Here is a 57671-nt window from a genome sequence, read left to right on the forward strand (position 1 = left end):
CTCTACGTCGTGTGGGCCAACACCTCCTTCGCGCTCCGCCGTGCGATCGTCCCCGTCGCCGCCGCCCAGCCTGTCGGCTGACCCGCCCGCGACCCGTTCACCCATGCCAGGAGAATCCATGACCACGACCGACGCGAGCGCGAGCCGGTCTCTCACCGACGGCGCCATCGCCGCCGCGCTGCACACCGTGAGCGCCAACGCCGCGACGTTCGGACTGCGCTACCCGGCCGACACCACCACCGACGGCGTCTACGCCCTCCGGCCGGCGACCGACGAGCACCCGGCGGGGTCGAACCTCGGCTGGACGACGAGCTTCTGGCCGGGCCAGCTGTGGCTCGCCACCGAGCTGACCGACCGCGAGGTGTTCCGCGACGCCGCGCTGGACCACGTCGCGAGCTTCGCCGCCCGCGTGCGCGACGAGGTCGAGCTCGACACCCACGACCTCGGGTTCCTGTACACCCTGAGCTGCGTCACGGCCTGGCGGCTGGAGGGGGACGTCGTGGCGCGTGAGGCGGCACTGGCCGCCGCTGACGCGCTGATGGTGCGGTTCCTCGAGCCCGCCGGGATCATCCAGGCGTGGGGCGACCTGAGCGACCCCCGCCAGCGCGGCCGGACCATCATCGACAGCCTGATGAACCTGCCGCTGCTCCGGTGGGCGAGCGTCGTGTCGGGTGACCGCTCCTACGGCGACGCCGCGGACCGGCACGCCGTCGCGCTGCGCGACCACATCCTGCGTCCGGACGGCACGACGTTCCACACGTTCTACTGGGACGCCGAGACCGGTGCCCCGCTGCGGGGGGCGACCGAGCAGGGCGAGTCCGACAGCTCGTGCTGGGCGCGTGGTCAGGCCTGGGGCATCTTCGGCTTCGCCCTCACCCACCGGGAGACGGGCGACGAGTCGTTCCTCGAGGCAGCGCGGCGGTGCGCCGACCACTTCCTCGAGCAGCTGCCGCCGGACGGGGTGCCGTACTGGGACCTGGCGCTGGTGGACGTGCCCCGGGACAGCTCCGCGGCGGCGATCACCGTGTGCGGGCTGGACGAGCTGGTCCGGCTCCTGCCGGAGAACGACCCGGCGCGCGCCCGGTACGCGGACGCCGCTACGGGCATGCTGGACGCGCTCGTCGCGACGTGCACCCCGGTCGCCGGGGCGGACGCGAGCCCGCTCCTGCTGCACGGCGTCTACGACATGCCCCGCGGCATCGGGGTCGACGAGGGCACCCTCTGGGGCGACTACTACTTCCTCGAGGCGCTGACCCGCCGCGCCCTGCCGCAGTGGCGCTCCTACTGGTGGGTGGCGGGGGAGGAGCGGTGACGTGGAGATGCTGACCCTCACCCCCGGACCCGGCGGCTGCACGATCGGCGCCCTCGGCACCCTGACCCACCGGTTCGTCGCCGGTCCCCGCACCTAGCCCACCCACGAGGAAGGCGAGTCCATGGACTACCGCTACCACTGCGACATCCCCGCCGAGCACGGCTGGAACAGCCTGCCCGGGAAGGACACCCCCGGAGGCTGCGAGGTGATCGACCTCAACCTGCTGCGGCTGGCGACGGGTCAGTCCCACGCGGGGTCGTCGGGCGACCGCGAGTACCTGGCGGTGATCCTCGGGGGCACGGCCACGTTCACGATCGGCGAGCTGACGTTCGAGCGCGTGGGCGGCCGGGCCGACGTGTTCTCGGGCAGGCCGCACGCGGTCTACATCCCGGCCGGGCACGACTTCACGGTCGTCGCCGACACCGACGTGGAGGTCGCCCTGCCGAGCGCGGTCAGCGACCGGCCCGACATCGCGCCGTACGTCATCGAGCCGGACCAGGTGGCCACCGGCCGATGGGGTGCGGCGAACTTCGGGCGCAGCTTTCACCAGATCCTGACCACGGCGGCCCAGCCCGACCTCCCCGCCAGCCGGCTGATCGTGGGGGAGACCTTCACGCCGTCGGGCAACTGGAGCACGTTCCCGCCGCACCGGCACCAGAACGACAACCTGCCCACCGAGGCGCAGCACGAGGAGGGCTACTACTTCCGCACGAACCCGTCGGACGGCTTCGGCATCGCCCGCGTGCACACCGACGACGGCTACTCCGAGAACTACACGGTGCACGACCATGCGGTGCAGATGATGTGGGAGGGGTACCACACGGTGGTCAGCGCCCCCGGTGTGCAGACCTACTACCTGTGGTTCCTCGGCGGCGTCGGCCGCACCCAGGGCGCCGTCGACGACCCGCGCGTCGCATGGGTCGGCACGACGGTGCCCACCCTGCGCGACCTGGGTCTGTGAGGCGCCGGTGATCCTCGACCAGTTCTCGCTCACCGGGCGCGTCGCCCTGGTCACCGGCGGCAGCCGGGGCCTGGGGCAAGGGCTGGCGCTCGCGCTGGCCGAGGCGGGGGCGGACGTCGCGCTGCTCGACCGTGGGAGTGCGCAGGAGACGGTGCGCCAGATCGAGGACCTCGGGCGGCGCGCCGTGACGGTCGAGTGCGACCTGCTCGGGGCCGACGCCGACGACCTCCAGGGCGTCGTGCAGAGCGTCGTCGGCTCGCTCGGCCGCCTCGACATCCTGGTCAACAACGCGGGCATCATCCGCCGGGAGCCCGCTCTCGAGTTCAGCGAGAGCAGTTGGGACGACGTGCTGGACGTGAACCTGCGCGCGGTGTTCTTCCTGAGCCAGGCGGCGGCACGGGTGATGCGGGACACCGGCGGCGGGAAGATCATCAACGTGGCCTCGATGCTGTCCTTCCAGGGCGGCATCCTCGTACCGTCGTACACGGCGGCCAAGAGCGCCGTTGCGGGCCTCACGCGGGCCCTGGCGAACGAGTGGTCCGCGCTGGGCATCAACGTCAACGCGATCGCGCCCGGCTACATGGCGACCGACAACACCGCACCCCTGCGTGCCGACGAGGAGCGCGCGGCGGCCATCCTCGGGCGCATCCCGGCCGGCCGGTGGGGTACGCCCGACGACCTGCAGGGCATCATCGTGTTCCTCGCCTCGCAGGCCTCGGCCTACGTGCACGGTGCCATCGTGCCGGTCGACGGCGGCTGGTTGACCCGCTGACGTGGACGACGTGGCACCGGACGCCGGTCTCGAGCTCGACTTCGCCCCCTGGGAGTGGGACCGGCGCGCCACGCCGCACCACCGGGTGGCGATGGCGGGCCGGCTGGACGCCCTGCGTGCGCGCGGGTACGTGCTCGGTGCCGGGTGCCTCGTGTCGTCGTCCGCGGCGGTCGACGCCGACCGGCTCGAGCTCGGCGACCGGACGTACGTGGCCGCGCACGTGCACGTCACGGGCGACGTCGTGCTGGGTGCCGACTGCTCGGTGAACGTCGGTGCCGCCGTCCGCGGCCGGGTGCGCACCGGCGACGGGGTGCGCATCGGCGCGTCGTCGTCGCTGCTCGGCTTCAACCACGGGTTCGACGACCCGGACGTCCCGGTGTTCCGTCAGCCGCTCACCAGTGCCGGCATCGAGGTGGGCGACGACGTGTGGATCGGTGCGCACGCCGTCGTGCTCGACGGGGTGCGGATCGGGGCGCACGCGGTGGTCGGTGCCGGCGCAGTCGTCACGAGGGACGTGCCGGACTGGGCGATCGTGGTCGGGAACCCGGCCCGGCAGGTCGGCGACCGCAGGGAGACGGGTCGGCGGGCCGACGCGTCGTCGCGCCTTCGCGCCCGCACCCGGGCAGCGCGTGAGCAGGTCCCGGGGATCGTCCGCCGCTCCTGGTCCGGGGACGCGTACGGCGACGCCCCGAGCGCGTCCCCGACCGTGCGGGCGCACTGCGACGCGATCGAGCTCGCGGACCTCGTCGGGGGACCACCGCCACCGGAGCTGTCGCTCGACGAGCACGTGCGCCGGCTGAGCTCGTGGCAGGACGCCGCTACGGGGCTCGTCCCGTCGCTGTCGCGCGGTGACGCCGGACCGACGGCGGGTCCGTTCCCGGACCACGCGCAGGCCTATCACGTGCTCTGCGTCGGCTACGCCCTTGACCTGCTCGGCTCCCGCCTGCCGCACCCGGTGGCCGCCGTGACCTCGCTCGCCCCGGACGCCCTGGTCACCGTGCTGGACGGCCTGCCGTGGGCCACCAACGCCTGGGGCGCGGGAGCCGTCGTCGACTCGATCGGCACCGCACTGGCCTGGTCGCCCATGAACGGCCCGCTCGCCGAGACCGTCGTGCGGTGGCTCGACGCCGCCCGCGATCCCGGGACCGGACTGTGGGGCTCGTGCGCCTCGGGCCTACGGGAGCCCGTCAACGGCACCTACCGGCTGGTGCGAGGGACCTACGCGTCGTGGGGCCCGCGCACGGGCGGGAACGACGCGATGGTGGACACGGTGCTGCGGCGGGGCGCGGACACGCTCGAGTCGGCCTGCGACGTCCTCGACGTCGCCTACCTCCTGTGGTGGGCCGGACCGGAGGCGCGCGCGCGGCGGGCGCGGGACATCGCCGACCTCGGCCGCCACCTGCTCGACGTCGCGCTCGGCAACTGGGTCGAGGCCGACGGCGCCCCGTTCGTCCTCGGCGGGCCGCCGACGCTCCAGGGCACCGAGATGTGGCTGGCGACGACGTGGTACCTCGCCCAGATCTGCGGTCTCGGGAGCGAGTACGGGCTGCGGCCACGGGGGATCCACCGGCCGCATCCCCTGCGCGGACCGGCCGCCCACCCGCCGACGCCCCCGGCGGCCTGAGCCGAGGTGCAGGTGCTCGCGGTCGAACGGCGCAACCCGCACGCGCCGGACCTCCGAGACGGTTCGCCACTGCCTGCACGTGATCCTCGAGGAGGAGTGGGAGCACCACCGCTTCGCGGCCCGCGACCTCGGCATCATCCCCGCGACCTCGGCGTGAGCCGATGACGACCGTGGACGCCACGCCGTCGGCCAACCGTTGATGCGGCGGGCGGTCACCGCTCACCCGCCGTTCGCGCCCGTCCTGGAGCGTCGCTCGCGGCGGACTTCGCCCTCGGCGCCGGTCGACGTACGGGCTCGACGGTGAGAGTGTCGACTGACGGAGATCCGGAGGGGTGCGGTGCCGGCAGCGTGGGCGAGCAGAGGGCGTCATCGTGCGCGCCCGGTTCCGGGCAGGTGGCGGGCTCGGCCCGTCACGGTCCTCTCCTCGACCACCTTCCTCGCGGCCACCCTGGCCGCGGTGTCGTTCGCGCCCTCGCCCTCGCCCTCGGTCGGCGTCGGGCCGCTTACCGGGCACGTGGCGGCGAGCGCCCCGGCACACCAGACGACGCAGGTCCCGCACGAGCCGATGAGCACGGCCTACCGGTCCGCGCTGCACCGGCTGAACGAGCGGGTGGAGGCGGCGCAGACCGCGACCGTCACCCTGGTCGCGAACCCGGTCGTCCCCGTGGCGCCGGCGCCTGCCGAGGTGCCCAGCCTGCCCGTCGACGTCGTCGACACGGCGTTGCCGGTGCCGCCTGCGGCCTCGCTGCTGACTGCCGACAAGCTGGCGTCACGGGTGCAGGGTGCGCGCCAGGAGATCGCCGGGGGTGACCTGTCGTCCGCCGCGCGGGTGGTCAAGGACGTCGAGACGGATGTTCTCCTGGTGGCCCTCGACCTCGCGGACCAGTCTGCGCAGAACGCGGCACTGGCCCGCCTGCTCGTGCCGGCCGACCCGAACGTCGCCGTCCTGGACGCTGCGGTCGAGGCCGCGCACGCCGCCGCGGACGTCCGTGACGTCGTCGCGACGGCCGCGGCGGCGACGCAGGCGCGCGACGCGGCCGCCGGCATCACGCGTGCCCCGGAGGTCGCCACCACGACCGCGGACGACGCGACCAAGGCGGTGATCCTGCGGGCGCAGGAGCAGGCCCGCTCGACCGATGGCTACACCAACGGGAACATCCCCCTCGACGTGCTCTGCCCGGTCGCGTTCGCACCCGCCCAGCGCTTGCGGTGCGACGCCGCGGAGGCGCTCGGTGCGATGAACGCTGCGTACCGCCAGGCGTTCGGCCACGACATGGTGCTCTCCGGCTCCTACCGGAGCCTCGCCGACCAGGTGAGCACCAGGGCGGCCAAGGGTGGGCTCGCCGCGGTGCCCGGCACCTCGAACCACGGCTGGGGTCTGGCGATCGATCTCGGCGACGGGATGGACAGCTACGGGTCGGCGCAGTACGCGTGGATGAAGGCCAACGCCGTCCAGTTCGGCTGGCACCACCCCACCTACATGGACCAGGGCGGTCGTGGCCCCCACGAGCCGTGGCACTGGGAGTTCGGCACGACCGACGACCGCGGCACCGGGACGTCGACACCCATCCTGGTCGGCGACGGGCAGCGGGCCCCCGCCGCCTCGGTCGAGACCCCCGACCCGCAGCCGACGCCCACGGCTACGCCTACGCCCAGCGTGACCTCGACGCCCGAACCGACACCGACGCCCAGCGAGACGGCCGCGCCGACGCCGACGGCGACCCCCACGGAGACGCCGGCTCCGAGCGGCACGCCCACCCCACCGCCGACCCCGACCTCCACCCCGGAGTCGAGCCCGAGCGGATCTGCCGGGCCGACCGCGGTGCCCACGCCCTGACGCGGAGCGCGGCGCAGGACGGGGCCGCCGAGCGCCGGACGAGGCGTCGAGCCGTACTGCCGGGAGAGGGCGGTCAGTCCGTGGGTCCGGCGTCGAGCGTGCCGGGGTCACCCTCGAACGGTCGGAGCGTGTCCGGCGCCGGGAACGCCAGGACGTGCGTGTCCGTCCTGGCCTCCACGGCACCGAAGTCGTCGACCTTCACCACGACGCGCTCCGGGGTCACCTCGACGATGCGCACGCGCGCACGAGTGCCGTCCGGCAGGTCGAGCTGCCACAGGTCCGCCAGGAAGTGCAGCCCGCGCTCGTCGAGCGCCTCCTCGGCCGCCAGCCAGTCGACGACTCCGGAGACCTGTCGGCCCAGTGCGTCGAGGGCGACGAACCCGTCACCGCGCGGCTGGATCCACCCCACGCGCTCTCGGTCGCCCGCTCGGCGGTGCTCGATCCAGTCCTCATGGGGCACGAGGCGATCGTAGCCACGACGCTGTCCGTCGCGTCGAACGGGTGACACCCCCGACGAGCGGGCACCTGCTCCTATAGAGTCCGCGCTCACCATGGCTGATCAGACGACGATGTCTCCGCCCCGGTCGCGCATGCGCCGCCGTGACCTCCGTGCGACGGCAGCCTCGGCCGTCGTCGTCCTCGTCCTGGTCGCGGTGCTCGCCGTGGTCGACCCGACGGGTCTGCTCGCGCCCGTCGGTGGGCACGGGATGCCCGTGGTCCGGTTCGGCGCGGCGTACCAGTGGGCGCCGCTGCTCGTCGGGCTGCCGGTCCTGCTGGGCGGCTCGATGCTCCCGGTGCTCGTGGTCGCGCGAGCGGGGTCGTCCGCACGCTGGCTGTTCGTCGTCACGTGGGTCGCGGTCGTCGGCGCCGTCGCGCTCGCGGCGGCCGCCACCGCGGTCGCCACTGCCCTGCCCCTGGTCGGCGCGCACCTGAGCCTCGTCGCGACCGTGAGGTTCGCCGTGGCCTCGAGCGGGTTCGCCGGGCTCAAGGGCCTCGTGGCGGGGCCGCTCGTCGCGCTGGCTGCTGCGCTCGCCCACGGTCGCGCGGAGCCGAGGCGGGACGGGACCACGTCGAGCCGCCGTGCGGTCGCCGCCATGCTGGCCGTCGTCGCGCTGACGGCGATCGGCAGCGCCACGTGGCGCGGCGGTGCCGTCGGCTACGCGTTCGCCGGGCCGCTGCTCGCCCCGACGAGTGCCGCGAGCGCGCTGGGCACGCTGACCGGGATGGTGCTGTTCCTCGCGATGTTCGGCGTGGTCGTCCGGGCGGCACTCCTGCGCCTCCCTGACGAGGCGGCGCTCGCGGTCTGGTTCGCCGCGCTCGTGGCGGGCGTCGGCCTGGGGCTGCTCACCGCGCTGGTCGCGGCCCTGACCGGGCACCTGGACGACGCGGGGCCGGACAGCTGGTGGATCGCCACGACGCTCATCGCCGTCGCGACCGGGATCGGTTACGGGGTCGGCGTCGGCCTCCTCGCCGCACCGGTCACCGCGCTCTGCCTGCGCTGGCCCGGGCGCCTGCCCGCGGGCAGGGCGTGGCCCGTCGTCGCGACCGCCGTGGTGCTGCTCGTCGTCCCGCTCGTGGTCCCGACGGCGGTGCGCGGCCCGGCGCCTGTGGTGCCTGTCGCAGCGAGCGGCGGGATGGAGCGGCTGCACCTCCTGCCTGCCCAGGACCCGGGCGGTCTGCCCGTGATCGGCGACGTCACCGGCCGGCGGGTGCTCCTGCGCGGGGTCAACATGAACCAGCTGGTCGACTACTACCTGCGCGACCCCGCCGTCCCGGCGACGCAGCCGCCCACCGACGACGACTTCGCGAGGATGGCGTCGATGGGCTTCAACGTGGTCCGCCTGGGCATGTCGTGGTCCCGGCTCGAGCCGACCAGGGGCCAGCTCGACGAGGCGTACCTCGGGCAGGTCGAGGCCGCGGTGGCGTCGGCGAAGAAGCACGGCCTGTACACCGTGCTCGACATGCACGAGGACGCGTGGGGCAACGCGCTCGCTCGTCCCGACGAGCACTGCGACGGGGGGACGTCGCCGACGACCGGGTGGGACGGCGCGCCGGGCTGGGCGACGATCACCGACGGGGCGCTGCACTGCCAGTTCATGGCACGCGACCTCGCTCCGGCCGTCGCGACGGCGTACAGCAACTTCTACGTCGACCGCGACGGCATCCAGGCCGAGCTCGTCCGGACCTGGGCGTGGGTGGCGGAAGCGTTCGCGGACGAGCCGGCCGTCGCCGGCTACGACCTGTTCAACGAACCGGGCATCGGCGCGACGCCACCGGTCAGCAACGGCCTGCTTCTCGGGCGCTACTACGCCGCCGCGATCACGGCGATCCGCGACGCGGAGGTTGAGGGGGACGGCTACGCCCACCTGGCCTTCTTCGAGCCGAGCGTGCTGTGGTCCGGTCTCGGGTTCGACGTGACGCCCCCGCCGGGGTTCACGTCCGACGCGCAGCTCGTGTTCGCGCCGCACCCGTACAGCGAGTCGATCAGCATGGACCAGAGCTTCGGGCTGAACATCGCGTCCATCGAGCGGAACCTGACCATGTCGGCGGAGGCGGCGAAGAGCTACGGCGCGGCCCTGTGGCTGGGGGAGTGGGGCTGGTTCGGTGACCCGACGGCCGACGGTGCGAAGGTCCAGCGCCTGGTCTCCGCGCAGAACCGGCTCGGCGTCGGGGGCGCGTTCTGGGTGTGGCGGCAGGGCTGCGGGTCCCCGGAGACCGGCGACGACGCCACGAGCTCCGGCAACCTCGTCTCGACCGACTGCGCGTCCGGTGAGCTGAGCCCACCGCCCGCAGGCTTCGCGGAGCCGCTCAGCCGGGCCTACCCGCAGGTGTTCCCCGGCTGGGTCGACTCGCTGACGTCCAGCGGCGCGAGCCTCCAGCTCACCGCGACCGTCGACGACCCGGACGTGAGCTGCGAGTTCGACATCTGGGTCCCGGGCGACGCGCGACCGGGGGTCAGCACCTCGGGCGTGACGGGTGCGAGGACCATGCAGGTCGACGGCGGCTGGCACGTGACCGGCTGCGCCGAGGAGCGCTACACGGTCACGGTGGAGGCGTAGCCGGTGCGCTGACCCGCCGCGGCGCTGCAGGGCCGGCCTCGACGAGAGACCATGGCGGTCACTCGTCGAGGCAAAGGAGCTTGCGATGCGCACGGTCGTCGTCACGGGGGCTGCTTCCGGGATCGGCAAGGCCACCAAGGAACTGCTCGAGGACCGCGGGCAGCGCGTCATCGGGGTGGACATCCAGGAGAGCGACGTCGTGGTCGACCTGACCACCCCGGCAGGTCGGCTCGAGCTCGTCGACAAGGTCGGTGAGCTGAGCGGCGGCACCATCGACGGCATCGCGGCCATCGCCGGTCGGATCAACTCGGGTTCGCCGGACATCGCGGTCAACTACTTCGGGGCGGTCGCCACCCTCGAAGGGCTGCGCCCGCTCCTGGCCGGCTCCTCGGCGCCACGCGCGGTCGTCACCTCCTCGATGGCGAGCCTGCTGCCGCACGACGACGAGCTGGTCGACCTGTGCCTGGCGAACGACGAGCACGCAGCCCTCGACCGGGCGCAGAAGCTGGTCGACACCGGGCTCGGCAGCCAGATCTACGCGACGTCCAAGGTGGCGCTCAGCCGGTGGGTGCGTCGGTCGGCCGTCACGGACGACTGGGCCGGCGCAGGCATCCCCCTGAACGCGATCGCGCCGGGGATCGTGCGGACGCCGATGATGGCGCACCTGCTCTCGACGCCGGAGAAGCGCGAGCGCCTGGCGGCCCAGGTGCCGATGCCACTGGTCGGCCTCATGGAGGCCTCCGCACCGGCCGCTCTCCTCACGTGGCTGCTCAGCGAGGAGAACACCCACATGTGCGGCCAGGTCGTGTTCATCGACGGCGGCTCCGACGCCTCGATCCGCGGCGACTCCACCTGGTGAACCGGTCCGGTCAAGAGCGCGTGGCCACCCAGAGCTCCTCCGCCGGCCACTGCCGTGCCCAGTGGGCCGAGACGATCTCGTAGAACGCGTGGTCCTCGCCGTCGGCCGGCGCGTAGATCTCGTGCAACGCGTCGACCACGAACCCCGACGCCCGCAGGATCCGGATCCAGTCGCCGTGCGACGGGTGGAACTCGACCCCACCGCCGGGCCACTGCACCTTGTAGGCCTCACGCTGCCCTCGCAGCAGCTGCTCCTGCGCGACCCCCTCGTCGGCCGGGACGCACAGCGCCGACAGGTGGCTGTTGGTGAGGAAGACCAGACGTCCACCGGGGCGAAGGAGCCGGGCGGCCTCGGGCAGCCAGAGCTCGGGATCGCACCACGCGGCCGACCCGTGCTCGCTGACCACGAGGTCGGCACACCCGTCGGCCAACGGGACCCGCTGCGCGTCTCCCTGCACGAGCGGGAACACCGGCCCGTGCCGGCGCTGCAGCCGTCGGGCGGTGGCCAGCTGCTCGCCCGAGAGGTCCACGGCCACGGTGCGAGCGCCGGCCCGGGCGAGCCACGCCGAGAAGTAGGCGGTCCCGCTGGCCAGCTCGACGACGTCCCGGTCGCGCACGTCGCCCAGGACCGCGAGGTCGCGCTCCGGGACCGCGAACAGCCCCCACACGACCTCGGGTCGGGCCCACATCTCATCAGCTGCGGCGTCGGTGAACCGCTCGTTCATGAGCGACCACAGCGCACGGTTCAACGCGGTCTCGGCGGTTCGCTCGTCGGGCACGTGCCGACCCTAGGCCGTGCTCAGTCGTCGAGGCTGCCCATCGTCAGGTTGACCGTGGTCCCCGTCATCCCGCTCGCCCTGTCCGACGCCATGAACACCGCCACGTCCGCCACCTCCGGCAGCGTCATGACGCGCTTCGGGTGGGTCGTGCTGGCGAGGTACGCCTGGAACTGCTCCCAGGTGGATCCGGCACCCTTGAGCCTCCACACATCCCGCATGGACTCCGTCTCGGGGATGCCGTGCGGCCGGACACCGACCACGCGCAGCCCGTGCGGTGCGAGCTCGGCAGACAGGCTCCGGGTGAGTGCCTCCTTGGCGGCGTGCGCCGGACCGTAGCCCCCGACGAGCACGCTGCCCGCCCGGGACGGGAGTGCCGTGACGGTCATGATCACGCCCGACCCGTTCGGCACCATCCGCCGGGCGGCCTGCTGCGCGGTGAGGAAGTACGAGCGGGCGTACCCGACCACGGGGAGCAGGAACCGTTCGGCGTCCAGGTCGATCAGGGGTGTCCCGACGATCCCGTCGTCGTCGATGCCGACGGCGTTGAAGGAGACGTCGACGCGGCCCTCCGCGGCGACCACCCGGTCCAGGTGGTCCTGGATCGCCAGCTCATCGAGGGCGTCGACCGCGGCGACATCCGCACCCTCGATGTCTCGTGCCACCTCCTCGACGGATCCCTCCTTGCGCCCCGTGAGGTACAGCCGGGCGCCCTCGGCGGCGGCAGCCCGGGCGATCGCGCCACCGATCGCGCCTCCGGCCCCGTAGACGACCATGACCTTGTCCTTGAGCAGCATCGTGCGGTTCCTCTCGCTCGCGGCCGGTGGAGCCCGGCCGTCGAGGAGGTAGAGGTCCCGCGTACCTGAGACTGGGCGGTGCGGGACCGCCCAGTTTCGGGTCGGGCCGGTGTCCACCCATCGACGACGAAGGAGGATCTGTGGCGGAGGCTGACCTGCTGACCCGTGCGCGGGCCGGCGACGGCGACGCGTTCCAGGAGCTGACCGGGCCGCACCGGCGAGAGCTGCACGTGCACTGCTACCGGATGCTCGGCTCGCTCCAGGATGCCGAGGACGCCCTCCAGGACACGCTGCTGAGCGCGTGGCAGGGGCTCGCCGGGTTCGAGGGGCGCGCGTCGCTGCGCACGTGGCTCTACCGGATCGCGACCAACCGCTGCCTGAACGTGCGTCGGTCGGCCGCACGGCGCGCGCCGGGCGACTGGAATGTCCCGGGTGTCGAGCCGCCGGAGCCGACGAGGCTCGGCGAGGTGGTCTGGCTCCAGCCCTACCCCGACGACCTCCTCGATGACGCCGAGCCGGGCCCCGAGGCGCGCTACGAGCAGACGGAGTCGATCTCTCTCGCGTTCGTCACCGCCCTGCAGGTCCTGCCTGCGCGCCAGCTCGCGGTGCTCGTGCTGCGTGACGTCCTCGGGTTCCACGCCGACGAGGTGGCGGGCATGCTCGACACGACCGTCTCGTCGGTGACCAGTGCGCTCAAGCGTGCACGCGCGAGCCTCGCCGTCCGCCGCCCGCGTGACGGGGCCCAGCCTGTCGACGACGCCTTCGTCGCGCGGTTCGTCACGGCGTACGAGGCGGGCGACCTCGACTCGGTCGTCGCTCTCCTGACCGACGACGTGGTCGTCTCGATGCCGCCCATGCCGTTCGAGTACGTCGGCCGGCAGAGCGCCGCCGATTTCTGCGCGAGCATCTTCGGGGCCGGCCGCCGGTTCGACCTCGTGCCCGCGCAGGCCAACGGACAGCTCGCGTTCGGCACCTACCTGCGGGGTGCAGGCGCGCCGCGTCCCGGCGTGGGCCTGCTGGTGCTCGAGGTCGACGGGGGCCGGATCAGCGCCATGACCCGGTTCGACAGCACCGTCCTGCCATGGTTCGGCCTCCCGCCTCAGCTGGGCGTTGCCTCATCGAGAACCGCCTGAACGACGGCACGGAACGGTGCCGCGCCGCTGCGGACGCGCTCGAGACGTGCAGCGGTGTCTGCGGCGGCTGGGAGGGTAGGGGCGTGAGCGAGACGACGTACGACGACGCCCTGACCGTCCTGAGGCGGCTCGTGGGCAACCCGGCCGCGACGTTCCATGACGGGCAGTACGAGGCGATCGAGCAGCTCGTCGACGAGCACCGGCGGGCGCTCGTGGTGCAGCGGACCGGGTGGGGCAAGTCAGCGGTGTACTTCGTCGCCACGATGCTGCTGCGCGCACGGGGCGCCGGTCCGACGGTCCTGGTGTCGCCTCTGCTCGCTCTGATGCGCGACCAGGTGGCGGCCGCCGAGCGGGCCGGCGTCCGGGCGGTCGCGATCAACTCGACCAACGCGCACGAGTGGGACTCGCTCCTGGCGTCGCTGGCCGCCGACGAGGTGGATGTGCTGCTCGTCTCGCCCGAGCGGCTCAACAACCCGTCGTTCCGTGACACCCAGCTGCCGGCGCTCGTCGAGCGGCTCGGCATGCTCGTCGTCGACGAGGCCCACTGCATCAGCGACTGGGGCCACGACTTCCGCCCCGACTACCGCCGCCTGCGGGACCTCATCTCGGTGATGCCGGCGGGTGTCCCGGTGCTGGCGACGACGGCCACGGCCAACGCGCGGGTCGTCGCGGACGTCGCCGAGCAGCTCGGAGGTGCATCGGTCCTGACCATCCGCGGGCCGCTGGCACGGACGTCCCTGCGCCTGGGCGTGCTGCGGCTCCCCGACGCCAGGACGCGGCTCGGCTGGCTGCTCAGCCACCTTGCTGACCTGCCCGGCTCCGGGATCATCTACACCCTCACCGTCTCGGCCGCCGAGGACACGGCGCGCCTGCTGCGCGAGGCCGGCCACGAGGTCCGCGCCTACACGGGGCAGACGGATCCTGCGGAACGCGAGGACCTGGAGGCCGCGCTCAAGGGCAACGCGGTCAAGGCTCTGGTCGCCACGAGCGCGCTCGGGATGGGCTTCGACAAGCCGGACCTGGGCTTCGTCCTGCACCTCGGGGCGCCCTCCTCGCCGGTCGCCTACTACCAGCAGGTCGGCCGCGCCGGCCGCGCCACGGAGTCCGCGGACGTGCTGCTGCTGCCCGGCCCCGAGGACCGCGACATCTGGCAGTACTTCGCGACGGCGTCGATGCCGTCCCAGGAGCGTGCGTCGCGGGTGCTGGCGGAGCTGGCGGACGGCTCGGTCCTGTCGACGCCCGCCCTCGAGGCGCTCGTCAACGTCCGTCGGACGCAGCTGGAGCTGCTGCTCAAGGTGCTCGACGTCGACGGCGCCGTGACCCGGGTGCGAGGCGGCTGGACCTCGACGGGCCGGCCCTGGACCTATGACGCGGAGCGCTACGCCCGCATCGCGGCCGCCCGCACCGCCGAGCAGCAGCACATGCTCGAGTACGAGCGCACCGACGGCTGCCGCATGGAGTTCCTGCAGCGCTCGCTCGACGACGCCACCGCGGCCCCCTGCGGTCGCTGCGACTCGTGCGCGGGTGCGTGGTACCCGGCCTCGGTGGCTTCGGCGGCGGCCGACTCTGCTGCGAAGGCGATCGACCGCGTCGGCGTCCCCATCGAGCCCCGTGCGCAGTGGCCGGCCGGGGTGGAACGGCTCGGTGTCCGAGGTCGGATCGCCGCGGGCGACCGCGCGTCCGAGGGCCGGGCGCTCGCCCGGCTGACGGACCTGGGGTGGGGGAGCGTCCTTCGGTCGGTGCTCGCGGCCGGCGCTCCCGACGCCCCCGTCACCCGGGCCGTGCTCGACGGATGTGTACGGGTGCTCGCGCAGTGGGACTGGGACGAGCGACCGACGTCGGTGGTCGCGATGCCGTCGCGCGGGCGGCCCGTGCTCGTCGACTCGCTCGCGCGCGGGCTGGCCGAGATCGGGCGCCTGCCCTACGCGGGTGCGCTGTCCCTGGTCGACGGGGGACCGGTGGGCGAGCCGGGCGGCAGCAGCGCGTTCCGCCTGGCCGCGGTCTGGGAGCGGTTCGACGCGTCGGCGCTGACTCTCGCGCCCGGCCCCGTCCTGCTCGTCGACGACCTGGTGGACAGTCGATGGACCGTGACGGTCGCGGCCCGTGCGCTGCGGGCCTCGGGTGCGAGTGCGGTGCTGCCGTTCGCGCTCGCGCTGCGCGGTTGAGGATCCGTCTCGAGGAGCGACCGGCCGCGCGCTTTGCGACCGGCGTTCGCGGCTCGTCGCCGAGACGCGAGCGTGCGGCGGCTCCTCCCGGGAGCGGTGCCGGCTCGACCGACCCGAGGCTGATGCTGGCCGAGGTGCCCAAGGTCATAGCCCTGGCAGTGTCGGGCGGGCTCGAGGTCCCCGTCCGGGAGGTCGCGCTGCAGGACGTCGAGGGTGCGTGGTCGTCGTCGGACCGTCTCGTCGTCGTCATGTGACGCCTCGCGCGACGACGCGTGCGGCGCGGCCCCGCACGCGGCCGGCGGCCGAATCTCGACCCGGTCCCGCGCAATAATCACGTGATGGCGCCTACGACTCATTTCGTCGCAGGAATGACACGGGAACACCTCCGGGTTCCGCGTAATCGTGCGGATCAACGCGTGACGCGTCACGTTGATAAATCACCCGTCCGAGGCGACTGGACGGTTGACCAGGAGGGTTTTCTGCAGCAAACTCATCACCGACGGTGCGTATCGCCTGCCCCCTGCGCGGTGCGCACCGTCTTAGCTTCCGAAGGGCGCGGCGGATCATCTGATCCGGTCCGCGCCCTTCGTGCGTCCGGCCACGGCGCGCCCTCCCCGGTCCGCACGAGGTCCGCGGTTAGCGTTCGAACGTGACCGTCCCCGCGCGCTCCTCCGGCTCGGGGCCCGACCAGGCTCCCGACTCCGCCATCGACCTCGACGACGCCGCCGAGGCGGCCGTCGACGTCCAGATCGCCCTCGTCGAGCCCCCCAGTCCCGCCGAGATCCTCGAGAGTGCCGTCGCGACGTGGCGTGCGGCTCTCGTCGAGGCGGCGGGCGGTTCGACGCTGGTCGACGTCGAGCTGCTCGGCGAGGCGGCGCTCGACCTGTCGGCGGCGCACCCGTCCGGGATCTCACAGCTCTTCGCGGGGCGCGAGACACGGCTGTCCAACCTCGTCCGTGAGGGTGCCGCGCTGTCCACCGCGCGCCGCCGCGCCCGTGCCGTCTCCGCGCGCGCCGCGGTCTACGCGCAGCGCTACGGCATCCTGCCCACCTCGCTCGCGATCGGCGTCGCCACCTGGACCGAGCGGACCACACCGGACGTCGCCACCGACGACGTCGCCGCACTCGCGACGATCACCCGGCAGCGGGAGCAGTCAGGGATCGAGCAGCCGGAGGCCGCACCTCGCACCGTGCGCGCACCCGTCCTGCTGCGGCCCGTGAGCCTGAAGGCTCGAGGGTCGGGCGAGAGCGACTACGAGCTGGCGCTCGAGCCGTCGCTCGAGGTGAACCCGGTCCTCGCGCGCGCCCTGCGCTCTCGTGGCGCGCTCCTCGATCCTGCCGCCGTCGCCCGTGGGACGTTCACTTCCAACGGGTTCGACCCGCGAGGCGCGCTCCAGCGGCTCGCATCGCTCGGCGAGGCCGTGCTCGACGACTTCACGCTCACCGAGCGGGTCGTGGTGGGCACGTTCGTGCACCCGGGCCAGATCCTGGTGGACGACCTGGACAACCTCTCCGGCACGCTCGAGCGGCACGAGGTCGTCGCGGCCCTCGCGGGCATCGACGGTGACCTCCGTCGGCCGCTGCCCGCGCCGGTGCCGGGTGACCGGGATCCGGTGCTCGAACGCGGCGTCGGGGACCTCGACCCGGCTCAGCAGCATGTCCTCGACGTCGTCGCCACAGGCACCCACCTGTTCGTCGACACCCCGGCGGGCGCCGACGTGACAGGCACCCTGGCTGCCCTGGTCGCTGATGCCGCCGCCTCCGGCCGCACCGTCCTGTACGTGCCGGGCCACCGCCGCGCGGCGACCGCCCTGGCCTCCCGCCTCACCTCCCTCGGCCTGGGTGACCTGCTGCTCGACGTCGCGCCCGATGCCGGCTGGCGGTCGGCGATCTCGCGCAGGCTGCTCGGTGCCATGACGCTGGAGGCGCCGGCCGTCGACGCCCACGGTGTCATCGCGCTGCGGTCCTCGCTCGTCGCCGAGCGCGAGCGGCTGCGGGCCTACGTCGACGCCCTGCACGTCGAGCGTCCGCCGTGGGGTGTGTCCGCGTACGACGCGCTCCAGCAGCTCGCACGGCTGACGTCGACCCGCCCGACGCCCAAGACGACCGTGCGCCTGACTGCGGACGTCGCCCGCGTCCTTGACGCGCAGCGCCGGGTCGAGCTGACCGCCGACCTCGTGCGTGCCGGGGAGCTCGGTGCGTTCCAGGTCCGCCCGACGGACACCCCGTGGTACGGCGCCGACCTGCGCACCCGCGCGGACGCCGACAACGCCGTGCGCCGTCTGGAGCGGCTCCTCGACGGGACGCTGCCGGCCCTGGTCGAGCGGACGGCGCAGGTGGCCGCCGAGACCGGTCTGGTGCAGGCGACCACGGTGAACGCGTGGGCCGAGCAGCTCGGCATGCTGGACGGGGTCCGCGCGGCGCTCGACGTGTTCCAGCCGATCGTGTTCGAGCGCACCGCCGCTGACCTCGTCGCCGCGACGGCCTCGAAGCAGTGGCGCGAGCAGCACGACGTGCCCATGGGCTACTGGGTGCGCCGACGACTGCGCAAGCAGTCCAAGGACATGCTCCGTCCAGGGCGCCCGATCGCCGACCTGCACGCCGCGCTGCTCGAGGTCCAGGCCCAGCGCGAGGTCTGGCAGGCGCACTGCCCGTCGGGCGGATGGCCGCGGCTTCCGGACGGCCTCGAGCTCATCGAGGAGGAGTTCGCCGCCGTGCGGGCAGACCTCGACGCGCTCGACGAGGTGCTCGCGGGCACACCCCTCGGCGCTCGACTCTCGACGCTTCCCTTCGCCGCGCTGCAGGAGCGGCTCACCCGGCTCCGCGCCGACGTCTCCGCCCTGGAGACCCTGCCCGACCGCACCGGCCTGCTGCACCGGCTGCGCAACGCGGGGCTCGCGCCGCTGGTCGAGGACCTGGCGTCCCGTCGGGTCGACCCGGCTCTGGCACCGGCGGAGCTCGACCTCGCGTGGTGGAGCACGGTGATCGAGCAGATCCTGGCCGACGACCCGGCGCTCGCCGGCTACGACGGCACCGCGCTGGGTGCCCTGTCGGCGCACTACGCCGCACTCGACCGCGCGCACGTCGACAGCCTCTCCGGACCGGTCCTGACGTCGGTCGTCGGGCACATCGGCGCGGCCCTGCGTCAGCACCGGGACCAGGCGGAGGCCCTGTTCGCCGACCTCGTCGAGGAGCGGCTCACGACGCTGCGCGACACGGTGACGCGCCACCCCGACGTGGCCCGCCGACTGCGCCCGGTGATCGCCGCGAGCCCGATGCTCGTCCCGCAGGTCCTTCCGCCGACGCGGACCGTGGACCTGGTCGTCCTGGACTCCGCCGCGCACCTGCCTGTCGAGGTGGCGCTGGCCGCGATCGCCCGCGGTCGCCAGGTCGTCGTCCTCGGGGACGCCCGCTGCGCGTCCAGCACCGCGGTGCGTGCCCTCGCCGACGTCCTGCCCTCGGTCGCCCTGCTCGCCGGTGCTTCCCGTCGCGACCCCTACCTCACCGCGTTCCTCGCGGCCCACGGCTACGCCGGTGTGCTGCGCCCGACGCCGCTGCCCGAGCACCGGCCGCTCGTCCACCTCGACGTCGTCGACGGCACCGGGATGCCGGACCGGGCCACCGGGATCATCGACTCGACACGCGAGGAGGTCGAGCACGTCGTCGAGCTCGTCCTGACGCACGCGCTCCTGCGTCCCGACGAGTCGCTCGCCGTCATCACCGCGACGGCAGGACATGCCGAGGCCGTTCGTGAGGCCGTGCTCGGCGAGGTCCGCGCCAACCTGGCCCTGGCAGCGTTCTTCGACGCCGGCCGTGCCGAGCCGTTCGTCGTCACGGACCTGCCGAACGTCGCCGGGCTCCGCCGTGAGGCCATCATCTTCTCGGTCGGCCTGGGCCGGACCCCGCACAGGCGCGTGCTGCACAGCTTCGGGCCGATCTCCGCCCCCGGTGGTGACGCCCTGCTGCTCGACGGGCTCGGGTCCACCCGGCACCGGCTCACGGTCGTGTCGTGCTTCGGGGCCGACGACCTCGACCCGGCCCGGCTGCGCGGAGCGGGTCCGCAGCTGCTCGCCGACCTGCTCTCGTTCGCCGGCCGTCGTTCCGCAGGGTCAGCGGACGCAGACCTGGTGACCCCTCGGTTCGTGTCGACGGAGTCCACGGTCGCGCTGGCCGTCGCGCCGGGCTCGGTCGCCGACTCGGTCGTGGTCGAGTCTCCCGAGCCCGACCGGCTGCTCCTGGACATCGCCGAGCGACTGTGGAAGCACGGTCTGCTGGTCGAGGCCAACCACGGGATCCCCGGGGGCGAGCGCATCCCCCTGGTCGTCGGCCATCCCGACCTGCCCGACGAGATGCTCGTCGCGGTCCTCACCGACGACGCCGAGTACACCGCGGAGCCCAGCGTGCGGGTTCGGGACCGCCTCACGGCCGACCGCCTCGAGCGCGTGGGGTGGTCCGTCGTCCGGGTCTGGTCGGCCGCCGCCTTCATCGACCCGCAGGCCGAGGTCGACCGCATCCGACGCGCCGTCCACGCCCGTGTGCCCGCACCCGCGAGCCCGCGCAGCGGCCCGCTGCACCTCGGCCTCCCGGGCGTGCTGGACGAGTCCGACGAGGCCGACGACCTGCCGACCGCTGCTCCGTCGGCCACCACCCCGGCGAACACCGACGATGCGCCGGCCGCGCCTGCGTCGGTCACCACACCGGCGGACGCCGACGACGCGCCGGTGGCTGGCACCGCACCGACGGACGAGATGGGTACCGCGACGCCGGCTCCAGACCTCGCACCCGTCGACGCGACCCCTCCCGTCGACGGCGATACCGCTGCTGAGGCGCCGTCCGCGGCCGAGGCCGCACCTTCGTCCGCAGCCGACGAGAGCGCCGTGGTCACGGCTTCCGATTCGGCGCAGCCCGACGGTGCCGTGACCTCGGCGTCCGGTCAGCTGCCCGTCCACCCGGACGGGTCGGTGTCGACGGACTCGGGTGCGTTCGCCTCGCACCCCGACGACGTGGACCGGCCCGACTCGGGCCCGGTCCGATCCGTCCCGGCACACCCGGTCCTCGTCGACTCGGTCCTCACCGGCTCGCTGAGCGCCGCGGCAGTGCGAGCCGCCGCCGCCCGTCCGCCGGAGGTCTCCGCGCCGGTCTCGCGTGCCGCCCACAATGCGCCGCGCACGGGCGTGGTCGAGGCCCCGGGGGCGAGCGAGGCCCGCGCCGAGCGACCGACGAGTGCGTCGGCGCCCGACGGAACGGACGAGCAGCCCGCGGTTCGTCCCTTCCAGCTCGCATTGGCCGTGCCGACCCGGGAGCGTCCCGACGTCCGCAAGGGCCTGCCGATCGGCGCCTACAGCGACGACCAGCTGGACGAGCTCGTCGCCTGGCTCCGCTCGGACGAGCAGGAGCGCACGCGCGAGCAGCTGGCGGCCGCACTGCGTGACGAGCTCGGCGTGACCCGGCGCTCGTACCGCATCGACACGGCCGTCCGCTCGGCCATCGCGCGCGCCCTGTCCTGACCTGCGGGTGCCCCGCGTGGCGTGGTGCTGACGCACGTCTCGGGACCAGGCCACCGGTCCCACCGCGCGCCGCAGGCGTCAGCGGGGGTGGGATCATCTCGGTGTGGCAGCGAACGGTGATGCGCAGGACGGCCGGCTCGTGAAGAGGTCGCGGCGCGCCGTCCGGCAGGCGGGGACCGTCGGCGGCGACGACGTGAACCTCGTCTCGGTGCACCCCGCCCTGCCCGACCAGTCGGCCACTGCCCCGACGCCCGCGACCCCGAGCGGCGCGACGGTTCGCAACGGGAGCCTGGACCGCAGCGCGGACGACTCCGACGTCGGGTGGGGCGAGCGTGAACCCGGTTCCAACGACGACCGGCTGTCGACCGACAAGCCGCCGCACTGGTGATCCGGCCGGGAACCCCGGAACCGGAACGCACCTCGGCGGCACGCGACACGACGTGCCGCCCGAGGTGCAGGCAGCGTCAGCTCGAGGGTGGCGCCGACGGCGGGACCGGACCGCGAGCGCCGGGGGAGTCCGGAGCGGCGTCGTTGGTGACCGCACGCGAGGGACGGGCCGCCAGCAGGTCGCGGATCTCCTGAAGCAGAAGGATGTCCTCGGCAGGTGCGGTGGGCTCCTCCTCGAGGCCCTGCTTGCGACGGTTCGCGAGTGCGTTGAGCGGCAGGACGACCAAGAAGTAGACCGAGGCTGCGGTGATCAGGAACAGGATGAGCGCCTGCAGGATCAGGCCGATCGAGAAGTGCGAGCCGTTCCACGTCCACGAGAAGGTGTTGCTCAGGTCGCCCTTCCCGAAGATGGCGGCGATCAGTGGTCCGATCAGACCGTTGACGATCGACGAGACGACGGCGCCGAATGCGGCACCGATGACGACGCCGACCGCCAGCTCGATGGCGTTGCCGCGCGAGATGAAGTCCTTGAAGCCCTGGAAGACCTTGGCTGTGCCGTGCAACCGGTCGCCTGCTCCGCGCAGGCCCGTCGTGATCCGATCGGTCATGGTGCTCCTCGTGGCGGGGTATCTGGTGATCCGAGCGGTGCCGCGCGGTGGTGGTCCGCGCCGTCGGGCGACCGATCATGGCACGACGACCGCGGACAGGACGGCCGATGCTGCGGCGCCCGCGAGGGCGGGAGCCTCGTCCGGGGCCACTGCGAGGAGCACGGGGACCGAGTCGTCGTCCCCGGCGTTGCCGGCCAGCAGCCCGCCAGGTGACGGTGCCCGCCGGGCGACGGGAAGGACGAGCGCACGGCGAGCGACCACCCCGCCCGGCCCGCCCTCGGCGGTTGCGGCGAGGACGTCGACGCGCATCCCGGCGGTGAGCAGGTCAGCGACGGCCGGATCGGCGAACCGGACCGTCGCGACGACCGTGCCGGGCGGACCGCGAACGTCGTCGGGGGCGATCAGGCCCGGCCCGAGCGGGCTCCCGGTGCTCAACGGCACGGCCGTCGAGGCGCCGACCGCCGCGGCCACCTCCGTCAGGACACCGTCCGGCGCGGTACCGACCGGGAAGTGAGCGATCCGCACGTCGGGCGCAGCCAGAGAGGCGCCGGCCTCGACCGCGTGGGCCGCGACGACGACGTCCACGGTCGGAGCGTCAGGTGGCCGTAGTGCGTGGGCCATCGAGCTCGCCGCGACGCCCAGGCACAGCGCGCAGACGACGAACCGGCAGCGCCAGAGCAGGATCCGCAGCCGGACAGGCAACGGGCGTGGCCGGCTGGGGAGCGGGGGTGGTCGTCCGGTGACATCGCGCATCGGCCGACCGTAGGCAAGGCCCGCGGGGGGACGGGGGGCGGTGCACCGTCGGCCCACCCGGTGCGGGCTGGGGTCGGCTCAGCGCGACCGGACGAACGCGGCGGTGGCCCGGGCCGGGGCCGGGCCGGAGAAAGTCTGGCCCAGGCCGAGACCGGAGGGAAGGTCAGGAGGAGGCGGCCGGCTTGGCAGCTGCGGGAGCGGGTGTCGAGGGCGTCGCGCTGGAGGACGTGCTCGCGGGTGCGGTCGTGGACGAGCTCGACGACGACGAGTCGGTCGTCGACGAGGTCGAGGGCGCCGGGCTCAGGGTCGAGGACTTGGCGCCGGCGCGCGCGTCGTTGCGGTAGAACCCGGAACCCTTGAACACGACGCCCACGGACGAGAACACCTTGCGCAGGCGACCGTCGCACTCGGGGCACACGGTCAGCGAGCTGTCGCTGAACGACTGGACCGCCTCGAAGGCGTGGCTGCACGCGGTGCAGGCGTAGGCATAGGTAGGCACGAGAACGTCTCCTGGCAGCTGGTCGGCGGCGCAGGCGGTGGGGAGTCGCCTGGCACTCACTACATCCGAGTGCTAATGGTAACGGCAACTGCCACCGGCACATTCCGAGCAAACAGCCCGGCCCCGGGCGAAGTACCCTCCGAAGCGTGCCTCGACGTCACCTGGTCCGTCTCTCGTTCGTCACCATCGCCGTGGTGCTCGTCATCGTCCTCGTCGGCGTCGTCGTCGCGGGGTTCGTCATGGTCCGCCGTCCGCTCCCCGAGGTCGCGGGCACGCTGGACCTGACCGGGCTGAGCGGGGACGTCACGGTGACGCGTGACGCCCGGGGGGTCCCGACGATCACGGCGCACTCGTCGCAGGACCTGTTCATGGCGCAGGGGTACGTCGCCGCACAGGACCGGTTCTTCGAGATGGACTACCGGCGGCACGTGACCTCGGGACGGCTGGCCGAGCTCGTCGGGAACGTGAAGGACGCCATCGACGCGGACAAGGTCACCCGGACCCTGGGATGGCGACGCGTCGCCGAGCAGGAGTGGGCCGAGGCGACGCCGGCGACGAAGAGTGCCCTGCAGGCCTACGCGGACGGTGTGAACGCCTACCTGGACGGCAAGCCGAAGGGCGCGATCGCGGTCGAGTACACGATCCTCGGCCTCCAGCTCGACATCCGGGACCCGGAGAAGTGGGACCCGGTGGACTCGCTGGCATGGTTGAAGGCGATGGCGTGGGACCTGCGGGGCAACTACGACGACGAGCTGGGCCGCGCGGCAGCGTTCTCCACGGTCGGTGACGTCGCCCGGGTCGACGAGCTGTACCCGGCCTACCCGCAGGACCTGAACGCGTCGATCCTGACGCGTGCTGACCTGCCGAGCAGGGTGAGCGGCGCGGCCGCGCAGACGAGCCTCGACCTCGCGGGGGACGACCTCCAGCGCGCCATGGCGAGCGCGCACGAGGCCCTGTCCGCGGTGCCGCACCTGCTCGGTGACGGTGAGGGTGTCGGATCCAACTCGTGGGTCGTCGGCGGGACCCTGACCCAGTCGGGCAAGCCTCTGCTGGCCAACGACCCGCATCTGGGGATCTCGGCGCCCGGCGTGTGGGCCCAGGTCGGTCTGCGGTGCGCAGACGTGTCGACCGCGTGCCCCTTCGACGTGTCGGGCTTCTCGTTCGCCGGCCTGCCAGGAGTCGTCATCGGCCACAACGCGCACCTCGCGTGGGGGCTGACCAACCTGGGAGCGGATGTCAGCGACTTCTTCCTGGAGAAGGTCGAGGGCGACACGACGCGGGTGGACGACTCCACGGCGCCGATCGCCGAACGCACCGAGATCATCAAGGTCAACGGCGACGACCCGATCCGGCTGCCCGTGCGGGAGACCGTGCACGGCCCGATCGTCTCGGACGTGCTCGACGTCGACCCGGTGGCGGGCGCGCCCGTACCCGACGACGCCCCGAGCGGCACGTTCGAGGTCGCGCTGTCCTGGACGGCGCTCCAGCCGAGCCGGAGCATGGAGGCCATCCTCGCCATGGACGTCGCGTCGGACGCCGACGACATCAGGGCCGCGGCCGCGCTGCTGGACGTGCCGTCGCAGAACATCGTCTTCGCGACGACGGACGGGCACATCGGCTACCAGGCGCCGGGCCGGATCCCGGTCCGTGCGGACCTCGCCGGCGGCCCGGTCCCGTCGGACGGCACCTGGCCGCGCCCGGGCTGGGACAGCGCGTACGACTGGCAGGGCTACGTCGCGGCCGACGACATGCCGCGCACGCTCGACCCCGACGACGGGTTCATCGTCACCGCGAACAACGCGGTGACCCCGGACGGCATCGGGCCGTTCCTGACCGACGACTGGGACTACGGCTACCGCGCGCAGCGGATCCGGGAGCAGATCGAGGGTGTGGTCGCGGAGCACAAGGTCACCGCCGCGGACATGAGCGCCATACAGCTCGACCAGCACAACCCGTACGCGGACGTCCTGGTCCCTGCACTGCTGGAGCAGCACCTGCCCACGGCGTTCGAGCGCGACGGGCAGGACCTCCTTCGCGGCTGGGACCACGTGCAGTCGGACGACTCGGCCGCGGCGGCGTACTTCGCGGCCGTGTGGGCGGACGTGCTGCGCTCGGCCTTCGCCGACGACCTGCCCGACGGCCACGGACCGACAGGCGGCTCTCGCTGGCTGGAGGTCGTGCGCAACCTGCTCGACGAGCCCACGTCGCCCTGGTGGGACGACAAGACGACAGCCGGAGTCGTCGAGGGGCGCGACGAGGTGCTCACCCGCTCGATGGTGTCCGCTCGGCTGAAGCTCACCGCCGAGCTCGGCCGAGATGCGACGCAGTGGCGCTGGGGGAAGCTCCACACCGCTGCACCGGAGCACCTGCTGCTCGGTGGGGTGTCGGTCCCGGGACCGGTCCGGTCGCTGGTCAACCCGTCCCCGGTCGAGGTCGGTGGTGGTTCGTCCATCGTCGACGCGACGGCGTGGGACGCGAGCACCGGCTCGTTCGGGGTCACCGCTGCGCCGTCGATGCGGATGGTCGTCGACCTGGGCGACCTCGACTCGTCGACGTGGGTGACCCTCACCGGCACGTCGGGGCATCCGGGGAGCGTGCACTACGCCGACCAGCTCGGTCCCTGGTCGCGGGGGGAGACGTTCCCGTGGCCGTTCTCCGCGGCTGCGACCGAGGCGGACGCCAGCGACGAGCTGACGCTGGTCCCTAGCTCCTGAGCCGGTGCCACCCGGCGGGTGTCGCCACGGCGTCGACCATGCGGTCGTGACGTTCGCGGGGCAGCGGACGGAGGTCGGCGTCGTAGAGCTCCTCAGGAAACACGAGAGCGACCACCGGGGTTCCCGGTCGGATGTGCTCGAGCGCCCGGTCGTACCAGCCACCGCCCTGGCCGAGGCGCGCGCCGCTCGTGTCGACGGCGAGCGCCGGTGCGATGACCACGTCGGCGTCGGCGAGCGCCTCGGGCCCGAGGGTCGGACCACCCGGCTCCGGCGGGCGTCCGGGGGCGCGCTCGCGCAGGTCGTCGGCACCCGTGTACTCCGCCCAGTCCCGTTGCAGCCCGCTGCCGAGGACCGGCATCAGGACGCGCACCCCGCGAGCGGCCAGCGCCTCGAGCAGGGCGCTGGTCCCGGGCTCCGTGGGCCGGGCCGCGTAGACGGAGACGCAGCGCGCGTCCGCGACCGCCGGGATGTTGAGGACGACGGCCGCGAGCGCCTGCGCTGCCTCGTCGCGACGCCGAGCGGAACGGATCCTGCGGGCCTCGCGGATGGCCAGCCGCAGCTGCTCCTTGACGTCCTCGACGTCAGCCCCCTCGGAGACGTGCGGATACGGCTGGGCGACGCTGCTCATGCCTCAAAGTGTCCCACTCGGGACCGCCCGCAAGATCCCCCTGTGGGTGGTTCTCGTGACGCACGCCACTGCGACGTGGCCGGACCCTCGCTATGGTCCCAAGATGACCATCAACAAGGCAGTCATCCCCGCCGCGGGTCTGGGAACGAGGTTCTTGCCCGCTACGAAGGCAACTCCCAAGGAGATGCTCCCGATCGTCGACAAGCCGGCGATCCAGTACGTCGTCGAGGAAGCGGTGCGCGCCGGCCTCGAGGACGTCCTCCTCATCACCGGTCGTTCCAAGCGCACGCTCGCCGACCACTTCGACGCCGTCCCCGAGCTCGAGGCTGCCCTGGAGGCCAAGGGCGACACGGGACGCCTGGCCAAGGTCCGGGAGTCGACAGACCTCGGGCACGTGCACTTCGTCCGGCAGGGGCAGCCCAAGGGCCTCGGTCACGCTGTCCTGCAGGCCAAGCACCACGTCGGGTCGGAGCCGTTCGCGGTCCTGCTCGGCGACGACCTGATCGACGAGCGCGACGAGCTGCTGAGCACGATGCTCGAGCTGCAGGAACGCACCGGCGGGTCGGTGATCGCGCTCCTCGAGGTGCCGCCGTCGCAGATCTCGATGTACGGGTGCGCTGCGGTCGAGCCGTTCGCCGAGGCCGCCGACCAGGACCAGGTGCGCATCACGGCGCTCGTCGAGAAGCCGGACGCCGACGAGGCGCCCAGCAACCTCGCGATCATCGGCCGGTACGTGCTCAGCCCTGCCGTGTTCGAGATCCTCGAGCGGACCGAGCCGGGACGCGGTGGCGAGATCCAGCTGACCGACGCTCTGGCGACCCTCGCCGAGCTGCCGGCCGAGCAGGGTGGCGGCGTGTACGGGGTGGTGTTCCGCGGGCGTCGGTACGACACCGGTGACCGGCTCGACTACCTCAAGGCCGTCGTGCAGATCGCGTCCGACCGGCCCGACCTCGGACCCGACTTTCGCGAGTGGCTGGCCGGATACGTCGGGAATCAGGCGTAGCGCGACGGTCGACGTGCTCCGACGGGGCACAATGCGCGCATGAGATCGGTGCAAGACCACCTGGCGGCAGTGCTCGCGGCCGTCGGGCCTGTGCCGCCGCTCGATGTCGTGCTGCACGACGCGGTCGGGTGCATCCTCGCGGCCGACCTGGTCGCGACGCACGATCTGCCCGCGCTGTCGGTCGCCTCACGTGACGGGTACGCGGTTGCTGCGCACGACACGTCGCGGTCCGGGTACGCGACGGAGACACCGCTCCCCGTCGCGCACGACGTGCGTCCCGGGCAGGGCGGCGCCCTGCGGCTCGTGCCCGGGACCGCGGTGCGGATCGCGTCCGGCGCGCCGCTGCCGATCGGTGCCGACGCGGTCGTCCCGCTCGAGGAGACCGACCGGGGCACTGCTCGGGTCTCCATGCAGCGTCCCGCGGTCGCCGGCCAGCACGTGCGGGCGGCCGGCTCCGACGTGCGTGCCGGAGACGTGGTGCTGGCTGTGGGAACGCGGCTCGGTGCCCGTCAGCTCGCGCTCGCGGCCGCGATGGGTCGGGGGCGGCTGCGGGTGCACCCGACACCTCGTGTCGTGCTGCTCTCCGTCGGCGACGAGCTCGTCGAGCCGGGCAGCACCGGGACGCGTCCGGGCGCCGTCTACGAGGCCGACGGGCACGCGCTCGAGGCGGCGGTCCGGGACGCCGGTGCCGCGTCCGTGCGGGTCGCCGCGCTTCCCGACGACCGTGCGATCCTGCGCGAGGCGCTCGAGGACCAGCTCGTGCGCGCCGACCTGGTCGTCCTGACCGGTGGGCTGTCCGAGCTCACGCACGACACGGTCAAGGACGTGCTCGCCCCCTTGGGCACCGTGCGGCTCGACCAGGTCGCGATGACGCCCGGCTACCGGCACGGCTTCGGCGCGATCGGCGGCGAGGGCTCGGACTTCCAGCAGGACCGGGCCGTCCCGATCTTCGCGCTGCAGGGCCACCCGGTCGCCGCGCAGGTGTCGTTCGAGGTGTTCGTCCGTCCGGCGCTCCGAGCGATGGCCGGCCACACCGAGGTGTTCCGTCCGTCGGTCGCCGCGGTGGCGGAGACGGGGTGGCTGTCACCTCCGGGGCTGCGACAGTTCGTGCCGGCCACCGTGCTCGGCTCACCCGACGAGGGATACCGACTGGTCCCGCTCGGGGACCCCTCCGAGCCCAGCATCAGCGCGCTGGCGCACGCCAACGCGCTGGCCGTCGTCGGCGAGACCGACCTGACGGTGCACCCGGGGCAGACGATCCACTGCCTGGTGCTCGAGGGATGACCGCCGTCGGGTGGCCGGCGGTCCTCGTCGACGGCGACGTGCGGCTGCGCCCGCTGAAGCGTCGTGACCAGAACGCCTGGATGGATCTGCGTCAGATCAACGCCGGCTGGCTCGAGCCCTGGGACGCCACGAGCCCGGTCCCGGTCAGTGGTCCGCGGCCCTCGTTCGGTTCGTTCGTGCGCACCCTCAGCTCGCAGGCCCGGGCGGGCACGACGCTCCCGTTCGCGATCGACCTCGCGGGTGAGCTCGTCGGACAGCTCACGGTGTCGTCCATCACCTACGGGTCGCTGCGGTCCGCCGCGATCGGCTACTGGGTGTCCGAGCACGTCGCCGGACGCGGCATCACCCCGACCGCGGTGGCGCTCGCCACCGACCACTGCTTCGACGTCCTGCACCTGCACCGCGTCGAGATCAACATCCGTCCCGAGAACGGCCCGTCGCTCCGCGTGGTGGACAAGCTCGGGTTCCGTGACGAGGGCCTGCGGGTGCGGTTCCTGCACATCCAGGACATGTGGTGCGACCATCGGACCTTCGCCCTGACCGTGGAGGACGTCCCCGAGGGGCTTCTCCCGAGGTGGCACGCCCGCCGCGCGTCGAGGTCGTAGCGCTGCCGCGGCGGCGGCCTGCACGTACACCGGGTGAGAGGTCTCCCGACACGCCGCGACCGTCCCCAGAACCCCGCGGTCCGCCACCTACCGTCAGGACGTGAACGATCTCGCAGGACCGGTCGCGCTCGCGCTGGTCGGCCTGTGGGTGGCCTACCTGGTGCCGCACAAGCTGAGGCACCGGCAACAGCTGCTCGAGTCCCGGGCGGACGACCGGTTCTCCGAGGCACTTCGTGTGGTCGCGGTGACGTCCCGCGGCTCGCGGTCCTCGGCGGTGCCCGCCGGAGCGACGGCAGCCAGCAGTACCGCGGGGCTACTGACCCCGGCCAAGGGGCTCCCGGTGCAGATCGGGCGCGCGACAGGAGGCACCACCGTGGACCGACCGCACGGCACCCAGGACCGGATCACCGCTGACGCCGCGCGCCGGGCCGCCCAGGCTCGTGCCGCTCGTGCCGCAGCGGTGGCTCGCCGTGCGGCCGCAGCGCGTCGTCGTGCCGTCCTGGCCGGCCTGCTCCTGCTGGCGACCGTCGGCGGATGGGTCGCCGTCGCGGTCGCGCCGAGCATCGGGTGGGTCGCCGGAGTCGTGCCGACCGTCCTGCTCAGCACCGTGCTCGTGCTCGGTCGCCGCGCCGTGCTGGCTGGTCGTGAGGCGGACGCCGAGTGGGAGGCGCGCATCGCCGACGAGCGCCGCACGGCATCTGCCCCGCGCACCGGTGCCCAGCGCGCCGTCGCGACCGCTTCTGCTGCGGCCCGCTCGGGCGCGGCGACCGCGCCCGCCGCCGCAGCGCGTCCGACCGCGACCTCCGCCGAGGCGGCTGCTCCTGCCGCACGGTCGGCGAAGGGTCAGACGACCGCCCAGCCCAGCACCTCCGCCGCGGAGCACCACGAGCCGACGCTCTCCTTCGTGACCGGTCGCGCGGTCCACCCGTCCGACGCGAGCACCGAGGTGTTCGAGCGCATCGTCGAGGACAAGGGTGAGACTGGCGGGCTCGCGCGGCACTCCACGGGAGCCATCCCGGTCGTCCGTCGCTCCGCGCTCACGGAGCCGGTCGCACAGGTCGACACGTCCGGTGACGCCGCAGCGACCGAGGACGAGGCCTGGTCGCCGGTCCCGGTTCCGCGCCCGACGTACACGATGAAGGCGTCCGCGCCCCGTCGCGAGCCGGCTCCGCTCGAGAATCTCGAGGGCTCGACCGCGGTCCGTGCGGCATCGGAGGACGCCACGGCCGAGGAGCGCGCCCCGCTGGAGGCTCCGGTCGAGACGACGGGCAGCATCGACCTGAACGCCGTCCTCGCCAAGCGCCGCGCCGCCGGGGAGTGAGCGCGCTCGGCCGACTCGCGATTTCGCGAAGCGAGCGGCCGTGGTGTTAGTCTTTAGCCCGCTCGCGGGGCTGTGGCGCAGTTGGTAGCGCGTCTCGTTCGCAATGAGAAGGTCAGGGGTTCGAATCCCCTCAGCTCCACCCGCAGACGACGGCGGCCCCCCTCGGGAGGCCGCCGTCGTCGTGTGTGCGTGTGGGTCGGCGACTTAGAGGATCGACCGCCGACGGCGACGGCCAGAGACGGCCGCCACGAACACCGCGGCCAGTCCGACCTGCAGCGCGACCTCGATCCAGTCGACGCCGCCGGTGTCGCGCACGCCGATCAGGGTCGCCAGCCAGGTGCCGACGAGCGCCGCCACGATCCCGACGAGAAGGGTCACCAACCACGAGATCCGCTGCTTCCCGCGGACGAGCAGCCGGCCGAGGATGCCCACGATGGCGCCGATGAGGATGGCGCTGAGAAGGCTGTGCTGAGTCATGGTCCAGCTCCTGTTCGAAAGAGGGTCCCCCCACGACAAATGACGAAGATAGGGGGCGATGCGCCACACCGCTCGTCGAACCTGGGACTCAAGCCGTGGTCGCTGTGGTCGATGTCATGGGCAGGAGCTCGCGCTGGTGACTCCGCCGTTCGTGGGCGACACCCGGGGGCCCACGTCCAGTAGCGTTTCCCCGGCCACCGAGCCACACCGAGCCACGCCCCCCGACACGAGGAGCCACGTGCCCGCCGTCCCTGCCCTCATCCCGAAGCCCGCGCGCCTCGAGGCGACCGGCGGCGACCCGTTCGTGATCTCCGAGTCCACGACCGTGGTGGTGAACGGTCGGCCAGACCTGATCGGGATCGCGGTCCTCGCAGCCGACCTCCTCGGCCGTGTGACGGGCCGCTCGATCGAGATCCGCTACGCCGAGTCCGACGCGCCCGACGTGGTCCGCCTGCGACTGACCACGGCCGACGGCGAGGGTGACGAGTCGTACAAGCTCGTGTCGAACGCGGGGCGGGTAGACCTCGAGGCGCGCTCGCCGGCCGGTCTCGTCCGCGCGATCGTCACGTTGCGCCAGCTGCTCACCACCGCACCGGACGGCTCGCTGCGGGTTCCTGCCGTGGTCATCGAGGACGCGCCGCGGTACGCGTGGCGGGGTCTGTCCATCGACGTCGCACGGCACTTCGTCGCCAAGCGTGACCTCAAGGTCATCATCGGGCTGATGGCCCACTACAAGCTGAACGTGCTGCACCTGCACCTCACGGATGACCAGGGCTGGCGTCTCCAGGTGCGCTCGCGCCCGCAGCTGACCCGGCTCTCCAGCGGCACGTCGGTCAACGGCGACCCGGGCGGCTTCTACACGGCCGACGACTATGCGGACATCGTCGCCTTCGCGTCCGTGCGCGGGGTCCGTGTGGTGCCCGAGATCGACGTCCCCGGGCACGTCAACGCGGCGACGCACGCCTACGGCAACCTGACGCCGAGCGGCGAGCCGACCGACGTGTACACGGGTATCGAGGTCGGGTTCAGCCGTCTCTACGCGGACCTGCCTGCCACGGGCGACTTCCTGCGCGAGGTGTTCGCCGACGTCGCCGAGATGACGCCCGGCGACTACGTGCACATCGGTGGCGACGAGGTGCTCACCATGGAGCCCGCCGAGTACGCGACATTGGTCGCTGCCGCCTCGGACGCGGTCCGGGCGGCCGGGAAGAAGGTGGTCGGCTGGCAGGAGATCGCCAGCACACCGCTCGAGCCCGGCACGGTCGTGCAGTACTGGGACACGCGTGTCGACCCTGCGCCGTTCGTCGCTGCAGCCGAGGCGGGAGCACTCCTGCTGATGTCGCCCGGCTCCAAGGCCTACCTCGACATGAAGTACGACGCCAGCACGCCGCTCGGGCTCGAGTGGGCGGGCCACATCGAGCTCCGCGACGCGTACGACTGGGAACCGTCGACGCTCGTCCCCGGGGTCCCTGCGGAGTCCGTGATCGGCGTCGAGGCGGCGATCTGGACCGAGACGTTGCGTGACCTGCCCGCACTCACGTCGATGCTGCTGCCGCGGCTCGCGGCGATCGCGGAGGTCGCGTGGACGGAGCCCGAGCAGCGCGACTGGGAGGACTTCCGCACCCGCGTCGTCGGCCAGGGTCCGTTCTGGGACCGCCTGGGCCTCTCGTGGTACCGCAGCCCGCAGGTGGACTGGCGCTAGGCGACCGCTGAACCCTCGCTCGCCGGCACGGCCGACCCGGATCCGCCCGCGGCGAGAGGGTCTGCGACCCGACGACGACGACCGCGACCCGTCCACCAGCGACCGCCCCCGGCACCGAGAGCACCCTCACCGACCGCCGCGAGCACCAGGACGAGGGGACCGCCGACCGAGTTGCCCCCGAGGGCCTGTGCGAACGCGATCATCACGGGGCACAGCACGGCACCTACCAGGGCGAAGACTGCGACATGCGTCCACTCCCGGCGCTGACGGCGGAGCAGGTGCGCGGTCAGCAGGCCGGCCGGCCACCCGACGAGCATGACGGGGATGATCGCGACGACCCAGGCCATCCCGGCGTACACGGACCCGCCGACGGCCGCGCGCAGACCTTCGCCCACGAGGCCGTCGTTGGCGCCGCGGAGCCCTGCCACGAGGCCGACGACCGCCACCGCGGGGATGTTGACGACAGCGAGCACGCCGAGGCAGCGCAGGCAGACCTCAAGGATCGCGCGCGGTCCGCGCACCGCACCGGCGTCGACGGGCTCCGCAGCGGACGTGATCGCGGTCGGGGCGGTCATCGGGCACCTGCCGGCACCGTCAGCTGGCCCGCAGGGCGGACGTGGTCAGCGGCTCCGGCGGAGCGGCGCGGGTCGTGGAACACGGCGCGGATGCGCGAAGGGGAAGCAACCCTGTCGTCGGCCATGCGAAAAGTCCACCACGTCCGGGCGCCCGCTTTGACCGAGTGTGTTCCGATTCACCGGGTCGGCAGCGCGCCTCCACGCTGTGGTTCTCCACGCGGGTTCCTCGTCACCGGGCTCCCGTCCGCCACGACGCAGACGTGACGAACAGAGCAAGGTTCCCGGGCGCGGTCTAGATCCAGGTCTGCAGCCACATGTGCATGTGCCAGAACGTGTACGGCACCACCCATGCCGACCAGATCGGGTAGAAGAACGCGCTGACCAGCACGATCAGCCCCACGAGCACCCCGGACCCGATGATCGCCCGACGCCTGCCGACGGGTTCGAGGTCCTTGGGGCCGACCACCAGGCCGATCACGTAGGTCAGCGTGAGGCAGACCCAGGGCGTGAACACGATCGCGTAGAACGTGAAGATCGTGCGGTGCTCGTACAGGAACCACGGCAGCCAGCCCGCGACGATCCCGGACAGGACCGCACCGGCACGCCAGTCGCGGTACCGGATCAACCAGACGACGGCGACGAGGATCGCGGCCGTCGCGCACCACCACAGGATCGGGTTGCCCAGTGCGGTGATCGCCTGTGAGCAGCTCGACGCGCCGCACGCGTCCTGTGCCTGCTGCCCGGTCAGGCCGGAGGTCTCCGTGGGGTAGAACATCGACGTCGGACGCCACTGGACGATCCAGCCGAGCGGGTTCGCGGCGTAGGAGTGGGGCGTCTCGAGGCCGTTGTGGAACGTCCACATGTCCTGGTGGTACTTCCAGAACGACCGGAGCGCTGACGGCAGCCACTGGACGCCTTCACCGGGGTTCTGCACCGCCCACTGCCGCCCGTACGACTCCGGGTGCGTGAACCAGGTCCACCAGCTGCCGACGTACACCGCCAGCGCGACGAACACCATGGAGACCCCGGCGATCAGCCCGTCCTTGACGATCCCGGCCCAGAACCAGTCCTGGACGCCCGCGGTGCGCCTCGCGGTGACGTCCCACGCCACACTGAGCAGCCCGAACACCGCCAGGAAGTACAGCGCCGACCACTTGGTGCCGAGCCCGAGCCCGAGCAGCACCGCTGCCGCGAGACGCCACCACCGCACCCCGAGGCCGGGACCCCACCCGAGCCAGCGACCGGCGTCGAGCGCGGCCGCCGTCCGCTCGGCGAGCCTTCGCCGCGCCTGGTCGCGGTCCAGCAGGAGCGCCCCGAACGCCGCGAGCATGAAGAACATCAGGAACGGGTCGAGCAGCGAGACCCTCGACAGCACGATCGCCTGACCGTCGACGGCGAGCAGGAGGCCCGCCACCGTGCCGAGCGCGGTCGACGCGAACAGCCGTCGGCCGATGCGCGCGATCATCAGCACCGCGAGCGTGCCGCAGACCGCCGCGGACAGACGCCACGCGGTCGAGCTCTCGATCCCGCCACCGACGTGGATCCCCAGCGCGATGAGCCACTTGCCGAGCTGCGGGTGCACCACGTACTCGCCGCTGGTCCCGAGCCCGCTCACGTCGCCGGCCTCGAACGCGGGGTTGGGCTTGTCGCCCCAGTTGGCCTCGTAGCCCCTGACCAGCAGCGACCATGCGTCCTTGACGTAGTACGTCTCGTCGAAGACGAGCTTGTGCGGCCGACCGAGGTCCCAGAACCGCAGCAGCGCGGCCAGGAGCGTCACGCCGAGCGGCCAGAGCCACCCTGTGAGGCGTGCGCGGGGACCGTCGTCCAGCGTGAGCGTGTCGGTGCCCAGCAGAAGTCTCAGGAGGCGCGGCCGGTGCTCCTCGGGCTCGTCGGGCTGGCCTCCGGTGTCCTCGGGCAGCTCCATCGTGGCGACAGGTGGCGCTCCGGTGATGCCGTCGGCCGCCCGACCATGCTGGGGGGAGTCGCCTGTCGGTGGGCTTGTCGGGTTCTCCGGCGGGCCGGCATCGGCGTCGGGTGACGGCGTAGCGGCGTCGTCTTCGATGGGCGGCACGCCCGTCATCGTAGGGGCGGCACCTGTCGGCACGTGCTGAGAAGCCAGGGCCGGTCCCGACAGGTGGCAGGCTGACCGCGTGGATGCTCCTGCCCCCGGCCGGCTCGTGCTGGCAGCGACCCCGATCGGCAACACCGAGGACGCCTCGGCGCACCTCCGCCGGCTCCTCGAGCAGGCTGACGTCGTCGCCGCCGAGGACACGCGCCGGCTGCGGGCCCTCGCCGCGCGGCTGGGCGTGGTCATCGGTGGCCGGGTGGTCAGCCACCACGAGCACAACGAGGAGTCGTCGTCCGCGGACCTCCTGGCGGTGGTCGCCGGCGGCGGAACCGTCGTCGTCGTCACCGACGCCGGCATGCCGGCCGTCTCGGACCCGGGCTTCCGGGTGGTGACCGCTGCGGTCGCCGCAGGCCTCGCCGTCACGGCGGCGCCCGGCCCGAGCGCGGTGCTCACCGCGCTCGCTCTGTCCGGCCTTCCGACCGACCGCTTCTGCTTCGAGGGCTTCCCACCACGCAAGCCTGGGGAGCGCCTTCGCACCTTCGAGCTCCTGGCCGACGAGCGCCGCACGATGATCTTCTTCGAGGCGCCGCACCGCCTCGACGACACGCTCGCTGCGATGTCGTCGGCGTTCGGTGCGGACCGGCCGGCAGCCGTGTGCCGCGAGCTGACCAAGACGTACGAGGAGATCAGACGGGGGCCGCTGGCCGACCTGGTCGCCTGGGCGCAGGCCGACCAGGTGCGCGGCGAGATCGTCGTGGTCGTCGGTGGTGCGTCGGGCGCGGTGGAGCTGTCGACCGCGGACCTCGTGGCAGAGGTCCTGTCTCGCGCGGACGCGGGGGAGCGGCTCAAGGAGGCCGTCGCGGACGTCGCCGCGGCGGCCGGGGTGCCGAAGCGGGACCTCTACGCTGCTGCGCTGGCCGCCCGGTCCCGCTGAGGAGCACGGCCGCTGATGGCTGCCCGGCGTGCGGGCCCGCGGCCTGCGTGCTGGGCTGAGGGATGGCTCGCGGAGGGCTCGTTCTCGCTGTGCTGGTCGGCCTGCTCTGCGGGTGCTCGGCCGGGCAGGCCACCGTTGCGAGCCCGACGGGCAGCACCGGCTCCGTGACGGACGTGGTCACGGACCTGGAGGCACCGTGGGGTCTCGCCTTCCTGGCGGACGGGCGCGCCATGGTGACGCTGCGCGACGCCGCCAAGATCGTCCTGGTGACCGCCGACGGTGACGTGACGGCCGTGACCGGACCGGGTGCGGACCAGCTCGCCGACGTCGTCTCACCCGGTGGCGAGGGCGGGCTGCTCGGAGTCGCCGTGCTCGGCGAGGCGTCGTCGGGCGGCACGGACGTCGCCGTCTACGCGACGACCGCCGACGACAACAGGGTGCTGCGCGGAACCCTGGAGGGCGACGAGCTGGGCGAGCTGACGCCGATCGTCACCGGAATCCACAAGGCCGGCAACCACGACGGCGGTCGGTTGGCCGTCGGCCCGGACGGCTTCCTCTACGTGACCACGGGCGACGCCGGTGAGCGGTCGAACGCGCAAGACCCCGGCAGCCTGAACGGCAAGATCCTGCGCGTCACCTTCGACGGCAGTCCGGCGCCCGGCAACCCGACGCCGGGCAGCCCGGTGTGGAGCCTCGGGCACCGCAACGTGCAGGGCCTAGGCTGGGCCGCCGGCGGGCGGATGTTCGCCTCCGAGTTCGGGCAGGACACCTGGGACGAGCTGAACCTGGTCGAGCCGGGTGGCAACTACGGCTGGCCGCTGGTGGAGGGAGTGGGGGACGACGCCCGCTTCGTGGACCCGCTGGCCACGTGGGCGACCAGCGACGCATCCCCGAGCGGTCTGGCCGTCACGGACGACGCCGTCTACCTTGCGGCGCTGCGCGGTGCACGTCTGTGGCGTGTCCCGCTCACCCGGGACGGTGTCGGCACGCCCGAGGCGCTCCTCGTCAGGGAGTACGGCCGCCTGCGTGCGGTCGAGGTCGCGCCGGACGGGTCGCTGTGGGTCCTCACGAACAACACCGACGGACGTGGAGAACCGCGCCCCGACGACGACCGGATCCTGCGGGTGAGCGTCGGCTGAGCGCGCCCGGCATCCGTCGTGCGGGGTGGTCGGGCGCGGCGCTCACCTAGGATCGGGCCCATGTCCCGCATCCTCTCCGCCGTCGCGTGGCCCTACGCGAACGGCCCCCGCCACATCGGTCACGTCGCAGGCTTCGGTGTCCCGTCGGACATCTTCAGCCGCTACATGCGCATGGCGGGCCACGAGGTGCTGATGGTCTCGGGAACCGACGAGCACGGGACGCCGATCCTGGTGCTCGCCGAGCAGGAGGGGGTCAGCCCGCAGGAGCTCGCGGACCGGTACAACCGGGTCATCGTCGAGGACCTGACCAACCTCGGGCTGTCCTACGACCTGTTCACACGCACGACCACGCGCAACCACTACGCGGTCGTGCAGGAGATGTTCCGCACGGTGCACAAGAACGGCTACATGATCGAGCAGTCGACCATGGGGGCCATCTCACCGAGCACCGGACGCACGCTGCCCGACCGGTACGTCGAGGGCACCTGCCCCATCTGCGGCTACGACGGCGCTCGCGGTGACCAGTGCGACAACTGCGGCAACCAGCTCGACGCGATCGACCTGATCAACCCGCACAGCCGGATCAACGGCGAGACGCCGAAGTTCGTCGAGTCGAACCACTTCTTCCTCGACCTGCCGGCGTTCGCGTCCGCACTCGAGTCCTGGCTGCGCACCCGGACCGACTGGCGCCCGAACGTCCTCAACTTCTCGTTGAACCTCATCGACGACCTGCGCCCGCGGGCCATGACCCGCGACATCGACTGGGGCATCCCGGTGCCGCTGGAGGGGTGGGAGAGCAACCCGAACAAGCGTCTGTACGTGTGGTTCGACGCCGTCATCGGCTACCTCTCGGCCTCGATCGAGTGGGCTCGCAGGTCCGGTGACCCGGACGCCTGGCGCCCGTTCTGGAACGACCCGACCGCCCTGAGCTACTACTTCATGGGCAAGGACAACATCACCTTCCACTCGCAGATCTGGCCGGCGGAGCTGCTGGCCTACGACGGCGGCGGCACCCGCGGCGGTGCGCCGGGGCCCTACGGGAAGCTCAACCTGCCCACCGAGGTCGTGTCGTCGGAGTTCCTGACGATGGAGGGCAAGCAGTTCTCGTCGTCGCGAGGCGTGGTCATCTACGTGCGCGACGTGCTGTCCCGGTACCAGCCGGACGCGCTGCGCTACTTCCTCAGCGTCAACGGTCCAGAGAGCCAGGACTCGGACTTCACGTGGGCGGACTTCAAGACGCGTACCAACACCGAGCTCGTGGCGGGCTGGGGCAACCTGGTCAACCGCACCGCGAGCATGATCGCCAAGAACTTCGGCGAGATCCCCGCCGCCGGTGCGCTTCAGCCGGTGGACGAGGCGCTCCTCTCGACGACCGCCGCGGGCTTCGGGAAGGTCGGAGAGCTGCTCGGGGGGCACCGCAACAAGGCGGCCATCGGCGAGGCGATGCGGGTGGTCCAGGAGGCCAACCGGTACATCTCCGAGACCGAGCCGTGGAAGCTCACCACGGACCGTGACCGCCTGGGCACGGTGCTGCACACGGCGGCGCAGGCGGTCAGCGACGCCAACACGCTGCTCGCCCCGTTCCTGCCGCACTCGGCGCAGCAGGTGCACGAGACCTTCGGCGGCACGGGCACGTTCTCGCCGCTGCCGCGCATCGAGGAGGTCACCGACCTGGACGACTCCTCGAGGGCCTACCCGATCATCACGGGGGACTACGAGCTCGGTCGGACCGTGGCCGCGTGGGCCTCCACGCCGCTGGTGGCCGGCACACCGGTCGCCAAGCCGACGCCGGTGTTCACCAAGCTCGACGACTCGATCGTCGAGGAGGAGCTCGAGCGGCTCCGGCAGGGCTGATGGCGCGCTCTCGATCCCAGGACCGCGGCTGGCCCGCCGCCCCGGAGCCGTTGCCGTTCCCGGTCGTCGACAACCACACGCACCTCGACTCGGTGGTGACGTGGCAGGCGGACGGTTGGGACGGGTCGACGTCGGTCGACGCCCAGCTCGAGCGTGCGGCGTCCGTGGGCGTCACCCGGATGGTCCAGGTGGGCTGCGACCTGGCAGCGGTCGACTGGACGTCGTCGGTCGTCCGGTCGTCGGGAGCGCTTCTCGGTGCCGTGGCGATCCACCCGAACGAGGCCGTGCGCCACGCCGGCATCCAGGAGGTCGCCGCCGACGGGCTCGAGCCCGAGGTCCCGCACGAGACCGGCCTGGACGACGCGATCGCCCACGTCGCGTCGGTGGCGCGCGGCAACGACCGCATCCGGGCCATCGGCGAGACGGGCCTCGACCACTTCCGCGCCGGACCGGCCGGTCGTGCGGTCCAGCGCGAGTCGTTCCGTGCGCACATCGCGCTGGCCAAGGAGCTGGGCCTCGCCCTGCAGATCCACGACCGCGACGCGCACGACGACGTGGTCGAGGTCCTGCTCGCCGACGGGGCGCCGGACCGCACGGTCTTCCACTGCTTCTCGGGCGATGCTGACCTGGCGCGCCTCGCGGTGTCGCACGGCTGGTTCCTCTCCTTCGCGGGTCCGGTCTCCTTCGGCGCCAACGAGTCGCTGCGCGACGCCGTGCGAGTGGTCCCGCCGTCCCTGCTGCTCGTGGAGACGGATGCCCCGTACCTGACCGTGCACCCGTTCCGGGGCCGGCCGAACGCGCCGTACCTCCTGCCCGGGACGGTCCGCACCGTCGCCGAGGTCACCGGGCGGTCGGTCGAGGACGTGTGCGTGGGTGTGGCGGCGACGTCCGAGGCGGTCTACGGACCGTGGTGACGCATATGTCCCAGAAACCGCGGCGTCGAGGTACCGCAACTCGGACGCCGGGTTTCGGGGATCATCACGGATCGGTTACGGTCGGACCGCCGTCCAGGACGGCGCGACCGTCCCAGGACCGAGGAGCAGCAGCGTGACAGACGCCGAGGCGCGTGCGACGAGCCGTCGCAGCACCCCTCGGCGACGCCTGACACGGCTCGTCTCGCAGGCCGCGGTGCTCGCGGTCGTGGCCGGGGCGACGAGCGCCTTCGCGGTCCTGCACAAGCAGGTCACGGTGGACGTGGACGGCCACCCGGTGCAGGTCGAGGCATTCGGTCGGACCGTCTCCGACGTCCTGGCCAGCGGTGGGATCGCGGTCGGTGACCGGGACCTCGTCGCTCCTGCGCTCGGCGAGCCCATCGCGTCCGAAGGTCAGATCGTCGTCCGGCACGGTCGCGACCTCGACGTCGAGGTCGACGGATCGGTCAGCAGAGTGTGGACGACGGCGCTCACGGTCGGCGAGGCTGTGGACGGGCTGGGGCTGCGGGACGACGACGTCCGCCTGTCGGCGTCGCGCTCCGCGGCGCTCACCCGCGAGACGCTGCGGGTCTCGACGAACAAGACGATCCATCTCGTGGTCGACGGGCAGGTGATCGACGGCGTGAGCAGCGCCGCCACCGTCCGAGACTCGCTCAAGGACATCGGCCTCGTGCTCGAGGAGGGCGACCAGCTGTCGGTCCCGCTCGACGCGACCTCGGTGGACGGCCTCGTGGTTCTGGTCACCCGCGCGAGCACGAGCGGTGAGACGGTCACGGAGGCCGTCCCGTTCGAGTCCCAAGAGGTTGACGACCCCAAGGCGATCAAGGGCACCAAGGTCATCGCGACCAAGGGCAAGGCTGGCGTCCGGACCACGACGTACGAGCTCGAGGTGGTCGGGGGAGTCGTCACCGGCCGCACGCCGATCGCGTCGGTGATCACCGTCCCGCCGGTCACCCAGGTGACCAAGGTGGGGACCCAGGAGCTGCCCGACCCGTCCGTCGTCATCGTCGAGCCAGGCAGCGCGCAGGAGATCGCCAAGGGCATGGTCGCGGCCCGCGGCTGGGGTGACGACCAGTTCGCCTGCCTCGTCGCCCTCTGGAACGCCGAGAGCGGCTGGCGCGTCAACGCGGGCAACAAGTCCTCTGGCGCGTACGGCATCCCGCAGGCCCTCCCGGGCTCGAAGATGGCGTCGGCAGGGGCCGACTGGATGACCAACCCGGCCACCCAGATCACGTGGGGTCTGGGCTACATCGAGGGCCGCTACGGCACCCCGTGCGCCGCCTACGCGAAGCACGAGTCCTCGGGCTGGTACTGACCGTTCGCATCGGTTGACCGCCGACTTCACCAGATCTCCTCGTTTGCCGTCGCGGGCCTCCTGACGTGCACTGATGCACCGCCGACCCGCATGATCACGCCGATCTGACAGCCGCACGCTTGGCTTTTTGGTCACGGGACGGTTACGGTCGTGGCGCTCCGTACATCTGGACAACGGCCCACATCGGCCGTCGCCGGTCGCGCGGAGCCGACGGGGCCCGCCATCGGCGGGCCGCCGTGACGGCCGGATCGGGGATCCGGGACCGACGGTTGACACCTCCCTCCAGGTGTCTGGACGAGCAGCTCGAAGGCTCACCGGCGGGTGTCGCACAGCGGCACGACCTGCACCCCGTGCCCGGGCACCTCGACGGCTGGAGCCCTGTGCAGTTCTCGACCCTGAACCCTTTCGCGCGCGCCAGCGCCGCCTCCGAGACCTCCCCGGACGGCGTGGCCAGCACGTCACCTGACGAGTCGAGCGCGAAGGGCCATCGGTCGATGCGCTCCCGGGCGCTGCCCGTCTCGGCAGCGGCCCTTGCCCTCGTCCTCGCGGGCGGCACCGCCGCGTTCGCGCACGCCCAGAAGACCGTCACGCTGGACGTCGACGGCGACGTCACCAAGGTCACCACGTTCGCCGGCTCGGTCGAGGGTCTCCTCGACGCGCAGGACGTGTCGGTCGGCGCACGGGACGACGTGAGCGCGACCGGTGCTCTGACCGAAGGTGCCGAGGTCGTGGTGCGTCACGGCCGCCAGGTCACCGTGGCGGTGGACGGCCAGGAGACGACCCTCTGGACGACCGCACTGTCGGCCGACGACGCGCTCGAGACCCTGTCGGCGCGAGGCCAGTCCGTCGCGCTCATCGCGTCGCGGTCCGCCGGGCGTGCCGAGCTTCCGCTGGACCTGGCCGTGAACGGTCCGGCCGAGGTGCTCGTGGACGGCAAGACGCTTGCGGTGCCGGATGCCGACACGACGGTCGCCCAGGCGCTCGAGGAGCTCAAGGTCACGCTGCAGCCGCTGGACCGGGTCTCCGTCCGGCACGCCGAGACGGGCCGTGTGCAGGTCGTGGTGAACCGCGTGGTCGAGCAGGACGTCACCTCGACCGTCGAGGTCCCCTTCGCGTCGAGCGAGCAGGACGAGCCGTCACGCTACGTCGGTCAGAAGCGCGTCCTGACGGCTGGTGCTCCCGGGGTGCGCACGGTGGTCGACCACGTCACCACGGTGGACGGCGTCGAGACGGCACGCGTCACGCTCAGCGACACGGTGACCCAGGCGCCCGTCGACGAGGTCGTGGGGGTGGGCAGCAAGGCGCGCCCGGTCGTCCCGAAGACTCCCGCCGCTCCGGCGACGGGCAGCCCGGTGGCGGCCGGCGGGTCTGCGGACTCCCTCAACTGGGCCGCGCTCGCCGCCTGCGAGTCCGGGGGGAACCCCACCTCGGTGTCCGGCAGCGGGAAGTACTACGGCCTCTACCAGTTCTCCGTCGGCACGTGGGGAGCCGTAGGGGGCGCCGGCCTGCCTTCCGAGGCATCGGCCGACGAGCAGACGGCCCGCGCGAAGATGCTCTACAACCGCTCGGGTGCGGGCCAGTGGCCGCACTGCGGCCCGCGTCTGTTCAGCTGAGCAGCACTAGCAGCGAGGCCCTCGTCCGGTTCCGGGCGGGGGCCTCGTGGCGTTCCCGGAACCGACCGGCGCCGGCGTCGCGGCGGCTCTCGGCACCGACCGGCGCCGGCGTCGCGGCGCCTCTCGGCACCGACCGGTGCCCGCGTCGCGGCGCTGACGGTCCGGGGAACTCGCCTAGGCTCGGGCGCATGTCGAGCATCGAGCTGCTGAGCGCTACGGAGATCCGTGGGCTCGCGGCCCGTGCCGGGATCCGGCCCACCAAACAGCTGGGGCAGAACTTCGTCCTGGACGGCGGGACGGTGCGCAAGATCGTCCGGCAGGCCGACGTCCTCCCGGGGGACCGCGTGGTCGAGGTCGGCCCCGGGCTCGGTTCGCTGACGCTCGGGCTGCTCGACGCGGGCGCCGACGTGGTCGCGGTCGAGATCGACCCTGTGCTGGCGCGGCTGCTGCCCACGACGGTTCTCGCGCACGTCCCCGGGCTCTCGCTCGTGCCGGCACCCACCGACGACGCCCCTGTCGTCCTGCGTGACTCCGAGGGTCGGGATCGGCTGACGATCGTGCTCTCCGACGCGCTCGAGGTGCGCGCCCTGCCCGGCCCGCCGCCGGTGGCTCTCGTGGCGAACCTGCCCTACAACGTCTCCGTGCCCGTCCTGCTGACGTTCCTCGAGCGGTTCGAGTCGATCCAGCGTGTCCTCGTCATGGTGCAGGCCGAGGTGGCCGACCGCCTGGCTGCTCCACCCGGAAGCCGCACCTACGGTGTCCCGTCCGCCAAGGCCGCCTGGTACGCGTCGGCCCGCCGGACGGCGACCGTCGGGCGCACGGTCTTCTGGCCGGCGCCGAACGTCGACTCGGCCCTGGTCCGCTTCGACCGTCGTGAGCCGCCGACCACGAGCGCGTCACGCGAGCAGGTCTTCGCGGTGGTCGACACCGCCTTCGCGCAGCGTCGCAAGATGCTCCGGTCGGCGCTCGCGACGTTCGCCGGCTCGCCCGACGCGGCCGTCGCTGCGATCGAGGCCGCGGGCGTCGACCCGCAGGCGCGTGGTGAGGTCATCGACATCGCGGCGTTCGCGCGGATCGCCGCGGCCCTTGCTGCACGTTCGGACGAACCTGGCAGGGTGGAGGCGTGACTCTGACTCCCGTAGCGCCACTGCCCGAGCACGAGGTCCGGGTCCGCGCGCCGGGCAAGATCAACCTGTCGCTGCGTGTCGGCCCGCTCGAGGCGGACGGCTACCACCCCGTCTCGACCGTGTTCCAGGCCGTGTCGGTCTTCGAGGAGGTCGTCGCGACGCCCGCCGCCGACCGGACTCTCACAGCCAGCGGACCGCAGTCCGAGCGTGTCCCCACGGACTCGACCAACCTCGCGCTGCGGGCGGCCAGCCTGCTCGCGGAGCGGGCGGGCATCGACGACGGCGTGCACCTCCACCTGCACAAGGGCGTGCCGGTCGCCGGCGGCATGGCAGGTGGTTCAGCCGACGCGGCTGCCGCGCTGCTCGCGTGCGACGCCCTGTGGCGCACGGGGATGAGCCGAGACGACCTTCTCGAGCTGGCCGCCGAGCTGGGGGCCGATGTGCCGTTCGCGCTGTCGGGCCACACGGCTGTGGGGTCGGGCCGCGGCCACCTGCTCACGCCGGCACTGAGCCGGGGCGAGTTCCACTGGGCGTTCGCCGTGCAGGACCGGGGACTGTCGACCGCCCGCGTGTACGGCGCGTTCGACGAGCTGGCCGACGCGCCACAGGTGCCCGACGCCGAGGACGACGTGCCGCTCATGCAGGCGCTGCGCGCGGGGGATCCTCGTGCGCTCGGCGCCGCTCTGCACAACGACCTGCAGCTCGCTGCGTTGTCGCTCGACCCTGGTCTGGCCGAGCCGCTCGCGGTCGCGCAGGACGCGGGTGCGCTCGGGGTCGTCGTCTCCGGCTCCGGTCCGACGGTCGCGGCCCTCGGTCGTAGCCGTCAGCACGCACTCGTGCTCGCCGCGGCGTTCACCGCCTCCGGCGTGGCCGACCGTGTGCTGACCGCTGCAGGACCGGTCGCGGGCGCGCGCATCGTGAGCTCGACGGACTGAGTTCCTCTTCTGCTCTTGACATCGCTTCCCGAGCGCCGATACTTAAGTACATGCTTAACAATGGCGATCTGGACAGGGTCTTCAAGGCCCTGTCCGACGCGACCCGCCGGGCGGTGGTCGAGCGCCTTGTCCGCGGGCCGGTGTCGGTCAGCCAGCTCGCCGAGCCGTTCGCGATCTCGCTCCCGGCCGTCCACCAGCACCTCGCGGTGCTCGAGGACGCGGGGATCGTGACCTCCCACAAGATCGGGCGCGTCCGCACCGTCCAGCTCACCCCGGGCGCCCTCACACCGGCGGGGGACTGGATCGGCCACCAGAGGCTGCCCGCCGAGCGGCGGTTCGACCGCCTCGGGGCGTTCCTGGCCGGGCCACCGCCGTCCCCGGTCGAGCCGCCGCACCTGTAGCACGACAGCACACCAACGCCGGCTACTCGTCGGCCATCTGAGAGGAGCTCACCATGTCCACGAACACCAGCACCGACAGCACGGTCGCCCACGCCACCTTCGTCGTCGACCGCACGTTCGACGCGTCGCTCGAGAGCGTCTGGGACGCGTTCGCCGTCCCGGAGCAGTTCAGGCAGTGGTTCGGCGCAGACGACAACTTCACGGCCACAGAGGAGTCCGACGACTTCCGCGTCGGTGGCGGAGCCGTCCAGGACGGGAAGTGGCACGACGGACCGACCAGCCGTTACGTCGGCACCTACACCGACATCGTCGACAAGCGGCGGATCGTCTCCACCTACGACATGTGGATCGCGGGTGAGCACCTGTCGACGTCCGTCACGACGACCGAGTTCGCTCCCGTCGACGGGGGCACGCGCGTCACGTACACCGAGCACGGCGTGTTCCTCGACGGCAAGGACGACGGATCGCAGCGCGAAGGCGGCTTCGCGGGCATCTTCGACGCGCTCGCCGCCTACCTTGCTCGTTGACCTCGCTCGCTGAACTCGCTCGCTGACCTGGACGACCGCACCTCGCGGCGGCGGATCCCCCTGCGGTCCGCCGGCGCGAGGTGTGGTGGTCTCGGGCGTAGCCCTGGTCGGGCACGGGTCGGACGCTAGCCCGCAGGTCAGCGGCCTGGTGGGGGCTCGGGTGGAGATGCTGTCGAAGACCTGTGTGCGTCTGCGGGTAGCCTTCACGCCGATGGCTCACCTACTCGGCGCGGACCGCGTCACGCTCACGCTGGGAACCCGGACGCTGCTGGACGAGGTCTCCCTCGGACTGGACGACGGCGCCCGGATCGGCGTCGTCGGCCCCAACGGCGCCGGCAAGTCGACCCTGCTGCGCGTCCTGGCGGGTCAGCAGGCGCCCGATGCGGGCCGCGTGACCCGAGCGGGCGGCGTGCAGGTCGCGGTGCTGGACCAGCGCGACCAGCTCGCACCAGGCCGCACCGTGCTCGACGTGGTGCACGGGTCGGCCGACGAGCACGAGTGGGCAGCCGACTCCCGGATCCGTTCGGTGCACGCCGGCCTGCTCGCGGACGTATCGCTCGACACGGCGGTCGACTCCCTGTCCGGGGGGCAGCGCCGCCGGGTCGCTCTTGCTGCGCTGCTCGTTCGTGACGAAGAGATCCTGGTCCTCGACGAGCCGACCAACCACCTCGACGTCGAAGGGGTCGCGTGGCTCGCCGAGCACCTGGTCGAGCGCTTCGGTCGCGGGCAGGGCGCGCTCGTCGTCGTGACGCACGACCGCTGGTTCCTCGATGCCGTGTGCACGCGCACCTGGGAGGTGCACGACGGCGGCGTCGACCAGTACGAGGGCGGCTACGCGGCCTACGTCCTGGCGCGCGCCGAGCGAGCCCGGAACGCGTCGACGACCGAGGAGAAGCGCCAGAACCTTCTCCGCAAGGAGCTCGCGTGGCTGCGACGCGGTGCGCCCGCGCGGACGTCGAAGCCGAAGTTCCGTCTCGATGCCGCCGCGGAGCTGATCGCCGACGAGCCCCCGCCCCGTGACCAGCTCTCGCTGACGCGGATGGCGACCGCGCGGCTCGGCAAGGACGTGCTCGACATCGAGGACGCGTCGGTGGTCTACGGCGAGCGCACGCTGCTGCACGACATCACCTGGAGGCTCGGCCCCGGCGACCGGGTCGGCCTCGTCGGCGTCAACGGTGCCGGCAAGACGACGCTGCTCCGTCTGCTGTCCGGTCGGCTCGAGCCCACCACGGGCCGCGTCAAGCGGGGCAAGACCGTGCAGGTCGCCGAGCTGCGCCAGGACGTCGAGGACCTCGACGAGCTCGCGAACCTCCGGGTGGTCGAGGTGATCGAGCGCGAGAAGCGGTCCGTCGTCGTGGGCGGCAAGGAGCTCACCGCCGCGCAGCTCGTCGAGCGCCTCGGGTTCACCCGTGAGCGCTCCAGCACGCCGGTGCGTGACCTGTCCGGCGGTGAGCGGCGACGGCTGCAGCTGCTGCGGCTCCTCGTCGGCGAGCCCAACGTGCTGCTGCTCGACGAGCCCACCAACGACCTCGACACCGACACCCTGGCCGCCCTCGAGGACCTGCTCGACGGCTGGCCCGGGACCCTCATCGTCGTCTCGCACGACCGCTACCTGCTGGAACGGGTCTGCGACCGCCAGATGGCTCTGCTCGGCGACGGCCTGCTGCGCGAGCTCCCCGGGGGAGTCGAGCAGTACCTCGCCCTGCGCCGGACCGCGATCGCAGCCGGTGGCTCCGTGACGTCGGTGCTCGACGCCCGCCCGACGGCACAGACGGCGGACGAACCACCGTCCGAGGCCGCGGTGCCGGTTCCCGCCCGCTCGGAGGCCGAGCTGCGCACGGCGCGCAAGGAGATCGCCCGCATCGAGCGCCGGCTGTCCCGGATCGCCGACCAGGAGTCCGCGCTGCACCTGAAGATGTCCGAGCAGGCGACGGACCACCAGGCCGTGCTCGCCCTGGACTCGGAGCTGCGCGCGCTCGCCGTCGAGAAGGACGAGCTCGAGACTGCCTGGATGGAAGCCGCCGAGATCGTCGGCTGACTGAGGGCTGCACAGGGCTGGCTCGGGGCTGCACGCTCCCGGGCGCGCACCGAGTCGGTCTCAACCTGCTGTCCACGACCGACGGTCCCGGCCGGAGCTCAGGCGACGCTCGCCGCTACCTCTGCCGGGCGGACCGACCTGAGCGGCTGCACCAGGTCGAGCAGGATGTCCTTGCGGCCACGGGACACCCGCCCGTAGGCACCGGTGCGCGCCTCACGCAGCACGACAGGTGCTCGTCGCAGCCTGTTGACCGGAAGGCCGGACCGCACCCGCTGGTGCCGCAACCGCTCCTGGGCCAGGTCGAACGCCCAGTCGGCGACGTGCGGGCGAACTGCCTGCAGACCCGTCATCAGCATCTCGGACTGCGCCAGGAGGCGACGGTTGCGGTCGGATCCCGGCGCGAAGAGCATGCGGGTCTTCTCGGCGAGGCCCCGTCGATGCACCCCGCCGCCCAGGTTGGACTGGTGGACCCGGTACTGCAGCCCCGGGCGAGCGTCTAGCGCCGCGCCACCTGGCATCGCCGCGCCCAGCAGGCCGTACCAGGAGTCGTAGTACCCGCCGGCCGGGATGGGAGGGCAGAGGTCGAACAGGGAGCGGCGGAACGCGGCCGTCGCTCCGTGGGCCAGGAAGCGCCGGACCAGCACCCGGAACGCCTCCCCCCGGGCATACAGATCGCGCTCGCCGGCGGTGAACGACCCCGTCGCGAACAGGGACTCGGACGTCACCGCACCGTGCTCGTCGATCACCTGCGCCTCGCAGTGCACGAACTGCAGCGGGGGGTCGGCCGAGAACATCTCCGCCACGTGCTCGAAGCGCTGCGGCAGGCACACGTCGTCGTGGTCGCACGCGACGACCACGTCGCCCGAGCACGCCGCCAGGATGCGCGCCATGTTCGGCGTGACCAGCAACCGTTCCGAGGGGAGCACGACGCAGTCGATACCGAGGGCCTCGGCGCGTCGGACGCCGTCCGCGATCACGTCCACCGTGCCGTCGGTCGAGCCGGCGTCGCCGAACACGATCTGCTGCGGCAGCACCGTCTGCGTCAGGATCGAGTCGATCTGCAGGGGCAGGTAGCCGACGGCGTTGTAGCTGCTGAGCGCGACCGACAGGGTGACGTCAGGCATGCGCGCCGGCCTGCAGGCGAGTGCGAAGCAGCACCATGGGGTTGCGCACCGGGACTCCCGCGATCGAGTGAGTCGTGACACTAGCCGGTCGGTGCTGGCCTATCAATACCGCCATCGCGGGGCACACCGGACGACCGGATGCCCCGCGATCGCGCGGTCCTGCAGCTCTACCAGCGGGGCGTCTCGGGGGTGCCGGGAGCCTGGGGGCCGCCGTCCACCGGCGGGTATCCCTGAGTCTGCTGGGGGGCCTGGCCCCACGGCGCCGGCTGCTCGAACCGCGACGTGTAGGGCGTGGTTCCGTAGGCGGCCGGGGCCGCGACGGGCGGGTAGCCGCCGCCGTAGGGGCCCTGCGCGGAGCGCAGAAGCCGCAGCTCGGCCTCGATCGGCCACTCCTTGAAGACGAACATGATCATGACGACGAGGTTCGCCACCGGCACGAAGCACAGCGCCGCGTACCAGCCGGAGTAGCCGGCCTTGCGGGCGATGCGCACGTAGCAGTACACGCCGAACGCGATGAGCGCCGCGTAGAACAGCACCATCACGGCGATGAGGCCGAACGCCAGACCCGCCGCCGGCTCGGTCTGGTTGTACGGGTCGACCACAGCCTGGATCACTGTCGGTACCACTCTCTTCGAATGCCCGTCGAGGGCGCATGCCCACGGTGCGGGCCAGGGAACAGGCCACGCGCGCGCGACCCGAGGGCATCGGAACCCGAGCGCGCACTTTACACACGGCGCCTTCCGCCGACGGTGTTTGTCCCGATCGACGACCCGAACGGCTCAACGCCGCACGGACCGCGCGTCCGTCACGACGCGTCGAACGGGGCGACGACCTCGCGGAGCAGAGCCGCGAGCCGTTCGCGGTCGCTCTCGTCCAGGTCGCCGAGCAGTCCACGCTCGACGTCGAGCAGGTCGGCGAACGCTGCGTCGACCCTCGCCAGGCCGGCGGGCGTGAGCTGCACGAGCACGCCGCGGCGGTCGTCCGGAGCCGGGAGCCGCTCCACGAGGCCGTGCTCGGCCAACCGGTCGATGCGGTTGGTCATGGTCCCGCTCGTGACGAGTGTCTGGGTCAGCAGAACGCCGGGCGACAGACGGTACGGGGACCCTGCGCGCCGCAGGGCCGACAGCACGTCGAACTCCCACGTCTCGAGGTCGTGTCGCGCGAACGCGGACCGTCGCGCAAGGTCCAGGTGCCTGGCCAGCCGGCTGACGCGTGAGAGCACCGTCAGCGGACGGACATCGAGGTCAGGTCGCTCGCGCTGCCAGGCGGCGACGATCCTGTCGACCTCGTCCCGCGCGCCGCTGCGATCCGAGGGAGCCATACCGCGAGATTACTCGACGTCGAGAGAAGTCAGGGTCGGGCGTCGCTCCAGGCCGGACAGGCCGTTCCACGCCAGGTTGACCAGGTGCGCGGCGACCTGGTCCTTGCTGGGTCGGCGTGCGTCGAGCCACCACTGCCCGGTGAGCGCGACCATGCCGACGAGCATCTGCGCGTACATCGGGGCGGTCTTGGGATCCTGCCCCTGCTGCTTGAACTGGTCCGCGAGCAGGTGCTCCACCTGGGTGGCCACGTCGCCGATCAGGCTGGAGAACGTGCCCGTCGCCTGGGCGACGGGGGAGTCACGCACGAGGATCCGGAACCCGTCCTCGGAGGTCTCGATGTACCCCAGCAGTGCGAGGGTGGTGCGCTCGACCAGAGCCTTCGGGTGCCCGCCCTCCTCGAGGGGTGCGCTGAGAGCGCGGGTCAGGGCCTGGATCTCCCGGTCGACGACGACCGCGTAGACACCCTCCTTGCCGCCGAAGTGCTCGTAGACGACGGGCTTGGAGACCTCTGCGCGTGCCGCGATCTCCTCGACGCTCGTGCCGTCGAAGCCCTTCTCGGCGAACAGACGGCGCGAGACGTCGAGCAGCTGCGCTCGGCGCTGCGTCCCGGTCATCCGGGTCCGGGCTGCGCGCTTGGGGTCGGTGGCCACGCGCCCATCATGCCGGGTGGCGGCCGCGCACCCCGTGCAGAACCAGGGCGCGGTCCCTGGCAGACTTGCGCTGGCGGCTCGGACCGCCGGTCCGCCCTGGTGTAACGGCAGCACGCCGGCCTTTGGAGCCGTGCAGTCCAGGTTCGAATCCTGGGGGCGGAGCCCGCTCGATCTCTCAGGGGAGGCGACGAAGGCTCGGGCCCGCAGGGGCCGGCTCGTCGTGCACCGGCAAAGACCGCCTCCGGGCGACGGTAGAGTTGCGGCTGCGCACGAGATCCGCCGCCCGACCTCCCGGGCAGATCCGCGAGGAGCCCTCCCAGGTGACGTTCCCCCGCCCAGCCGCCGTCGTCGTCCTCGCAGCAGGTGAAGGAACGCGGATGCGCTCGGCGACACCCAAGGTCCTGCACACCCTCGCCGGCCGCAGCATGCTCGGCCACGCGCTCGCCACGGCTCGCGCACTCGACCCGGGCCGCGTGCTCGTCGTCGTCCGGCACGAGCGCGAGCTGGTCGCGGCGCACGTCGCCGACGTCGACCCGCAGGCGCTCCTGGCCGACCAGGACGAGATCCCCGGCACGGGCCGCGCCGTCCAGGTCGCGATGAGCGCCCTCGACGCCGCGGCGCAGGCCGCAGCAGCCGGCGACCAGCAGATCGGGTCGGCTACGTACGCACAGGTCAGCGGTGCCGTCGTCGTGATCGCCGGAGACGTGCCCCTGCTCGACGCGGCCACGCTGCACGAGCTGCTCGAGGCGCACCACGCGGACGGGAACGCGGTCACGGTGCTCACCACCGAGGTCTCCGACCCGACGGGATACGGCCGGATCCTGCGCGAGCCCGGAACGGGTGACGTGCTGGGCATCGTCGAGGAGAAGGACGCCGACGAGAGCCAGCGCGCGATCGCCGAGATCAACTCCTCCATCTACGTGTTCGACGCAGGGGTCCTGCGCGGCGCGCTCGGTCGGCTGGGCCGCGACAACGCGCAGGGCGAGGTCTACCTGACCGACGTGCTCGCGATCGCGCGGACCGACGGCGGCCACGTGCGCGCGCTGCGCACCGACGACCCTGTGCTCGTCGAGGGCGTCAACGACCGCGTGCAGCTCGCGGTCCTGCGTGCCGAGATGAACCGGCGGATCCTCGAGGACTGGATGCGCGACGGCGTGACCGTCATCGACCCGGCGACCACCTGGGTGGACGTCGACGTCGAGCTCGAGCGGGACGTGACGCTCCTGCCCGGCACGCAGCTGCACGGCGCGACGGTCGTCCGCGAGGGCGCCACGGTCGGCCCCGACTCGACGCTGACCGACGTCGAGGTCGGTGCCCGCGCCACGGTCGTGCGCACGCACGGGAACCTGGCGGTCATCGGCGCGGGAGCCAGCGTCGGCCCGTTCGCCTACCTGCGCCCCGGCACCGTGCTCGGCGACGACGGCAAGATCGGCACCTTCGTCGAGACGAAGAACGCGCAGATCGGCACCGGCTCCAAGGTCCCGCACCTCTCTTATGTGGGTGACGCGACGATCGGCGAGCACACGAACATCGGCGCGGCCTCGGTCACGGTCAACTACGACGGTGTGAACAAGCACCGCACGACGATCGGCTCCTACGCCCGCACGGGCGCCGACAACATGTTCGTCGCCCCGGTCACCATCGGGGACGGCGCCTACACGGGCGCCGGCAGCGTCATCCGACGGGACGTGCCCTCGGGTGCGCTCGGCGTGAGCGCCGGCCCGCAGCGCAACATCGAGGGCTGGGTCGCGCGCTCACGTGCCGGTACGCCTGCTGCCGCGGCGGTCAAGCGCCCGGCGGAGCGGGACGACCTCTCACCGCAGGCGCGCGCCGAGCTCGGGCGTGCCGCGTCAGCCGCGGAGTCGGCGTCGCCGACACCCCCGCCCGCCGTGCCCTCTGCTTCGCCCACCGACACGAAGGACTCCGCACGATGACCGGGATCGTCTCCACGGACGGCGAGAAGCGCCTGGTCCTCCTCTCCGGACGCGCGCACACCGACCTGGCGAACAGCGTTGCCACGCACCTGGGCATCGAGCTGCTGCCGACCACCGCGTACGAGTTCGCGAACGGCGAGATCTACACGCGCTTCGGGGAGTCGGTGCGCGGTGCGGACACGTTCGTCCTGCAGTCCCACGCGTCGCCGATCAACACCTGGATCATGGAGCAGCTGCTCATGGTCGACGCCCTGAAGCGCGCGTCCGCGAAGACCATCACGGTCGTCGCACCGTTCTACGGGTACGCGCGCCAGGACAAGAAGCACCGCGGGCGCGAGCCCATCTCTGCGCGACTCATGGCCGACCTGTTCAAGACGGCAGGCGCCGACCGCCTCATGAGCGTCGACCTGCACGCCGCGCAGATCCAGGGCTTCTTCGACGGACCGGTGGACCACCTGTGGGCCATGCCGATCCTGACCGACTACGTGCGCAGCCGCGTCGACACGTCCAACGTCACGGTGGTCTCGCCGGACGCCGGTCGCATCCGCGTCGCCGAGCAGTGGGCCGCGAAGCTGGGCGGCGGTCCGCTGGCGTTCGTGCACAAGACGCGCGACATCCGCAGCCCGAACAAGACGGTCGCCAACCGCGTGGTCGGTGACGTCGAGGGCCGCAGCTGCGTGCTCGTCGACGACCTCATCGACACCGCCGGCACGATCGCCGGCGCCGTTCGGGTGATCCTGGAGGCCGGTGCCAAGGACGTGATCGTGGCCGCGACGCACGGCGTGCTGTCCGACCCGGCCGCCGAGCGTCTGCAGGGCTGCGGCGCACGCGAGGTCGTCATCACCGACACCCTCCCGATCGCCGACGAGCGCCGCTTCCCCAAGCTGACCGTGCTGTCGATCGCCCCGCTGATCGCGCGCGCCATCCGTGAGGTGTTCGACGACGGCTCGGTCACGTCGCTCTTCGACGGGCAGGCCTGACGCCTTCGTGGGGTTGGGAGCACCGACCTCGCTCGGGTAGACTCTTCAGGTTGCCTCGGCGAGGGACGAAGGACGGTCGGCAGGATCGACGCTCAGTGGAGTCTCTGAGCGTCGCCCGCTCGAACGGCTCCTGAGCTCCGTGATCGACTGGGCGAGCCGCCTCCGCGTGCCCGTCCTGCGTCCCGCGTCGAGGCCACCACTTCTGTCGTCATCACTCTGTCGTCATCACGGCGGCCCGTCCCCGTGATCATCATTGTTCCGACTTCGTCCGCGACACTGCGCGGACGCCAACTCCCGGAGTCACCGTGTCTGAGATCAAGCTCGTCGCCACCACCCGTTCCGAGTTCGGCAAGGGCGCCGCGCGCCGCCTGCGCCGTGCGGACCAGGTCCCCGCGGTCCTGTACGGCCACGGCTCCGACCCGCTGCACGTGTCGCTCCCGGGCCACGAGACGATGCTCGCCGTCAAGCACGCCAACGCGCTGTTCGCGATCGAGCTCGAGGGCAACACCACGCTGGCGATCACCAAGGACGTCCAGCGCGACGTCGTCAAGAACACCATCGAGCACGTCGACCTGCTCATCGTGAAGCGCGGCGAGAAGGTCGCCGTCGACATCCCCGTCACGGTCGTCGGCGAGTCGTACCCCGGCACGATCCACGTCGTCGAGACGCAGACGCTGTCCCTCGAGGCCGACGCGACGGCCCTGCCGAGCGAGGTCCAGGTCTCGATCGAGGGCCTGACCGGCGGTTCGTCCGTCACGGCGGGGGAGATCGCGCTGCCCGAGGGCACCACGCTGCTCTCGGACCCCGACCTGACCGTCGTCGCGATCAGCGTCCCGCACGCGTCGGCCGACGACCTGGCCGCCGAGGCTGCCGCGTCCGAGATCGCCGCGTCGCAGTCGGCCGCTTCGGCCGCCGCCGCCGAGGCCTGAGCCTCTCTGCCGCGTTCGTGACGCCCGGTACCGTTCCTGACGGTGCCGGGCGTCGTGCGTGCCGACCACGTGCCCGAAGGAGGCGACATGACCGACGGACCCTGGCTCGTCGTCGGCCTCGGCAACCCGGGCGCGAAGTACGCAGGAAACCGCCACAACGTGGGCCAGATGGTCTTGGACGAGCTCGCGAAGCGCACGGGCGGCACCTTCGGGTCCACAGGCGGCCGCGCGCAGGCCGTCGTCGCTGAGGGGCGCATGGGCGTCCTCCCGGGCGGCGCGCCGGGTCCGAGGCTCCTGCTGGCCAAGCCGACGACCTATATGAACGTGTCGGGCGGTCCGGTGTCGGCGCTCGGGCAGTACTACGGCGTCCCCGTCGAGCGGACGATCCTGGTGCACGACGAGCTCGACATCCCGTTCGCCGACGTCCGCCTCAAGCGCGGCGGCGGAGAGGGCGGGCACAACGGCCTGCGCGACACCACGAAGGCGCTGGGAACCAAGGACTACGTCCGCGTCCGCGTGGGCGTCGGCCGGCCGCCGGGCCGCATGGACCCCGCAGACTTCGTGCTGCGCGACTTCGCCAAGGCCGAGCTCAAAGAGCTCCCGTGGCTGCTGGACCGTGCCGCCGACGCGGTCGAGGCGGTCGTCGTCGACGGTCTCGACGCGGCGCAGCTGCGTTTCCACACCAAGGGCTGACCTCGCCCGTTCACCCGCCGGTCACTCAGACGTGGGTGAAACGGCCCGTAAAGGGGTGAAATCGGACACAAGGTACTGATGGGTACAGACCGGGACCTATAACCTTCGGGAAGTCCCAGACCCGTCTGACCTTCCGGAGGAACCATGACTCTGACTGCCGATCGCGGCGTCGAGTCGTCCGGAGACGCCTACGACCGTCGCGCGGACGCAGTCGAGCCACGTCGTTCCTGGGCCTCGCGCCAGCCGTTCGTCCGTCGACGGACTCCGCTGAACGCCGACCCGACGCTTCGGGCGCTGGCCTGGCGTTCGGTCGGGCACCGGTACGCCGAGACGAACGCGGCGATCGACACCGCCGTGGCTCTGGGTGTCGGCATGGCGATCCTGACCCCCTCGTTCTCTGTCGTCCCGGCCCTCGCCCTGTCGCTGGCCGGTGCGGCTGCGTTCGTCGGTGGCATCGCGGCGTCCCAGGGGTACCGCCAGGAGATCCTCGGTGACGGCCCGCGTGAGTTCCAGGCCGTCCTGCGCTCCGCGGCGCTCATGGCCGGACTGCTCATGGCCATGGGCTTCCTGCTGGAGATCGCCGTGCCCCGGCTGCTCGTGATCGTCGGCGTGCCCGTGGTCGCCGCCCTGGACTGCCTCGGTCGGCACGTGCACCGTCGTCGGCTGCACCACGGTCGCCGGGCGGGCGTGGCCATGATGAGCACGATCGTGCTCGGCGACGAGGAGTCGGCACGCAGCCTGATCGCTGACCTGAGCGTCGCGCCGCACCACGGCTACCGGGTGGACGGCGTGTGCCTGCCGTCGCTCGACGGCCCGGTCGCGCTCGACGGTGTCCCGGTCGTCGGTGGCACCGCCGACGTGGTCCAGGTGGTCGCGGACCGTGCCGCGGAGGTCGTCATCGTGACCGGCAGCACGCTCAGCGGGAGCGCGCTGCGCCGGCTGTCGTGGGCGCTCGGTCGCGCCGGGGCCCAGCTGGTCGTCGCGCCCGACATCATCGAGGTGGCAGGTCCGCGGCTGACGGTACGACCGACCGCCGGCCTGTCGCTGCTCGAGGTCGAGGTCGACTCACCGCGTCGCCGGCTGGTCGCCAAGTCGGTCATCGACGTCACGATCGCCAGCATGGGGCTGGTGTTCGTCCTGCCGTTCCTGGGCCTCGCTGCGCTGGCGATTCGGCTGACGTCGCGCGGTCCCGCGTTCTTCCGTCAGACCCGGATCGGCGTCGACGGCGAGAAGTTCACCATGTTCAAGCTGCGCACCATGTACATGGACGCCGATGCTCGCCGGGACGCGCTGCTCGCCGACAGCGAGGGCGCCGGGCTCCTGTTCAAGATGCACAGCGACCCCCGGGTGACCGCGGTCGGCCGGATCCTGCGCAAGTACTCGCTCGACGAGCTGCCGCAGCTGTGGAACGTCGTGCGCGGCGACATGTCGCTCGTCGGTCCGCGCCCGCCGCTGGAGTCCGAGGTGCGCGAGTACGAGGACGAGGTGCACCGGCGTCTGCGCGTCAAGCCGGGCCTGACGGGCCTGTGGCAGGTCAGCGGCCGTTCCGACCTCGACTGGGACGAGTCGGTCCGCCTGGACCTGCGCTACGTCGACAACTGGTCCGTGACCATGGACCTCCTGATCCTCTGGAAGACCGGCCGAGCGGTCGTGACGGGCGCCGGCGCGTACTGAGGCCCGCTCGTCCTCGGACGTCGGCGCAAGCACCTCGTGGTGCCTGCGGATCGCTCAGCTCGACGTGCGCAGGGCGCCGTCGGACGTCTCCGTCCGTTCCCGGTCGCCGTAGCGCGCTGCGCGCCG

At 72.5% G+C, this 57671-nt stretch carries 48 protein-coding genes and 2 tRNA genes (1 of these 50 only partly in view); 36 read left to right on the forward strand and 14 right to left on the reverse strand.

Translation table 11 applies throughout. The annotated features are described in order from the left end of the window. The 6 genes from N553_RS23020 to N553_RS24415 all read left to right on the forward strand — a co-directional run. Positions 1–81, forward strand: the 3' portion of a protein-coding gene (locus N553_RS23020; RefSeq protein WP_051640239.1) for a hypothetical protein. It extends 591 nt beyond the left edge of the window; only the last 81 of its 672 coding nucleotides appear in the window; the start codon falls outside the window, past its left edge; its stop codon occupies positions 79–81. A 37-nt stretch (positions 82–118) separates the two neighbouring features. Next, a complete protein-coding gene (locus N553_RS0115460; RefSeq protein ID WP_034622847.1) occupies positions 119–1312 on the forward strand; it encodes a glycoside hydrolase family 88 protein in 1194 nt (397 codons plus the stop codon). A gap of 121 nt (positions 1313–1433) precedes the next feature. Next, a complete protein-coding gene (locus N553_RS0115470; RefSeq protein ID WP_081844680.1) occupies positions 1434–2273 on the forward strand; it encodes a 5-deoxy-glucuronate isomerase in 840 nt (279 codons plus the stop codon). A gap of 7 nt (positions 2274–2280) precedes the next feature. Continuing rightward, positions 2281–3045 carry a 2-dehydro-3-deoxy-D-gluconate 5-dehydrogenase KduD gene (gene kduD, locus N553_RS0115475; protein WP_028047288.1) on the forward strand — a complete coding sequence of 255 codons (765 nt, stop codon included), beginning with the start codon at positions 2281–2283 and terminating at the stop codon, positions 3043–3045. Between the two features lie 10 nt (positions 3046–3055). Continuing rightward, positions 3056–4669, forward strand: a complete 1614-nt coding sequence (locus N553_RS25865) for a DapH/DapD/GlmU-related protein (protein ID WP_034622998.1) — start codon at positions 3056–3058, stop codon at positions 4667–4669. Positions 4670–5126: 457 nt separating this feature from the next. Then, complete coding sequence (locus N553_RS24415) at positions 5127–6506, forward strand: D-alanyl-D-alanine carboxypeptidase family protein (RefSeq protein WP_051640241.1); 1380 nt, start codon at positions 5127–5129, stop codon at positions 6504–6506. A 73-nt stretch (positions 6507–6579) separates the two neighbouring features. Here N553_RS24415 and N553_RS0115490 read toward each other — a convergent pair whose 3' ends face one another. Next, positions 6580–6966: a hypothetical protein gene (locus N553_RS0115490; protein WP_028047289.1), complete on the reverse strand. Its 387-nt coding sequence runs from the start codon at positions 6964–6966 to the stop codon at positions 6580–6582. 91 nt (positions 6967–7057) lie between these two features. Here N553_RS0115490 and N553_RS24420 point away from each other — a divergent pair, with 91 nt between their 5' ends. Together N553_RS24420 and N553_RS0115500 are read left to right on the forward strand one after the other, a co-directional pair. Then, positions 7058–9565: a glycoside hydrolase family 5 protein gene (locus tag N553_RS24420; RefSeq protein ID WP_156043866.1), complete on the forward strand. Its 2508-nt coding sequence runs from the start codon at positions 7058–7060 to the stop codon at positions 9563–9565. Positions 9566–9650: 85 nt separating this feature from the next. Beyond that, positions 9651–10424: an SDR family oxidoreductase gene (locus tag N553_RS0115500; RefSeq protein WP_028047290.1), complete on the forward strand. Its 774-nt coding sequence runs from the start codon at positions 9651–9653 to the stop codon at positions 10422–10424. A gap of 10 nt (positions 10425–10434) precedes the next feature. Here the strand turns inward: N553_RS0115500 and N553_RS0115505 are convergent, their stop codons facing one another. Further along, positions 10435–11202, reverse strand: coding sequence for a class I SAM-dependent methyltransferase (locus N553_RS0115505; protein ID WP_028047291.1), 768 nt, complete (start codon positions 11200–11202; stop codon positions 10435–10437). Positions 11203–11222: 20 nt separating this feature from the next. After that, on the reverse strand, positions 11223–11996 hold the full coding sequence (locus N553_RS0115510) for an SDR family NAD(P)-dependent oxidoreductase (RefSeq protein ID WP_028047292.1): 774 nt from the start codon (positions 11994–11996) through the stop codon (positions 11223–11225). Positions 11997–12136: 140 nt separating this feature from the next. Here N553_RS0115510 and N553_RS0115515 point away from each other — a divergent pair, with 140 nt between their 5' ends. The 4 genes from N553_RS0115515 to N553_RS25435 all read left to right on the forward strand — a co-directional run bounded on the left by N553_RS0115515 (position 12137) and on the right by N553_RS25435 (position 21188). Continuing rightward, a complete protein-coding gene (locus N553_RS0115515; protein WP_028047293.1) occupies positions 12137–13129 on the forward strand; it encodes a sigma-70 family RNA polymerase sigma factor in 993 nt (330 codons plus the stop codon). An 83-nt stretch (positions 13130–13212) separates the two neighbouring features. Beyond that, on the forward strand, positions 13213–15294 hold the full coding sequence (locus N553_RS0115520; RefSeq protein ID WP_028047294.1) for an ATP-dependent DNA helicase RecQ: 2082 nt from the start codon (positions 13213–13215) through the stop codon (positions 15292–15294). 649 nt (positions 15295–15943) lie between these two features. Beyond that, positions 15944–20800, forward strand: coding sequence for a hypothetical protein (locus N553_RS0115530; RefSeq protein WP_028047295.1), 4857 nt, complete (start codon positions 15944–15946; stop codon positions 20798–20800). Between the two features lie 103 nt (positions 20801–20903). After that, a complete protein-coding gene (locus tag N553_RS25435) occupies positions 20904–21188 on the forward strand; it encodes a hypothetical protein (RefSeq protein WP_034622849.1) in 285 nt (94 codons plus the stop codon). Between the two features lie 76 nt (positions 21189–21264). Here the strand turns inward: N553_RS25435 and mscL are convergent, their stop codons facing one another. The 3 genes from mscL to N553_RS24780 all read right to left on the reverse strand — a co-directional run bounded on the left by mscL (position 21265) and on the right by N553_RS24780 (position 23047). Then, positions 21265–21795, reverse strand: a complete 531-nt coding sequence (gene mscL / locus N553_RS0115540; RefSeq protein ID WP_081844684.1) for a large conductance mechanosensitive channel protein MscL — start codon at positions 21793–21795, stop codon at positions 21265–21267. Positions 21796–21870: 75 nt separating this feature from the next. Then, positions 21871–22548: an SAF domain-containing protein gene (locus tag N553_RS0115545; protein WP_028047298.1), complete on the reverse strand. Its 678-nt coding sequence runs from the start codon at positions 22546–22548 to the stop codon at positions 21871–21873. 163 nt (positions 22549–22711) lie between these two features. Beyond that, on the reverse strand, positions 22712–23047 hold the full coding sequence (locus N553_RS24780) for an FmdB family zinc ribbon protein (RefSeq protein ID WP_081844685.1): 336 nt from the start codon (positions 23045–23047) through the stop codon (positions 22712–22714). 146 nt (positions 23048–23193) lie between these two features. On the opposite strand from N553_RS24780, the gene N553_RS0115565 reads away from it, so the two are divergent. Continuing rightward, positions 23194–25761 carry a penicillin acylase family protein gene (locus N553_RS0115565; protein ID WP_028047299.1) on the forward strand — a complete coding sequence of 856 codons (2568 nt, stop codon included), beginning with the start codon at positions 23194–23196 and terminating at the stop codon, positions 25759–25761. Here N553_RS0115565 and N553_RS0115570 read toward each other — a convergent pair. Then, positions 25751–26389 carry a 5-formyltetrahydrofolate cyclo-ligase gene (locus tag N553_RS0115570; RefSeq protein ID WP_028047300.1) on the reverse strand — a complete coding sequence of 213 codons (639 nt, stop codon included), beginning with the start codon at positions 26387–26389 and terminating at the stop codon, positions 25751–25753. The genes N553_RS0115565 and N553_RS0115570 overlap by 11 nt on opposite strands. 103 nt (positions 26390–26492) lie before the next feature. On the opposite strand from N553_RS0115570, the gene galU reads away from it, so the two are divergent. From galU to N553_RS0115595, 5 genes are all read left to right on the forward strand, one after another. After that, positions 26493–27392: a UTP--glucose-1-phosphate uridylyltransferase GalU gene (galU, locus tag N553_RS0115575; RefSeq protein ID WP_028047301.1), complete on the forward strand. Its 900-nt coding sequence runs from the start codon at positions 26493–26495 to the stop codon at positions 27390–27392. A gap of 39 nt (positions 27393–27431) precedes the next feature. Next, positions 27432–28676, forward strand: a complete 1245-nt coding sequence (glp, locus tag N553_RS0115580) for a gephyrin-like molybdotransferase Glp (protein WP_028047302.1) — start codon at positions 27432–27434, stop codon at positions 28674–28676. Further along, entirely contained in the window at positions 28673–29281 is a 609-nt protein-coding gene (locus N553_RS0115585) for a GNAT family N-acetyltransferase (protein WP_028047303.1), read from the forward strand. Before glp ends, N553_RS0115585 begins: the two co-directional genes overlap by 4 nt. A 100-nt stretch (positions 29282–29381) precedes the next feature. After that, complete coding sequence (locus N553_RS0115590; protein WP_028047304.1) at positions 29382–30602, forward strand: hypothetical protein; 1221 nt, start codon at positions 29382–29384, stop codon at positions 30600–30602. 66 nt (positions 30603–30668) lie between these two features. Further along, positions 30669–30741: transfer RNA gene (locus N553_RS0115595), tRNA-Ala, on the forward strand. Positions 30742–30806: 65 nt separating this feature from the next. Here the strand turns inward: N553_RS0115595 and N553_RS0115600 are convergent. Continuing rightward, positions 30807–31079, reverse strand: a complete 273-nt coding sequence (locus N553_RS0115600; RefSeq protein ID WP_028047305.1) for a GlsB/YeaQ/YmgE family stress response membrane protein — start codon at positions 31077–31079, stop codon at positions 30807–30809. 238 nt (positions 31080–31317) lie between these two features. Here N553_RS0115600 and N553_RS0115605 point away from each other — a divergent pair, with 238 nt between their 5' ends. Then, entirely contained in the window at positions 31318–32781 is a 1464-nt protein-coding gene (locus tag N553_RS0115605; RefSeq protein WP_028047306.1) for a beta-N-acetylhexosaminidase, read from the forward strand. On the opposite strand, the gene N553_RS0115610 is transcribed toward N553_RS0115605, so the two are convergent. After that, on the reverse strand, positions 32778–33356 hold the full coding sequence (locus N553_RS0115610) for a hypothetical protein (protein WP_028047307.1): 579 nt from the start codon (positions 33354–33356) through the stop codon (positions 32778–32780). The genes N553_RS0115605 and N553_RS0115610 overlap by 4 nt on opposite strands. Positions 33357–33648: 292 nt before the next feature. Beyond that, complete coding sequence (locus tag N553_RS0115615; RefSeq protein WP_034622854.1) at positions 33649–35436, reverse strand: dolichyl-phosphate-mannose--protein mannosyltransferase; 1788 nt, start codon at positions 35434–35436, stop codon at positions 33649–33651. Between the two features lie 70 nt (positions 35437–35506). Here N553_RS0115615 and rsmI point away from each other — a divergent pair, with 70 nt between their 5' ends. The 11 genes from rsmI to N553_RS0115670 all read left to right on the forward strand — a co-directional run bounded on the left by rsmI (position 35507) and on the right by N553_RS0115670 (position 48239). Then, complete coding sequence (gene rsmI / locus N553_RS0115620; protein WP_028047309.1) at positions 35507–36358, forward strand: 16S rRNA (cytidine(1402)-2'-O)-methyltransferase; 852 nt, start codon at positions 35507–35509, stop codon at positions 36356–36358. A gap of 62 nt (positions 36359–36420) precedes the next feature. Continuing rightward, on the forward strand, positions 36421–37497 hold the full coding sequence (locus N553_RS0115625) for a sorbosone dehydrogenase family protein (protein ID WP_028047310.1): 1077 nt from the start codon (positions 36421–36423) through the stop codon (positions 37495–37497). A gap of 60 nt (positions 37498–37557) precedes the next feature. Continuing rightward, positions 37558–39351 carry a methionine--tRNA ligase gene (metG, locus tag N553_RS0115630; protein ID WP_028047311.1) on the forward strand — a complete coding sequence of 598 codons (1794 nt, stop codon included), beginning with the start codon at positions 37558–37560 and terminating at the stop codon, positions 39349–39351. Further along, on the forward strand, positions 39351–40265 hold the full coding sequence (locus tag N553_RS0115635) for a TatD family hydrolase (protein ID WP_028047312.1): 915 nt from the start codon (positions 39351–39353) through the stop codon (positions 40263–40265). The genes metG and N553_RS0115635 overlap by 1 nt, the downstream gene beginning before the upstream one ends. Positions 40266–40398: 133 nt before the next feature. Then, positions 40399–41598: a ubiquitin-like domain-containing protein gene (locus tag N553_RS0115640; protein WP_028047313.1), complete on the forward strand. Its 1200-nt coding sequence runs from the start codon at positions 40399–40401 to the stop codon at positions 41596–41598. 269 nt (positions 41599–41867) lie between these two features. Continuing rightward, entirely contained in the window at positions 41868–43211 is a 1344-nt protein-coding gene (locus N553_RS0115645) for a resuscitation-promoting factor (protein ID WP_231505298.1), read from the forward strand. A 188-nt stretch (positions 43212–43399) separates the two neighbouring features. Beyond that, positions 43400–44338: a 16S rRNA (adenine(1518)-N(6)/adenine(1519)-N(6))-dimethyltransferase RsmA gene (gene rsmA, locus N553_RS23045; protein ID WP_051640244.1), complete on the forward strand. Its 939-nt coding sequence runs from the start codon at positions 43400–43402 to the stop codon at positions 44336–44338. Continuing rightward, a complete protein-coding gene (locus N553_RS0115655; RefSeq protein ID WP_028047315.1) occupies positions 44335–45273 on the forward strand; it encodes a 4-(cytidine 5'-diphospho)-2-C-methyl-D-erythritol kinase in 939 nt (312 codons plus the stop codon). The genes rsmA and N553_RS0115655 overlap by 4 nt, the downstream gene beginning before the upstream one ends. A gap of 50 nt (positions 45274–45323) precedes the next feature. After that, complete coding sequence (locus N553_RS0115660; RefSeq protein WP_028047316.1) at positions 45324–45674, forward strand: metalloregulator ArsR/SmtB family transcription factor; 351 nt, start codon at positions 45324–45326, stop codon at positions 45672–45674. 53 nt (positions 45675–45727) lie between these two features. After that, complete coding sequence (locus N553_RS0115665; RefSeq protein WP_028047317.1) at positions 45728–46201, forward strand: SRPBCC domain-containing protein; 474 nt, start codon at positions 45728–45730, stop codon at positions 46199–46201. Positions 46202–46412: 211 nt separating this feature from the next. Next, positions 46413–48239, forward strand: a complete 1827-nt coding sequence (locus N553_RS0115670; protein WP_028047318.1) for an ABC-F family ATP-binding cassette domain-containing protein — start codon at positions 46413–46415, stop codon at positions 48237–48239. A 98-nt stretch (positions 48240–48337) separates the two neighbouring features. Here N553_RS0115670 and N553_RS0115675 read toward each other — a convergent pair whose 3' ends face one another. The 4 genes from N553_RS0115675 to N553_RS0115690 all read right to left on the reverse strand — a co-directional run bounded on the left by N553_RS0115675 (position 48338) and on the right by N553_RS0115690 (position 51299). Continuing rightward, positions 48338–49363, reverse strand: coding sequence for a glycosyltransferase (locus tag N553_RS0115675; protein WP_028047319.1), 1026 nt, complete (start codon positions 49361–49363; stop codon positions 48338–48340). 167 nt (positions 49364–49530) lie between these two features. Next, on the reverse strand, positions 49531–49977 hold the full coding sequence (locus tag N553_RS23050; protein WP_034622859.1) for a hypothetical protein: 447 nt from the start codon (positions 49975–49977) through the stop codon (positions 49531–49533). 191 nt (positions 49978–50168) lie between these two features. Continuing rightward, entirely contained in the window at positions 50169–50684 is a 516-nt protein-coding gene (locus tag N553_RS0115685) for a MarR family winged helix-turn-helix transcriptional regulator (protein ID WP_028047320.1), read from the reverse strand. A gap of 9 nt (positions 50685–50693) precedes the next feature. After that, on the reverse strand, positions 50694–51299 hold the full coding sequence (locus N553_RS0115690) for a TetR/AcrR family transcriptional regulator (protein WP_028047321.1): 606 nt from the start codon (positions 51297–51299) through the stop codon (positions 50694–50696). Between the two features lie 126 nt (positions 51300–51425). Here N553_RS0115690 and N553_RS0115695 point away from each other — a divergent pair. The 6 genes from N553_RS0115695 (at position 51426) to N553_RS0115720 (ending at position 57545) form a co-directional block, all read left to right on the forward strand. Continuing rightward, positions 51426–51497 (forward strand) — tRNA-Gln (locus N553_RS0115695). A 158-nt stretch (positions 51498–51655) separates the two neighbouring features. Beyond that, a complete protein-coding gene (gene glmU, locus N553_RS0115700; protein WP_028047322.1) occupies positions 51656–53269 on the forward strand; it encodes a bifunctional UDP-N-acetylglucosamine diphosphorylase/glucosamine-1-phosphate N-acetyltransferase GlmU in 1614 nt (537 codons plus the stop codon). Continuing rightward, positions 53266–54249 (forward strand): ribose-phosphate diphosphokinase, encoded by a 984-nt coding sequence (locus N553_RS0115705; RefSeq protein WP_028047323.1) that lies wholly within the window; start codon positions 53266–53268, stop codon positions 54247–54249. Before glmU ends, N553_RS0115705 begins: the two co-directional genes overlap by 4 nt. 305 nt (positions 54250–54554) lie before the next feature. Further along, complete coding sequence (locus N553_RS0115710; protein ID WP_028047324.1) at positions 54555–55178, forward strand: 50S ribosomal protein L25/general stress protein Ctc; 624 nt, start codon at positions 54555–54557, stop codon at positions 55176–55178. A gap of 87 nt (positions 55179–55265) precedes the next feature. Next, the gene (gene pth / locus N553_RS0115715; protein ID WP_028047325.1) at positions 55266–55871 is read left to right on the forward strand and encodes an aminoacyl-tRNA hydrolase; all 606 of its coding nucleotides are present in this window, start codon (positions 55266–55268) and stop codon (positions 55869–55871) included. A 144-nt stretch (positions 55872–56015) separates the two neighbouring features. Beyond that, positions 56016–57545 carry a sugar transferase gene (locus N553_RS0115720; protein WP_028047326.1) on the forward strand — a complete coding sequence of 510 codons (1530 nt, stop codon included), beginning with the start codon at positions 56016–56018 and terminating at the stop codon, positions 57543–57545. Positions 57546–57671 lie beyond the last annotated feature (126 nt).

It is taken from the genome of Cellulomonas sp. URHE0023, from assembly GCF_000688475.1.
Taxonomy (GTDB): domain Bacteria; phylum Actinomycetota; class Actinomycetes; order Actinomycetales; family Cellulomonadaceae; genus Cellulomonas.

Coding starts and splice junctions, on each gene's coding strand:
- N553_RS0115510 (WP_028047292.1), bottom strand. CDS start 11,996: ATGCTGCTCAAGGACAAGGTCATGGTCGTCTACGGGGCCGGAGGCGCG.
- N553_RS0115585 (WP_028047303.1), top strand. CDS start 28,673: ATGACCGCCGTCGGGTGGCCGGCGGTCCTCGTCGACGGCGACGTGCGG.
- N553_RS0115470 (WP_081844680.1), top strand. CDS start 1,434: ATGGACTACCGCTACCACTGCGACATCCCCGCCGAGCACGGCTGGAAC.
- rsmA (WP_051640244.1), top strand. CDS start 43,400: ATGTCGAGCATCGAGCTGCTGAGCGCTACGGAGATCCGTGGGCTCGCG.
- N553_RS0115675 (WP_028047319.1), bottom strand. CDS start 49,363: ATGCCTGACGTCACCCTGTCGGTCGCGCTCAGCAGCTACAACGCCGTC.
- galU (WP_028047301.1), top strand. CDS start 26,493: ATGACCATCAACAAGGCAGTCATCCCCGCCGCGGGTCTGGGAACGAGG.
- N553_RS0115690 (WP_028047321.1), bottom strand. CDS start 51,299: ATGACCGGGACGCAGCGCCGAGCGCAGCTGCTCGACGTCTCGCGCCGT.
- N553_RS0115705 (WP_028047323.1), top strand. CDS start 53,266: ATGACCGGGATCGTCTCCACGGACGGCGAGAAGCGCCTGGTCCTCCTC.
- N553_RS0115615 (WP_034622854.1), bottom strand. CDS start 35,436: ATGACGGGCGTGCCGCCCATCGAAGACGACGCCGCTACGCCGTCACCC.
- N553_RS0115625 (WP_028047310.1), top strand. CDS start 36,421: ATGGCTCGCGGAGGGCTCGTTCTCGCTGTGCTGGTCGGCCTGCTCTGC.
- N553_RS0115660 (WP_028047316.1), top strand. CDS start 45,324: ATGCTTAACAATGGCGATCTGGACAGGGTCTTCAAGGCCCTGTCCGAC.
- N553_RS0115545 (WP_028047298.1), bottom strand. CDS start 22,548: ATGCGCGATGTCACCGGACGACCACCCCCGCTCCCCAGCCGGCCACGC.
- N553_RS0115600 (WP_028047305.1), bottom strand. CDS start 31,079: ATGACTCAGCACAGCCTTCTCAGCGCCATCCTCATCGGCGCCATCGTG.
- N553_RS0115720 (WP_028047326.1), top strand. CDS start 56,016: ATGACTCTGACTGCCGATCGCGGCGTCGAGTCGTCCGGAGACGCCTAC.
- mscL (WP_081844684.1), bottom strand. CDS start 21,795: ATGACCGATCGGATCACGACGGGCCTGCGCGGAGCAGGCGACCGGTTG.
- N553_RS0115635 (WP_028047312.1), top strand. CDS start 39,351: ATGGCGCGCTCTCGATCCCAGGACCGCGGCTGGCCCGCCGCCCCGGAG.
- N553_RS0115460 (WP_034622847.1), top strand. CDS start 119: ATGACCACGACCGACGCGAGCGCGAGCCGGTCTCTCACCGACGGCGCC.
- N553_RS0115665 (WP_028047317.1), top strand. CDS start 45,728: ATGTCCACGAACACCAGCACCGACAGCACGGTCGCCCACGCCACCTTC.
- N553_RS0115500 (WP_028047290.1), top strand. CDS start 9,651: ATGCGCACGGTCGTCGTCACGGGGGCTGCTTCCGGGATCGGCAAGGCC.
- N553_RS0115670 (WP_028047318.1), top strand. CDS start 46,413: ATGGCTCACCTACTCGGCGCGGACCGCGTCACGCTCACGCTGGGAACC.
- N553_RS0115610 (WP_028047307.1), bottom strand. CDS start 33,356: ATGACCGCCCCGACCGCGATCACGTCCGCTGCGGAGCCCGTCGACGCC.
- N553_RS0115685 (WP_028047320.1), bottom strand. CDS start 50,684: ATGGCTCCCTCGGATCGCAGCGGCGCGCGGGACGAGGTCGACAGGATC.
- metG (WP_028047311.1), top strand. CDS start 37,558: ATGTCCCGCATCCTCTCCGCCGTCGCGTGGCCCTACGCGAACGGCCCC.
- glp (WP_028047302.1), top strand. CDS start 27,432: ATGAGATCGGTGCAAGACCACCTGGCGGCAGTGCTCGCGGCCGTCGGG.
- pth (WP_028047325.1), top strand. CDS start 55,266: ATGACCGACGGACCCTGGCTCGTCGTCGGCCTCGGCAACCCGGGCGCG.
- N553_RS24420 (WP_156043866.1), top strand. CDS start 7,058: ATGGCTGATCAGACGACGATGTCTCCGCCCCGGTCGCGCATGCGCCGC.
- N553_RS0115570 (WP_028047300.1), bottom strand. CDS start 26,389: ATGAGCAGCGTCGCCCAGCCGTATCCGCACGTCTCCGAGGGGGCTGAC.